This is a genomic window from Bacillota bacterium, from assembly GCA_013178415.1.
GTDB lineage: Bacteria > Bacillota > SHA-98 > Ch115 > Ch115 > Ch115.
In genome coordinates, this window is sequence record JABLXA010000008.1 from 115,344 (window position 1) to 173,014 (window position 57,671).

General features: G+C 49.2%; 52 protein-coding genes, 3 pseudogenes and 1 riboswitch (1 of these 56 only partly in view). Of the genes and pseudogenes, 30 read left to right on the forward strand and 25 right to left on the reverse strand.

Going from position 1 to position 57,671, the window contains the following annotated elements; all coding sequences use genetic code 11:
- Positions 1-186, forward strand: partial view of a sn-glycerol-1-phosphate dehydrogenase gene (locus HPY52_08640; GenBank protein NPV80330.1) — the 3' end only. Its footprint begins 1,452 nt before the window's first position; 186 of the gene's 1,638 nt are visible here — the last part of the coding sequence; its start codon lies off the left edge, out of view; its stop codon occupies positions 184-186.
- A gap of 160 nt (positions 187-346) precedes the next feature.
- Positions 347-1,012: an L-ribulose-5-phosphate 4-epimerase gene (locus HPY52_08645; GenBank protein NPV80331.1), complete on the forward strand. Its 666-nt coding sequence runs from the start codon at positions 347-349 to the stop codon at positions 1,010-1,012.
- 182 nt (positions 1,013-1,194) lie between these two features.
- On the opposite strand, the gene HPY52_08650 is transcribed toward HPY52_08645, so the two are convergent.
- The 3 genes from HPY52_08650 to HPY52_08660 all read right to left on the reverse strand — a co-directional run bounded on the left by HPY52_08650 (position 1,195) and on the right by HPY52_08660 (position 4,111).
- Positions 1,195-1,467 (reverse strand): hypothetical protein, encoded by a 273-nt coding sequence (locus tag HPY52_08650; protein ID NPV80332.1) that lies wholly within the window; start codon positions 1,465-1,467, stop codon positions 1,195-1,197.
- 154 nt (positions 1,468-1,621) lie between these two features.
- Entirely contained in the window at positions 1,622-2,908 is a 1,287-nt protein-coding gene (locus HPY52_08655) for an alpha-glucosidase/alpha-galactosidase (GenBank protein NPV80333.1), read from the reverse strand.
- A 39-nt stretch (positions 2,909-2,947) separates the two neighbouring features.
- Positions 2,948-4,111 (reverse strand): ROK family transcriptional regulator, encoded by a 1,164-nt coding sequence (locus HPY52_08660; protein ID NPV80334.1) that lies wholly within the window; start codon positions 4,109-4,111, stop codon positions 2,948-2,950.
- Between the two features lie 710 nt (positions 4,112-4,821).
- Between HPY52_08660 and HPY52_08665 the strand changes: the two genes are divergently transcribed.
- From HPY52_08665 to HPY52_08715, 11 genes are all read left to right on the forward strand, one after another.
- Positions 4,822-6,120 (forward strand): extracellular solute-binding protein, encoded by a 1,299-nt coding sequence (locus tag HPY52_08665; GenBank protein ID NPV80335.1) that lies wholly within the window; start codon positions 4,822-4,824, stop codon positions 6,118-6,120.
- Between the two features lie 111 nt (positions 6,121-6,231).
- Positions 6,232-7,107, forward strand: a complete 876-nt coding sequence (locus HPY52_08670; protein ID NPV80336.1) for a sugar ABC transporter permease — start codon at positions 6,232-6,234, stop codon at positions 7,105-7,107.
- A 1-nt stretch (position 7,108) separates the two neighbouring features.
- Positions 7,109-7,966, forward strand: coding sequence for a carbohydrate ABC transporter permease (locus HPY52_08675; GenBank protein ID NPV80337.1), 858 nt, complete (start codon positions 7,109-7,111; stop codon positions 7,964-7,966).
- A 296-nt stretch (positions 7,967-8,262) separates the two neighbouring features.
- The gene (locus HPY52_08680) at positions 8,263-9,303 is read left to right on the forward strand and encodes an alcohol dehydrogenase catalytic domain-containing protein (GenBank protein NPV80338.1); all 1,041 of its coding nucleotides are present in this window, start codon (positions 8,263-8,265) and stop codon (positions 9,301-9,303) included.
- Between the two features lie 223 nt (positions 9,304-9,526).
- On the forward strand, positions 9,527-10,447 hold the full coding sequence (locus HPY52_08685; protein ID NPV80339.1) for a sugar phosphate isomerase/epimerase: 921 nt from the start codon (positions 9,527-9,529) through the stop codon (positions 10,445-10,447).
- 34 nt (positions 10,448-10,481) lie between these two features.
- Positions 10,482-11,159: a class II aldolase/adducin family protein gene (locus HPY52_08690; GenBank protein ID NPV80340.1), complete on the forward strand. Its 678-nt coding sequence runs from the start codon at positions 10,482-10,484 to the stop codon at positions 11,157-11,159.
- Between the two features lie 81 nt (positions 11,160-11,240).
- The gene (gene srlD / locus HPY52_08695) at positions 11,241-12,026 is read left to right on the forward strand and encodes a sorbitol-6-phosphate dehydrogenase (protein ID NPV80341.1); all 786 of its coding nucleotides are present in this window, start codon (positions 11,241-11,243) and stop codon (positions 12,024-12,026) included.
- A 192-nt stretch (positions 12,027-12,218) separates the two neighbouring features.
- Positions 12,219-13,184: a sugar-binding transcriptional regulator gene (locus HPY52_08700; GenBank protein ID NPV80342.1), complete on the forward strand. Its 966-nt coding sequence runs from the start codon at positions 12,219-12,221 to the stop codon at positions 13,182-13,184.
- A gap of 57 nt (positions 13,185-13,241) precedes the next feature.
- Entirely contained in the window at positions 13,242-14,201 is a 960-nt protein-coding gene (gene pdhA / locus HPY52_08705) for a pyruvate dehydrogenase (acetyl-transferring) E1 component subunit alpha (GenBank protein NPV80343.1), read from the forward strand.
- Between the two features lie 187 nt (positions 14,202-14,388).
- The gene (locus HPY52_08710) at positions 14,389-15,363 is read left to right on the forward strand and encodes an alpha-ketoacid dehydrogenase subunit beta (protein NPV80344.1); all 975 of its coding nucleotides are present in this window, start codon (positions 14,389-14,391) and stop codon (positions 15,361-15,363) included.
- Positions 15,364-15,513: 150 nt separating this feature from the next.
- On the forward strand, positions 15,514-16,797 hold the full coding sequence (locus HPY52_08715; GenBank protein NPV80345.1) for a 2-oxo acid dehydrogenase subunit E2: 1,284 nt from the start codon (positions 15,514-15,516) through the stop codon (positions 16,795-16,797).
- A gap of 15 nt (positions 16,798-16,812) precedes the next feature.
- Here the strand turns inward: HPY52_08715 and HPY52_08720 are convergent, their stop codons facing one another.
- Complete coding sequence (locus HPY52_08720; GenBank protein NPV80346.1) at positions 16,813-16,956, reverse strand: hypothetical protein; 144 nt, start codon at positions 16,954-16,956, stop codon at positions 16,813-16,815.
- Positions 16,957-16,997: 41 nt separating this feature from the next.
- Here HPY52_08720 and HPY52_08725 point away from each other — a divergent pair, with 41 nt between their 5' ends.
- Complete coding sequence (locus tag HPY52_08725) at positions 16,998-17,237, forward strand: hypothetical protein (GenBank protein ID NPV80347.1); 240 nt, start codon at positions 16,998-17,000, stop codon at positions 17,235-17,237.
- 37 nt (positions 17,238-17,274) lie between these two features.
- On the opposite strand, the pseudogene HPY52_08730 reads toward HPY52_08725, so the two are convergent.
- Positions 17,275-17,394 (reverse strand): annotated as a pseudogene (locus tag HPY52_08730) (ATP-binding cassette domain-containing protein).
- Positions 17,395-17,464: 70 nt separating this feature from the next.
- Positions 17,465-17,752 carry a tetratricopeptide repeat protein gene (locus HPY52_08735; GenBank protein ID NPV80348.1) on the reverse strand — a complete coding sequence of 96 codons (288 nt, stop codon included), beginning with the start codon at positions 17,750-17,752 and terminating at the stop codon, positions 17,465-17,467.
- Positions 17,753-18,226: 474 nt separating this feature from the next.
- Here HPY52_08735 and HPY52_08740 point away from each other — a divergent pair, with 474 nt between their 5' ends.
- Positions 18,227-18,589, forward strand: coding sequence for a DUF4351 domain-containing protein (locus HPY52_08740; protein NPV80349.1), 363 nt, complete (start codon positions 18,227-18,229; stop codon positions 18,587-18,589).
- 112 nt (positions 18,590-18,701) lie between these two features.
- On the opposite strand, the gene HPY52_08745 is transcribed toward HPY52_08740, so the two are convergent.
- From HPY52_08745 to HPY52_08765, 5 genes and pseudogenes are all read right to left on the reverse strand, one after another.
- Complete coding sequence (locus HPY52_08745) at positions 18,702-20,723, reverse strand: family 10 glycosylhydrolase (protein NPV80350.1); 2,022 nt, start codon at positions 20,721-20,723, stop codon at positions 18,702-18,704.
- Positions 20,724-20,836: 113 nt separating this feature from the next.
- A complete protein-coding gene (locus tag HPY52_08750) occupies positions 20,837-21,853 on the reverse strand; it encodes a hypothetical protein (protein NPV80351.1) in 1,017 nt (338 codons plus the stop codon).
- A gap of 102 nt (positions 21,854-21,955) precedes the next feature.
- A pseudogene (locus tag HPY52_08755) lies at positions 21,956-22,063 on the reverse strand (carbohydrate ABC transporter permease).
- A gap of 412 nt (positions 22,064-22,475) precedes the next feature.
- Positions 22,476-23,369 (reverse strand): NAD(P)-dependent oxidoreductase, encoded by an 894-nt coding sequence (locus HPY52_08760; protein NPV80352.1) that lies wholly within the window; start codon positions 23,367-23,369, stop codon positions 22,476-22,478.
- A 75-nt stretch (positions 23,370-23,444) separates the two neighbouring features.
- Complete coding sequence (locus tag HPY52_08765) at positions 23,445-24,173, reverse strand: FadR family transcriptional regulator (GenBank protein ID NPV80353.1); 729 nt, start codon at positions 24,171-24,173, stop codon at positions 23,445-23,447.
- Positions 24,174-24,509: 336 nt separating this feature from the next.
- Between HPY52_08765 and HPY52_08770 the strand changes: the two genes are divergently transcribed.
- Positions 24,510-24,707 (forward strand): ferritin-like domain-containing protein, encoded by a 198-nt coding sequence (locus HPY52_08770; GenBank protein NPV80354.1) that lies wholly within the window; start codon positions 24,510-24,512, stop codon positions 24,705-24,707.
- 83 nt (positions 24,708-24,790) lie between these two features.
- Complete coding sequence (locus HPY52_08775) at positions 24,791-25,045, forward strand: spore coat protein (protein NPV80355.1); 255 nt, start codon at positions 24,791-24,793, stop codon at positions 25,043-25,045.
- Between the two features lie 276 nt (positions 25,046-25,321).
- Here HPY52_08775 and HPY52_08780 read toward each other — a convergent pair whose 3' ends face one another.
- The 5 genes and pseudogenes from HPY52_08780 to HPY52_08800 form a co-directional block, all read right to left on the reverse strand.
- Positions 25,322-25,513 (reverse strand): type II toxin-antitoxin system HicB family antitoxin, encoded by a 192-nt coding sequence (locus tag HPY52_08780; protein ID NPV80356.1) that lies wholly within the window; start codon positions 25,511-25,513, stop codon positions 25,322-25,324.
- Positions 25,514-25,645: 132 nt separating this feature from the next.
- Positions 25,646-26,353, reverse strand: coding sequence for a TSCPD domain-containing protein (locus HPY52_08785; protein NPV80357.1), 708 nt, complete (start codon positions 26,351-26,353; stop codon positions 25,646-25,648).
- Between the two features lie 99 nt (positions 26,354-26,452).
- Positions 26,453-29,293, reverse strand: a pseudogene (locus HPY52_08790) (ribonucleoside reductase class II).
- 323 nt (positions 29,294-29,616) lie between these two features.
- Positions 29,617-30,219: an ECF transporter S component gene (locus HPY52_08795; protein ID NPV80358.1), complete on the reverse strand. Its 603-nt coding sequence runs from the start codon at positions 30,217-30,219 to the stop codon at positions 29,617-29,619.
- Positions 30,220-30,386: 167 nt separating this feature from the next.
- A riboswitch (FMN riboswitch) is annotated at positions 30,387-30,540 on the reverse strand.
- Positions 30,541-30,707: 167 nt separating this feature from the next.
- Positions 30,708-31,118, reverse strand: coding sequence for a hypothetical protein (locus tag HPY52_08800; GenBank protein NPV80359.1), 411 nt, complete (start codon positions 31,116-31,118; stop codon positions 30,708-30,710).
- A 340-nt stretch (positions 31,119-31,458) separates the two neighbouring features.
- On the opposite strand from HPY52_08800, the gene HPY52_08805 reads away from it, so the two are divergent.
- Positions 31,459-32,037 (forward strand): hypothetical protein, encoded by a 579-nt coding sequence (locus tag HPY52_08805; GenBank protein NPV80360.1) that lies wholly within the window; start codon positions 31,459-31,461, stop codon positions 32,035-32,037.
- Between the two features lie 90 nt (positions 32,038-32,127).
- Here the strand turns inward: HPY52_08805 and HPY52_08810 are convergent, their stop codons facing one another.
- A complete protein-coding gene (locus HPY52_08810; protein ID NPV80361.1) occupies positions 32,128-32,805 on the reverse strand; it encodes a HEPN domain-containing protein in 678 nt (225 codons plus the stop codon).
- A gap of 685 nt (positions 32,806-33,490) precedes the next feature.
- Between HPY52_08810 and HPY52_08815 the strand changes: the two genes are divergently transcribed.
- The 3 genes from HPY52_08815 to HPY52_08825 all read left to right on the forward strand — a co-directional run bounded on the left by HPY52_08815 (position 33,491) and on the right by HPY52_08825 (position 38,093).
- Complete coding sequence (locus HPY52_08815) at positions 33,491-34,555, forward strand: Gfo/Idh/MocA family oxidoreductase (protein NPV80362.1); 1,065 nt, start codon at positions 33,491-33,493, stop codon at positions 34,553-34,555.
- A gap of 248 nt (positions 34,556-34,803) precedes the next feature.
- Positions 34,804-35,919 (forward strand): LacI family DNA-binding transcriptional regulator, encoded by a 1,116-nt coding sequence (locus HPY52_08820; protein NPV80363.1) that lies wholly within the window; start codon positions 34,804-34,806, stop codon positions 35,917-35,919.
- 155 nt (positions 35,920-36,074) lie between these two features.
- A complete protein-coding gene (locus tag HPY52_08825) occupies positions 36,075-38,093 on the forward strand; it encodes a hypothetical protein (GenBank protein ID NPV80364.1) in 2,019 nt (672 codons plus the stop codon).
- A gap of 203 nt (positions 38,094-38,296) precedes the next feature.
- Here the strand turns inward: HPY52_08825 and HPY52_08830 are convergent, their stop codons facing one another.
- The 8 genes from HPY52_08830 to HPY52_08865 form a co-directional block, all read right to left on the reverse strand.
- Positions 38,297-39,028 (reverse strand): amidohydrolase, encoded by a 732-nt coding sequence (locus HPY52_08830; GenBank protein NPV80365.1) that lies wholly within the window; start codon positions 39,026-39,028, stop codon positions 38,297-38,299.
- A 16-nt stretch (positions 39,029-39,044) separates the two neighbouring features.
- Entirely contained in the window at positions 39,045-39,869 is an 825-nt protein-coding gene (locus HPY52_08835) for a carbohydrate ABC transporter permease (GenBank protein ID NPV80366.1), read from the reverse strand.
- A gap of 16 nt (positions 39,870-39,885) precedes the next feature.
- Positions 39,886-40,818 (reverse strand): sugar ABC transporter permease, encoded by a 933-nt coding sequence (locus HPY52_08840; GenBank protein NPV80367.1) that lies wholly within the window; start codon positions 40,816-40,818, stop codon positions 39,886-39,888.
- Positions 40,819-40,837: 19 nt separating this feature from the next.
- On the reverse strand, positions 40,838-42,097 hold the full coding sequence (locus tag HPY52_08845) for an ABC transporter substrate-binding protein (protein NPV80368.1): 1,260 nt from the start codon (positions 42,095-42,097) through the stop codon (positions 40,838-40,840).
- Between the two features lie 165 nt (positions 42,098-42,262).
- A complete protein-coding gene (locus HPY52_08850) occupies positions 42,263-43,159 on the reverse strand; it encodes a sugar phosphate isomerase/epimerase (protein NPV80369.1) in 897 nt (298 codons plus the stop codon).
- A gap of 125 nt (positions 43,160-43,284) precedes the next feature.
- Positions 43,285-45,450: a hypothetical protein gene (locus tag HPY52_08855; GenBank protein ID NPV80370.1), complete on the reverse strand. Its 2,166-nt coding sequence runs from the start codon at positions 45,448-45,450 to the stop codon at positions 43,285-43,287.
- Positions 45,451-45,611: 161 nt separating this feature from the next.
- Positions 45,612-46,649 carry a LacI family DNA-binding transcriptional regulator gene (locus HPY52_08860; GenBank protein ID NPV80371.1) on the reverse strand — a complete coding sequence of 346 codons (1,038 nt, stop codon included), beginning with the start codon at positions 46,647-46,649 and terminating at the stop codon, positions 45,612-45,614.
- Positions 46,650-47,446: 797 nt separating this feature from the next.
- Positions 47,447-47,629 (reverse strand): hypothetical protein, encoded by a 183-nt coding sequence (locus HPY52_08865; protein NPV80372.1) that lies wholly within the window; start codon positions 47,627-47,629, stop codon positions 47,447-47,449.
- Positions 47,630-47,999: 370 nt separating this feature from the next.
- On the opposite strand from HPY52_08865, the gene HPY52_08870 reads away from it, so the two are divergent.
- The 9 genes from HPY52_08870 (at position 48,000) to HPY52_08910 (ending at position 57,573) form a co-directional block, all read left to right on the forward strand.
- Entirely contained in the window at positions 48,000-48,245 is a 246-nt protein-coding gene (locus tag HPY52_08870) for a hypothetical protein (protein ID NPV80373.1), read from the forward strand.
- 433 nt (positions 48,246-48,678) lie between these two features.
- Positions 48,679-48,999, forward strand: a complete 321-nt coding sequence (locus tag HPY52_08875) for a nucleotidyltransferase domain-containing protein (GenBank protein NPV80374.1) — start codon at positions 48,679-48,681, stop codon at positions 48,997-48,999.
- Positions 48,980-49,378: a HEPN domain-containing protein gene (locus tag HPY52_08880; GenBank protein ID NPV80375.1), complete on the forward strand. Its 399-nt coding sequence runs from the start codon at positions 48,980-48,982 to the stop codon at positions 49,376-49,378. Before HPY52_08875 ends, HPY52_08880 begins: the two co-directional genes overlap by 20 nt.
- A 447-nt stretch (positions 49,379-49,825) precedes the next feature.
- Positions 49,826-51,163, forward strand: a complete 1,338-nt coding sequence (locus tag HPY52_08885) for a DegT/DnrJ/EryC1/StrS family aminotransferase (protein ID NPV80376.1) — start codon at positions 49,826-49,828, stop codon at positions 51,161-51,163.
- 245 nt (positions 51,164-51,408) lie between these two features.
- Entirely contained in the window at positions 51,409-53,298 is a 1,890-nt protein-coding gene (locus tag HPY52_08890) for an ABC transporter substrate-binding protein (protein ID NPV80377.1), read from the forward strand.
- A gap of 68 nt (positions 53,299-53,366) precedes the next feature.
- Positions 53,367-54,152: a M55 family metallopeptidase gene (locus HPY52_08895; GenBank protein NPV80378.1), complete on the forward strand. Its 786-nt coding sequence runs from the start codon at positions 53,367-53,369 to the stop codon at positions 54,150-54,152.
- 246 nt (positions 54,153-54,398) lie between these two features.
- On the forward strand, positions 54,399-55,271 hold the full coding sequence (locus tag HPY52_08900; protein ID NPV80379.1) for an amidohydrolase family protein: 873 nt from the start codon (positions 54,399-54,401) through the stop codon (positions 55,269-55,271).
- A 127-nt stretch (positions 55,272-55,398) separates the two neighbouring features.
- A complete protein-coding gene (locus HPY52_08905) occupies positions 55,399-56,292 on the forward strand; it encodes a Gfo/Idh/MocA family oxidoreductase (GenBank protein ID NPV80380.1) in 894 nt (297 codons plus the stop codon).
- Positions 56,293-56,334: 42 nt separating this feature from the next.
- A complete protein-coding gene (locus HPY52_08910; protein NPV80381.1) occupies positions 56,335-57,573 on the forward strand; it encodes a DegT/DnrJ/EryC1/StrS family aminotransferase in 1,239 nt (412 codons plus the stop codon).
- Positions 57,574-57,671 lie beyond the last annotated feature (98 nt).

Sequence of the window (57,671 nt, forward strand, 5' to 3'; positions counted from 1 at the left end):
AAGAGGGTGAGGCATGCCCTGGCGGAGGCTGGTGCGCCTTGCACGCCGGATGCCATAGGTTTCAGCCGCGGCTGGGTTTGGGAGGCTTTGACGAATGCCAAGGATCTCAGGATGAGATTTACAGTCCTTGATTTTGCGGATTTGCTCGGGTGTCTTGATCAGATTGTCGAGCATCTGACTATGTAGATGGCCGGGCTTGATGGGATGGCTGTGCGTGACGCGCTTGATCGGCAACCGCACTGACATGGCGGCGCTATCTTTCAACTCTGGGTCTGGCTATTTCTATCCAATCTATAGGGAATAGCTCGACTTGGAGGCGGATAGCAGGTTGGAGGCGGATAGCAGGATGCTGGAAAGATTGAGGGAAGAGGTCTGGAAGATGAATCTGGAGTTGCCCAAGAACGGCCTTGTCACCATGACGAGCGGGAATGTAAGTGGTCGTGATTTCGGGACGGGTTATGTTGTGATCAAACCCAGTGGAATAAGGTATGAGGACTTGAGGCCTGAGGATATGGTTGTGGTGAACCTCGATGGGGAGATAGTAGAGGGCCATCTCAAACCTTCCGTTGATACCTCGACACATCTTTATGTATATAAGCACATGCCTGAGGTCGGGGGAATCGTCCATACTCATTCCCCCTACGCCACTGCCTTTGCTGCTCTTGGGCGGCCGATCCCGGTCTATCTTACCGCTATGGCCGACGAATTTGGTGGCCCAATTCCAATTGGTCGTTACGCGAAAATCGGCGGAGAGGAAATAGGGCAGGTCATCGTTGAATCAATTGGCAAGAGCCCGGCCATTCTCATGAAGAATCATGGCGTTTTCACCATCGGCCCTACACCATCGGCCGCATTGAAAGCAGCGGTAATGGCAGAGGATGTAGCCCGCACCGTTCATCTAGCCCTTCAGCTTGGGCAGCCCGATGAGATACCGGCCGAAGAGGTGGAGCGGGCGCACAGGCAATATGTTGAAAAGTATGGGCAGGCGACCGCTCGTTCCGTCAACCATTAAGCAATCATCACGCGTCTATGCTGATCCCTGATAGACATCACTTGCCAGCTAAGGTGATGAAATACTTACCCCCGGCGGCAGGGGGCCGTCTATCTGGCCTTACTCGTGCTCTGCCGTGATGAAAAGCGGGAGGTAGAATTCACGATAAAGACTGGGCGCGAGTTCTGGGGGATACTAGCTATCTACGCAGATTGAGCCTTCACTATATGGAAAGACATATCGAAATGGGGACCTTCGGAAAACCGATAATCTATAAACAGCTTGAGGATTAATGTTCTTATGGTAATTCTACTTAGAGTAGGGTGGATCCGGCCATCCAGTTCCATTAGCAGATGCCAGTTGTGCAAAATACGTTCTGCTGGCAGGGCTGCGATCTCCAAACCTCGGGCCTGAGCGTCTTCCAAAAGGTGCCTGATAGCCCGCTCAACGAAAACAGCAGAAGAGGCTACCCTCACCCAAACAAGTAGAAAGGGAGATGGCTGATGCCAGTAAGATAAAATAGGGCACCGAGAGCGACTTACAGAGGAGACTAACATAACTCTCGGTGCCTTCCTTTATCATCTTATGATGCTCCTGAAGTTCATCCTGTAGACATTCGTGCTAGTGGCTCTAGGAAGAAAACTGTGGTAAATAATCAGCTTCCAGCTCAAGAAGCTCGTCTAGTATCTTCTTCGCCGCATCTGCACTGGTGATAAGGGGGTCTAAAAGCAGGGCCTGAAGAGCTATATTGCGATCACCGGTTATAGCCGCCTCGACAACAAGCTCCTGTACCATCAGTTGCTTATTGCAGAGAGCTGCTATCCCGTAGGGTAGCTCTCCAATATGAATACCATGTACGCCAGATGCATTGACTACTGCAGGCACTTCCACAATAGATCCATTGGGGAGATTGGCTATATGACCATCATTGGGGATGTTCACCGCCAGCTCATACTGGCACGTATTCTTGAGTATCCCGCAGATTATGGGAATTGCTCGCTCTCCGGAGACTTGTTTTAGGAGCGGATCAACACTCTCTTTGCCACTATTAATACGATCAAGACGCTGCCACATTTCATCCTTGCCTTTTTCGTAGGCATCATAGTCATATCCCTTGGTTCCAATGATCTCTCCTGCGAAGGCTACATACTCTCCTGCATGTCCATCGCCTGTAGCAGGGAAGAGGCCAAATGTGTCATAAAGGAAACGGGAAAGAGGTTCAAATGTTGGGTCGTAAATGGAGAGCTTCTCTCGAAATTTTGGATAGAGATCTTCATTAGAATCTTTCTTGCGCATGTCAGTAATCCAGGTGAAATGGTTGATTCCTGCGGCAGTAAGCTGCAATTCTTCCTTGGGAATTCCCATAATCTGAGAGACGATCCTATAGCCCGCTCCTATCTGATGGCAAAGGCCTACGGCCTTGACTTTTGTATGTTTCGAAACAGCCAGACAGATGCGACTCATTGGATTAGTAAAGTTAAGGAGTAGTGCATCAGGACAGATCTCCTGGATATCATGGCAGATATTAAGGATTATGGGGATGTTTCTCATAGAATGGAATAGCGCCCCTGGTCCTCCGTTCTCCCCCAGGACATGTTTCACTCCATACTTGAGAGGTATCTGGAACTCATTCTTCCAGAGTTCAATACGGTTTACGGCCACAGAAACTATCACAAACTCTGCGCCCTTCAGAGCTTCTCGCCTATCTGTTGTGGACTCGATCACCAGTTCAGCTCCAGACTCCTTGACCATCCTGCGAGCAGTGTTGGTTATGGTCTCCAGATACTCCGCATTGACGTCTACCAGGGTCACTGTGCTGCCCTTAAGATCTTCACCAGCATGGATAATGTCGCATAGAGTCCCAAGCCCGAAAACAGCACTTCCCGCTCCAATAAGAACAATCTTCGTACGAGGCATTTGTTACTCTCCTCTCCCTATGATGGTTTTTGGGAACATTCATATCTCCATATCATCTCTACCAGCTCTAAGCGCCACTGCCAGGGCCCCAAATACACCTGCAATGGTACCAAGCTTTGAAGGTACTACCTTCGGGACATAAGGCACATGTGCCTCAATAATGGCCACAATTTTCTCCAAAAAGGAGGAAATAGCGAATCCAAGAGCCCCTCCTATCACCACTATTTCAGGGTTAAGGACACTTATAATGTTTATCAATGACATAGCAAAGTATGTTATTGTCTCATTTATTATCTCCTGCGCTATGTCATTATTGTTTAATGCGAGTGTAAACACAGTCTCTGCGTCCCTCTCAGGCGGCAAAACCATGTCAGGTGCTATGTTATTCTGCTCGAGTCTATGTACCATGGCAGTGACTATCCCTTCCCCGGCAATTCTACTTTCAAGGCTCCCCTTTTCCTTAAAGGTGTCCCTGAGGAAGTCTTCTCTGATTACCATAAAGCCTGTCTCGCCCGCTGCGCCATTGGCTCCACGATAGAGTTCTCCATTGATGATGATCCCGCATGAAAACCCAACACCTAGATTTGCGAATACTATATTTCGATACCCTCTTGCAGCACCTTTCCACTTCTCTCCGATTACCGCCATATTTACGTCATTCTCCAGTATTACAGGTACCTCAAATTTCTCTTCTAAGACGCTCTTGAGGGAATGATCTTCATTATCAGCAATAAAAGGGCTCCGAAACGTATAGCCACGATTTGCATTCACAATGCCAGGCACTCCTACTCCAATAGCTAAAAGCCTTGAGGGATCTATTCCGCTTTCTCCGATAACATGTTCAATGGACGTTTCGACCCTTGTGAATACCTTCTCCACACCTTGATAGGCAAAGGTAGGAATCTCCACCTTACTGAGCATCTCACCGCCAATATTGCTGAGAGCGACCCGTGTATACTTGCCTCCTACATCAACCCCAATGACATAACCGATATCCCTGTTGTATTCCAATAAAGTAGGCTTGCGACCCTTTCCAGATATGTTAGGAGTGACCTCCTTTATAACTCCGGAAGGAAGCATCTCCGCTATACTGGCAGACACTGTCGGGAAACTAAGATGTAGGCGTTCAGCTATCTGTTTACGAGACAGAGGGCCTTCAGTCCTAAGCAATTTTACAATAGCGCGCTTACTTGGGCTACTCATTTGACTCCCATTCCCTACACTTGAGATCTATAAACAAGTTTGAGAACCAATACCATAATAAGCCTCGATAATAAAGATTGCCAATCCTGCTGTTGCATTGCATCGAACGGTTCCTTTGCAAAACATTTTGATTCCACCTACAAGCAACTGTCAGATCTCCGAATCCCAGTCACGGCCTGAACCTGGCCTGTTTTGGTCGCACACATACACGCTGTTATGTAATTTATTTGAAATCGTCTATTATGCACGGGCATAGTCTTATGGCTTATCTAATTTCCTTTATTATTATTCTAAAGTCATCTTCAAAATCCTTCAAACAAAATAAAATCTAGTGATCAGAGAATACCATGTGTGGCGCTATTCACACAAACTCTATCCATATAAATTAAGGCATAAATTAGGGCAAATTGAAGCAGGAAATTATAAGGCTACATAGAATTTTATTGTCTGATAGATAGTTTACTGGGTGACAAAGGTAAAGCTTATTGAATGTACCCGCCTTTTCAAAATAGTAGCGGGCTCAACTTTTGAACGTTTGAGATTTTATGTTGCATGGCCGGCAAAACGTATAGCTTAAGGGGCGGGTAGTTATTATAGTCGTCCATAATAAGGCTTTAACTCATAATAAGGGAAGGGGGTGAACAGTAGTAAAATTCCTTTTGCGACTTTATACTCTGACTTTATCCTTTATCATTGGGGAGGGCTAGAAAATGAAGATGAAATCAAAGATTCTGAGAAGCCTGGTCACTTTGGTCCTACTGGTTCTTGCTTTTACTACCATAGGTTTCGCTAAGGAAAAGGAACAGGTGGAGCTTAATACCATTAGCGGTCCTGGAGGCCTGGATATGATGCTACAAAAATGCCGGGAATTCCAGGATAAAACAGGAGTCAGAGTTAATGTTACCGTCGTACCTTACGGCCGAGATCAAAATGTAAAGCTTATCGCATCGTTCATGGCAGGCGGATCTCAATATGACGTCTTCGTCATAGACTGTGTGGAAGTACCACAATACGCTGAGGCGGGATGGGCCCTACCTATAGATGAATACCTAACCCCTGAGATGAAAAAAGATCTCTTGCCCTTTGCTGCTGACGGAATGATGTATAAGGGGCGCTGGTATGGCCTACCATGGGCTTCAGAATGGAAGTCTTTCCTCTATAACGCCGCTAAGCTAGAAAAAGCGGGGTACAAAAATCCACCAAAAACCTGGGCGGATCTCATCACCATCTCTAAGAAACTTCAGGGAGCTCGTCTCGTGAAGTATGGAACCGCATGGTCTTGGGCAGCTAAGGAATGTCTAGTCTGTGACTTTACAGCAATTGCCGCTACATTTGACGCCAAGCTATTTGATGATGCGGGGAGCCCGTTATTCGACAAAAATAAAGCAGCCAAGGCCCTTAAGTGGATGGTCGACTCCATTTATGAGCATAAGATCACTAACCCGGCATCAACCATGTGGACCGAAACCGATGTCAATAAGGCTATGGAAGCAGGTGATGTAGCCTTTGCACTTCGCTGGGGACTTCCTCTTGTTCCATTAAACGACCCGTCAATATCTAAGACAGTAGGACAATGGCGTATTGCCTTAATGCCATCCGAAGATGGCAACCATCCTTACACAGTGTCCGGTCCTATGGGCTGGGCAATAAGCTTCGGAACAAAGCATCCTAAGGAAGCCCTGGAATTCATATTCTTCAGAGCTGGTCAGGCAGGAGCAAAGGATGCTGCCATTAATGAAGGCGTGGTTCCAGGCTGGGCTTCTTTGTATAAGGATCCGGAGATTGTGAGCAAGATCCCTCAGCTAGATACAATGCTAGAGCAAGCAAAACACGTAGTGAACAGGCCCAGAGTCCCATGGTACCTGGACTTCACAAATTCATTTGCTGTGGAGTTAAGTGCAGCCCTTACGAGACAGAAGACTCCCGAAAAAGCGCTAGCGGACGCCGCGAAGAAGGCTATTGAAATTCGCGGAAGCTATGAAGCAAGAGTGGAAAAGGTTAAGAAATAGTCTATTCTGAGCATCTATATGCATTATATTATGGAATCTGCTCCATGATAGCTGCCATCCAGGTGGGGTGGTTCTACACCCCACCTGGGGCTACTAGGAGGATATAAAGCTATGTCCAGGCGGACTCTGGGGTATCTGCTGGTATTACCTGCTGGTCTAGTAATTGGAGCTGTACTTATTTATCCAATAGTGTATTCAGCATATATCAGTTTTTTTGAGATGTTCATTGGACCAGGTACTTTGCATCTTATACCAGTGGGCTTCAAAAACTACATTGATACAATCAGGAGTCCACAGTGGTGGGGTGCATTTGCAAGAACGGCATATTTTGTGCTTTACGATATCTTGGTGGGAATGAGTTTAGGCCTTGGAATCGCAATTCTGCTAAATAGAGAATTTAGACTAAGAGGGGTAGCCAGGGCTCTAATTCTCTTCCCTTACGTACTTCCTAGCATAGTGCGTGCTCTCATGTGGAAATGGATATCTAATTCAGACTATGGCTTTCTCAACGGGCTACTTTTTCAATTGGGGCTGATAGACAATTATATCCCATGGCTTTCAGACCCCAGGTTGGCCATTCATATGTTGATACTTATCAATATTTGGGAAGGAACCCCATTTGCCATCCTCATGTATCTGGCCGCACTTCAAACCATACCAAAGGAATTGTATGAGGCATCAGAGGTCGATGGGGCCACTTCATTTCAGATGTTTACAAAGATAACCTTCCCCCTCATACTACCCACTACGTTCCTATTAGTCGTAATGAAGACTATTGCTACATTTAAAGTTTTTGATCTAGTGTATGCCTTAACTGGTGGAGGGCCGGGGGAGAGCACTCAGGTTATATCCCATCTTATATACACTACAACCTTCGGGTCCTTGCAGTTCGGCAAAGGTGCAGCAATGTCCTATATTCTTTTATTTATTATTCTGCTATTGGTCATTCTATACTCCAAGTTGTTTGGAGGGGAGGCAGGATGGTAGAATGTCAAGCAGGTCATCTAGAAACACCATCAGTGGAATTATAGCTATAGTTCTTACGATTCTCGCCATGGTATGGACATTACTTCCCATATGGTGGACTTTTCAAACAAGTATTTCGCCGGAGGCTGATATGACCTCAGTTCCTCCCCGATGGTTCCCTTCAAAGGTTAATCTGTCTTATTATTGGAGCCTCCTTTTTGAGAAGGCAGGGACAGTTACAGCCTTTAGGGCAGGTACCTTGAACAGCCTGGTTATCGGTATTGCTGTATCGACAATTTCAATATTATTAGGTTCCCTTGCAGCTTATGCTATAGCGAGACTAGGTGTGCTTTCAGGGAAGTGGGTTATCTTGCTGCTACTGTTTGCGCAGATGATTCCTCCTGCGATATTAGTTACAGCCCTCTATGTCATTGCATTAAAATTAGGGCTTCTTAATACAAGACTACTTCTCATAATCATATACACGGCACTATCTCTGCCCATGACTATATGGATCCTGAGGGGGTACTTTCTAACAGTTCCCTTGGAAATTGAGGAATCGGCCCTGATAGATGGATGCAGTCCTCCGCAGATACTTTTTCGAATAGTGCTCCCTCTTTCCAGATCGGCCCTATTTGCTACGGGAGTGTTTACCTTTATTTCTTGCTGGGGCGAATTTCTAATGGCTCTTATATTTACCAGTGATCTATCAGCAAAGACAATACCGGTTGTTATAGCTGAACTTATGGGAAGATTTACTGTCGATTATGGCCTTATGTGTACAGCTGGAATTATAACCTCCATACCCCCTGTGCTTTTGGCATTACTATTCCAAAGGCTCCTAATACAGGGTCTAACCAGCGGAGCTGTAAAGGGCTAGAAATATCTATACATGCTGATCACAGCGATCTAATAGCCCCTGGTGCCCCGGGGTAACCCGGGGCTTTTGATTTCTATGCCAGAAATTTCGGGTTTAAGAAGGAAATCTCAAAGCTTTGTTGAAAGAACAATATTGATGCACGAATGTTACATATTGCACGAATGTGCGTTGATTTGCCTTTGGCAAAATTCCATGATAGCTGTTTATGCTGGCCTGGCCGGCGTCATTTAATCGGGGAGGTTGCTGAGCATAGATCGATATCGATTTTAGATAGAAAATAGCGGGGGTGCATGGAGATGAAGGCGGCAGTATTTCTTGGGCCCCATGAGATGGAAATGCGAGAGATTGAGATTCCGAGACCAGGTCCGGGAGAAGTCCGTATCAAGGTTATGGCCTGTGCGGTATGCGGGACTGATGTAAGAATCTATAACCATGGCCATCACAATGTAAAACCCCCGCAGATAATAGGCCATGAGATCGCGGGCGTAATCGACGAGGTGGGACAGAATGTCAAAGGCCTTGCAGTCGGGGATCATGTCGTAGTAGTTACCTCTGTCCCATGCAATACATGTACCCACTGCCAGCGAGGAGCCCCAAATCTCTGTCTGAACTTCACGGCCATTGGATATCATTACCCCGGCGGATTTGCTCAATATCTGATCATGCCTGAAGAAGGCGTGAGATCAGGAAATGTGATAAAGATCCCAGATTCCCTTCCATTCAATGAAGCCACCCTTGTTGAACCCCTATCCTGCTGCATCAATGGGCAAGCCTATCTAAACATAGGATTGGGCGATAAGGTTCTGATAATAGGAGCAGGGCCGGTAGGGTACATGCATGTAGCTTTGGCAAAGGCTCAGGGAGCTACAAAGGTCATGTTGGCAAATAGATCAGAAGAGAGACTAAAGATCGCCGGGGAATTCGGTGTCGACAGAGCTATTCCTTTGGGAAAGGAAGACCTTGAGAAGGTTGTGATGGAAGAGACTGACGGCAATGGCGCCGATGTGGTCATAGTAGCCTGTTCATCAGGGAAAGCGCAAGAGGATGCCGTCAAAGTAGCGGCAAGGCAGGGGAGGATCAGTCTTTTTGGGGGGTTGCCGAGAGATAACCCTTATATCAATTTCAACAGTAATACCGTCCATTACAAGGAAATAGCTATCTTTGGAGCATTTGGCTCGTTCAATAGACAATATAGGCAGGCCCTGGAACTCATCACATCAAAGAGGATAGATGCTTCAAGATTCATCACGGCCACTTACCCCCTTGAGAAGATCACCGAGGCCTTGGAGATGGCGGAGAAGGGTAAGAGGCTAAAAGTTGTCGTAAATCCGTGGTGATCAGATTCCAATCCATGAAGATGGAGTTTTTTGCGACCTACTACTACTTTGAAAATAGCTGAGCGCCATTTTCATTTTTCGTTGGTGCCGCCCCGGCAGCATGGAGGGCTACCCTGAAAATAGATGACCACCATTTTCATCCTTCTGATGGTGCCGCCGCAGCGGCATGGGGGGTCTACTTGGGATTAGGATGCGGATTCCAGGATGAGAGGGGAAATTACAAATGGCGAAGCTACATTTGGGGGTCAACCTATGCTGGGCAAGGAAGCGCTGGCCTGAGCCTGATGAGTGGATGAGGCTCACCAGAGAAAAGCTGGGCCTAAAATATGTGGAATATTGTTCTGATATGCTGGATCCATTTTTTACTTCTGAACCAGGGCGGAGTCTCGCAGCGTTGGAAATAAAGCAAAAAGCGAAGGAATATGGCATTGTCGTATTCGATTATTATACCGGCCTTGCCCCTCACTGCATGAACCTCCTCTCTCACCCGGATTTGGGGGCGCGGAGTGATGCTTTACGATGGTGCGAGGAAATAATCATGCTGGCCAGCAAGATGGGGGCTTCTGGGATTGGCGGGCATTTCGACACGATACCCGACCGCATCTGGAGAGATCCAGATCTGAGGGAGCTGTACAAATCTAATCTTATAGCCGCCTTCCAGTATTTATCCCGTGTCGCAAAACTCCAGGGGCTGAATTTCATCCTCTGGGAGCAGATGTATACCCCAAACGAGATTCCATATACCCTAGACGAGGCACAGGAAGTATATGAGAGGGCCAACGAGGGCGCAGATGTCCCCATATACCTTACTGTTGATGTAGGGCATGCCTGTTGTCTGAATTACCCCCATAAACCAGAGGACAATGACCCATATCTTTGGCTCAAGAGATTCGCCCATATCTCGCCAGTGATTCACTTGCAGCAGACTGACGGGAAGAGCAGCCATCATTGGCCGTTCACCGAACAATACAACCGAGTTGGCATCATTCATCCTGAGAAGGTTGTGGAGGCCATCGAGGCATCTGGTTCAAAGGAGAACTATCTGATGTTCGAGATCTTTCACTCCTTGGGAACCAATGAAGAACAGCTCCTTGGGGATCTGCAAAGGAGCATAGAATACTGGCGCGAATGGGTGACGGATTAAGGCCGGGAGGTCAATGAGATTAGGGGGTGGCTAGATGCCAGTGAATCATACGCTTCAAGACGCCAAGTCTGTCAAAAGAGAGCTTGCGGACTACGGTCGTCGGATCATGGAGCGCAATCTGGTGGTAGGGCCAGGGGGCAACATCAGCGCCCGCTGTGGAGATACGATCTACGTGAAGCCAAGCGGATTCGCCTTTGATGAGCTTGAGCCTGACGATTATATCGGGGTAGACCTGCGTACGGGCGAAATCACTGAGGGGTGCCACCGGCCTACCTCGGAGATCCTGATGCACCTCAAATGCTACCTCGTTCGGGACGATGTCCGGGCGGTCGTGCATGCCCACCCTCCCCTCGCTACCGGAATCGTGAATGGGGGAGGGCGGATCGAGGCTATATGGCCGGAATTTGTGGCCTTTATAGATAAGCTGCCTGTAATAGGATATGTTGTCCCGGGAGGGAAGGAGCTGGCCGAGGAAGTAGGCAGGGAAATCCGGGAAAGTAATGCCGTGATGATGGTGAATCATGGTTGCCTCACCGTGGGGAGAAACCTCAAGGAGGCATTCCTCCGGGCAGCGCTCATAGAAGAGACCGCGCGGTGCATACTTGCATCATATGTGGTTGGAAGGCCTAGATTCCTTTCTCAGGAGGAGATTGAAGGAATCAAACGTCTTGAAGTCGAGGACTACCGTAAGGCGCTTCTGGCTGGCTCATGATGTTAGTGGTTTCCATATATCAACATCAAGGTCGAAATCTCCCGGCGTTCAACATCAAGATCTTGGAGGCCGTGAAAAACCATGTCATACCAGCGGTTTACGGGCAAGGTTGCCATCATCACAGGGGCGGGGCAGGGTATAGGCAAGGGGATTGCCATGAGATTTGCCAGAGAAGGAGCAAAGGTGGTAGTCAATGATATCGAACTCGCCCGCGCTACTTCAGTTGCCCAGGAGATCGAGAGCCTCGGACAGCAAGCTATGGCAATCAAGGCCAATGTGTCGGAGAGTGCTGAGGTCAGGCAGATGGTGGAGGCTGTGGAGGAAAGATTTGGGCAGATTGATATCCTTGTGAATAATGCCGGTATCTGCAAACCCGCCTTTATAACTGACCTTTCTGAAGAAATCTGGGATCAGACGATAGCCATAAATCTCAAGGGCACATTCCTATGTTCCAAGACAGTGGCAGAGGTGATGATCCGTCAAAGGCATGGAAGGATCATAAATATGAGCTCCAAGTCCGGAAAGCAAGGAGGGCTCTGGCTGGCGGCCTATTCAGCATCGAAATTTGGGATAATAGGCCTGACCCAGAGCCTGGCCATGGACCTCGCCCCATATGGAATTACCGTGAATGCCGTATGCCCTGGGGTTGTCTTTACGCCTCTCTGGGACGACCTGGCCAAAGCTTATGCAAAAAAGTTAAAACTTCCGGAGGAGAAGGTAAGGCCTTATTACGTTGAAAAAATACCTCTTGGACGGGAATGCACCCCGGATGATGTAGCGAATGTGGTGGCTTTTCTCGCGTCCGATGAAGCTAGCTATCTTACCGGCCAGGCCATAAATGTGGCAGGTGGGCAGGAGATGAGATAGGGAAGATTTGAAGTCGGTACGGGGGAATGAGGTAGAGATACGCCAGAAGCGCGCGGAAAGGGGCGCGCTAAGGCTCATCCATGCCGGCGCATGGTGAAGTTAGCTGCTCAACGTCTGAAGGTTGGGGTCCCCGACATCGCGGGATTCGATGAGGAGCCTGAAGTGCAATGAGCGCTAATTTAGGTGGATGCGATGGATATTTCTGAAAGAACTGCATTGATAGTAGAGATCGCCCGGCTTTACTATGAAGAGCACAAGACGCAGGAAGAGATAGCGAAAGAAATGGGGGTTTCACGTTCCACGATTTCGAGGAGCCTGAAGAGGGCCCAGGAAATAGGCGCAGTTCAGATACGGGTGGTGGATCCATATTTCGAGTGTTCCAGCACTGTAGAGGCCCTCAGGACCCGGTTCGGCCTCGAAAGGGCCATCGTTGTTCCAGTTTCGCGGCAATCAGATGAATCCATAAAACGAGACATTGGGAGTGCCGGTGCTGATTATCTAATTCGTGTCGTAAGGGATGGCATGGTCCTTGGGGTGGCGCAGGGTACCACCCTGGAGGAACTTGTTGATGCGATCAAACCTCGTGGAAGCGTCAGGCTCAAGGTAGTCCAGTTGGTCGGTTCCCTTGGACGGTCTGCCGCTTCTATTGATGCAAACGAGCTATCTCGTCGCATAGCTGAGGCATTCAGGGGTGAATGGTATCTTCTCCCTGCCCCTGTAGTGGTGGAGAGTTCCAGCGTGAGGGGCGCTTTGCTGAGGGAGCCAGCCATCAGGGATATTTTAGAGATGGGCAGAAAGGCCGATGTGGCGTTGCTTGGAATAGGGGCCTGCGATGCCAGTTCTGTTATGGTTCAGAGAGGGTATCTTACCGTGAGAGAGGTTGAAGCGGCAAAAAGGGCTGGAGCTGTTGGTGATATCTGCGGTCGGTTCTATGATATTCAGGGAAGGCCATGCAAATCAGACTTTGATGATAGAACCATTGGTATCACCCTGGAAGATCTGCGGGCGATAGCCAAAAGAATCGGGGTAGCCGGCGGACGTGGGAAGGCGGCTGCCATTTTGGGAGCTCTCCGAGGACGCCATATCAATGTTCTTGTGACAGATGAGATCGCTGCGAGAGAGGTTCTTGCTCTTGATGGATATAGACCAGGCGAATGAAAGGAAGTGGGAGGTATGGCAGTAGGAGCTTCGGATATAAAATCTAGAGATCCGGAGATGGATAGTATCCGAAAGGAGTATCTTGGTTATTATCGCCAGATGCTTCAGATAAGGAATTTTGAGGAGAAAGTGTTGGAGCTCCTCATGCAGAATATCATTGATGGCGGGTCTCACCTCTATTCAGGGGAAGAGGCTGTAGCAGTTGGAGCTTGCGCAACGCTCAGAAAAGATGACTATATAGTGAGCACCCACAGGGGGCATGGTCATTGCATTGCCAGAGGCACGAGCATAAAGGAGATGATGGCTGAGCTCCTGGGGAAACGGACAGGATGCTGTAAAGGTAAAGGTGGCTCACTGCACATCGCTGATTTCAGTCTGGGCAATCTTGGCGCAAATGGAATAGTAGGTGGCGGAATTCCCATTGCGACAGGCGCCGGAATATCCATAGTCATGCGAAAGACTGATCAGGTAGTCTTATGCTTTTTTGGGGATGGCGCTGTGAATCAGGGAAGCTTTCATGAATCTTTGAATATGGCGGCCATATGGAAGCTTCCGGTCATATATATCTGTGAAAATAACCTCTACGGCATGTCTGCTGCTGTTAATAGGGTATTTCCCATCGAAGACCTCGTCATCCGAGCTCAGGCGTATAACATGCCCGGTGAGATCGCGGACGGAATGGATGTTCTTGCAGTCAGACAAGCTGTCCAGCGGGCGGTTGATAGGGCAAGGCGCGGTGAAGGGCCAAGTTTCGTAGAGTGCAAGACATATAGGTACCATGGGCATTCAAGAAGCGACCCGCGCGTCTACCGGACGAAAGAAGAGGAAGAACTGTGGCATAAGCGGGACCCCATAATCACCTTCAAAGAGCGGCTGTTAGGTGAAGGGATAGCAACTGCTGATGATCTTTCAGAGGTTGAGAAGGATGTGGTCAGGGAAATCGAAGAGGCTGTGCAATTCGCCCTCGACAGCCCCTGGCCTGATCCAAGTGAGCTCTATGAGGATCTGTTTAGTTGACTGGGAGTTCCGGTGAAGGCGCCACAGAAAGGCGCCGGGGGTCCATGGACCTTATCGATTGATGTCCCGATGAAAGCGCTGGAGAGCCACAGAGTCGTCATCTTGCATGCTGGCGAAAATGCCGGGGCATCTGCAGGTTTCATATGTCGGCTCAACTAATCTATGGTGGGAGGGAGATGGGTCTGTAATGCGGGAAATTCCTTACTGGCAGGCGCTCAATGAGGCACTGCAAGAGGAAATGGATAGAGATGAAAATGTCATCCTGATTGGTGAGGATATTGGCGTTTATGGTGGGGCCTACGGTGTCACGCGGGACCTATATGCTAAGTATGGACCTGAGAGGGTGAGGGATGCCCCAATATCTGAAGCGGCCATAGTGGGTGGTGGGCTCGGAGCTGCGCTCACCGGGCTTCGGCCTGTGGTAGAGATTATGTATGTAGATTTCATAGGCCTTGCCATGGATCAGATCGCCAACCAGGCTGCCAAGATAAAATACATGACGGGTGGCAAGGCGAGGGTGCCACTGGTTATAAGAACGGAGGGCGGAACGGGGAGAACCCTCGGAGCCCATCATTCCCAGAGTCTTGAAGCTTGGATTCTCCATGTCCCGGGGCTAAAGCTGGTAATGCCAAGCACACCCTATGATGCAAAAGGACTTTTGAAGTCTGCCATCAGAGATGACAATCCTGTTGTCTTTATAGAGCACAAAATGCTCTATAGGGTAAAGGGGCCCGTTCCGGAAGGAGAATATTTGATTCCCATTGGGGTTGCGGATGTTAAGAGGCAGGGCGGAGATGTCACCATGGTGACATATTCCAAGATGGTTCATGTAGCCCTCGAGGCAGCGCAGAAACTCGAGGAGGAGGGCATAGACGTTGAGGTCATTGATTTGAGGAGTCTCTGCCCGATGGACATGGAGACAGTGATCAAGTCAGTGAAGAAAACTCATAGGGTGATCGTCTTGCATGAAGCGGTGAAAACCGGAGGGGTCGGAGCTGAGATCAGCGCCAGGATCATGGAAGCAGCTTTCGACTACCTGGATTACCCGGTAGTGCGCCTTGCCGGAGCTGACGTGCCTATACCCAAGAGTCCGGTGCTGGAGGAGATCGCAATTCCGCGGGTGAGGGATGTGGTATCCGCTGTTCATGAAATGGTGGCGTGATTATGGCGTCATTACCGTGATAGCGCGAGCGCGGCGTATGCAATTTCTGTCCTAGCTATTATGGGTGACTAATCTATGGATTTTTGCGCTCTCGACTTCAAGCTTGACTTATGAGATCAACGACCATTGAATTTGGAGGGGGACTATCCCATGGTTCATAATGTAATAATGCCGAAGCTTGCAGAGACAATGGAAGAAGGGACCATTGCCCGGTGGCATAAGGCAGAAGGTGAGTGGATTGAAAAAGGAGAGCTTCTGCTGGAGGTGGAAATGGAGAAGACGACCATGGAAGTGCCTTCTCCAGTTTCTGGTTATCTGAGGAAGGTTCTTTTTCAGGAAGGGGAGACCGTTCCTGTTACAAGGGTCATCGCATATGTGACGACTATCAAAGATGAGGGACTTCCCACGGCGCCCCCTGATGGCTCCGGCGCGGAAGAGAGGAAAGCCGCATTGCACGCAGGTCCGTCACCCGATGAGAGACGCGGTGAGAGTCACGTCGAGGGACGCATCGAAGGACGCGAGATTGCGGCCCTTGAAGGAGAGGATCGGGCCAAGGCCTCGCCGGCCGCCAGGAGACTCGCCAGGGAACACGGAATCGATTTGTCTTCCTTACATGGAACCGGACCGGGCGGGCGGATTACTGAGGCTGATGTAAAGAAGGCTATTGAAGTTAAGGTGGGCAAGGCCGGGGTGAATGAGGCCGGGGCGAGCGAGGCCACGGTGAGGGCACAAGCTGGCACTCAACTCCCGGGGCGCGTTGTGAAAATGAACCAGACCAGGCAGGTTACTGCCCGGAGGCTTTCGGAGAGCAAGAGAACGATACCGCATTTCTATGTGAGCATAGATGTGGACATGTCAGAGGCTGTGCGTATGCGTGAAAAATTGAACGCGCAGTCTCAGGTCAGGATATCTTATAATGACCTGATCATAAAGGCAGTCTCATTTGCTTTGAGGGATTATCCCATGATGAACTCCAGATTTTCCGAGGAAGGCATAATCGTTCAAGATGCCGTGAATGTCGGCGTTGCGGTGAGCCTCGAGGATGGCTTGATCGTGCCCGTAATTAGAAACGCGGATAAGAAATCAATCCGGGAAATCGCAGATGAATCGAGAAAACTTGTTGAAAAGGCGAGGGGGGGAACCCTTTCCCTTGATGAGTACACCGGTGGAACTTTCACTGTGACAAATATGGGCATGCTCGGGGTGGATAGCTTTACTGCCATTATAAACCCGCCGGAGGTGGGAATCCTTGCGGTGGGCAAAATCAGCCTAAAGCCTGTGGTTAAGGATGGTCAGCTTTCTATGGGCCATATTATGACCATCACATTGTCCGTCGACCACCGGGTAATAGATGGATCCGTTGCCGCGGGTTTCTTGAATGCAGTAAAGTCGTATTTGGAGGATCCGCAAAAGCTGCTGCCGGAATCTCCCTGAGCCGGGTATAGTTCTTTAGGTCTCTTGTCTTGCCAGCCCGGTATTTTTTGTGCATTCCACCTCGTGACCAAAATCTGATGGGCGCATGTAGATTTCGTAGGTAAATGAAGCGAGAAGCCTTGGTAATGCTTTACTATCAAGGGTCAGATAGATGATCATTTACCGCCAGAGGGCAAATATCTCATCACCCTGGCTGGCGGGTGATTGACATGATATATATCACGGGATCTTTGATACATGCTGATATACATCACGCTCTGGCTGAGGAAAGTGATATACGTCACGGGTTGGCCGATGAGAGTGATGTATATCACGCTCTAGCCAATGAAGATGATGTACGTCACGATCTGGCTAATGGAAGTGATGTACGTCACAGGGTGCCAGCCACTGCTGATGTCCATCACGGGTCAGCCGTCATGATTTCCCGGGAGAAATGGTGACGAGGAACGCGTGATGCACAGCATGAGATTTTTAACTCATCTGCAGTATTGGAGCATCCTTGAGTATCGCTCTTGCTATCGCTATCCTCTGTCTTTGTCCCCCCGAGAGTTTGGCTCCCCTTTCGCCCACTAATGTGTTATACCCTTCGGGTACCGAAAGGCTGAGTCCATCCAGAGCTTTCTGACTATTCTGGTAGGAGATAACCGGGGACGTGACGGTTGCTGGCTCATGCCTGCCGCAGACGCTGGCGCGCCTCAAAGCTGGCCCCGTCTTTTCTGAATAGCCACAACGCCGAAGAATACAGCCACGCTGCGCTTTCTTCGTCGGGGAATGCCTGCAGCAAAGCCTCCACAGGCTCTGATTCACCCATGAATACCAGCCATGTGAGCAGAGTGAAACGGATCCCCTGATTATCAGCAGGGTTTAATTTAAGTAGTTCCTGTAGATGCCATATGGCTTCTTCCCATTGACCTACCCGCCACAGTGCCGCCGCCAGGCCCGCCCTGGCGCGCATAAATCCATTCTATTCTTCCAAATTCAGCAACTGCAAACCATATATCTATTATCTGATACAGTAAGCTGTTCCCATCCATCTGTCAAGCCGTTGCCTTTCCTAGTGTTTAATGCTGATTGAGGCTTCTGCATAAATGTGGTAAACTAAGGTTAAAACCAGGTTGGGAGGGACTGATTTGCTCGATCATGCGGGACAGAAATACGATGTAACCATCAAGAATTTATTCTCAGGCAGCGAGGAAGGATTAATAGAGTATTTTGGTGGGATAACTCTGGAAGATGTCCAGCCTCTCAATGTGGAGTTTAACCGGATCGAGATGAAGTCCTCTGACCTGGTTGTGAGGGGCTTAAGTGGAAATGAACCTGCCATTTGTCATATGGAGTTTCAAACGACAGACGACCCAAAAATGCAGGTGAGGATGCTCCGGTATGCGACTGAAATCTATGACTCATACGGGGACTTTCCGTATCAGATTTGTTTGAGGAAAAACAGAAGACTCTGGTCATGGCGGAGATTTTCGCTGGGTTGGCATTTGGCAAGGCGATTATCGAGAGGATCTTCAAGGAGGTTATGAATATGTTTGACATCAGGCAATCTGCCGGATATCAATTGATCCTGGAAGAGGGTATAGAGAAGGGTATAGAAAAGGGTATAGAGAAAGGCAAGAAGGAATTTGCCATAGACATGGTAACTAGATTACTTCGTAAGAAGTTTAAGAAGCTTCCGTCCGAATACCTTGAGAAGATCAAATCTCAGGACGTGCTTACCCTTGAGACGGTTGCAGAGAACATATTCGAGATCGAGAAGCTAGAAGACCTCGACCAGTACTTGTCTTGATGCTGCGCCATAGACGTGGGGGATATGCCCCGGGGTAACCCGGGGCTTCTGTTTCAATGACGAATTCACAAGACGCTCACGCCAGCCCGGCTGTGATGGATGAATCGCTACATCATTCAAACACCACTGCCTCGAATAATTCCAATTTTGGCACATCAAAGGCGATGCGCCCATTATGCTCGCTGATGGATACCGGACTATCCAGGACCAAAAGGCGAGCACTGCTGACTTGAACCGGTAATGCTACCTCGACATGAATATCATGAATTGGAATTGGATCATTGTAAGCTGTCCCGCGATTCCCGGAAAAGTTCACAAGATGCAGAACATATCTGGCGTCATTCCCGTCCTGCTGCCTCTGGTGAATAGTAACTTCCACATGGGGAGGCGCATTGGTGACTATCTGCCTGCGACCGGATCTATTCACCCTGTCAATGGCAGTAACCAGTAACTTCGAGTGTTCCACCAGGCCGTGTCGGTAGTATAGCCGGTCAGGTTTCCAGGGTATATAAGCTACGCGGCCTTTCCCATATCTTCCCCAGATGATACCGGGCCTCTCGGTCTCAAGATCCGGATAGCATTTCTCTGGTGGCCCATAGCGCTGTGGTGGTATGAGCCGGAGCGAACTCTCTGCTCCATCTTTGGCCTTTACATACAGGTAGCCCTCATCAAGCAATATCAACCTCGTATCCTCGAAGCCCGGTAATTCACATTCTCCGACCCTGAAGTAAGCTGACCGCATGCTCTCCTTCTTGAATTCGACCCTTTCGACAGGGAGGGATTTCAGAGCGAAACCAGAACGCTCCGCACCTGTTTCATCAAATAATGCAGTCTCATAGGTCGCAACGAGCCCCCCGCCTTCCTCAACATATCTATCAAGAAGCGCGGCCTGCTCATTAGATAAACAGGCTACATTTGGAAGCACCATGACATCATAACGCCGGACCAATTCATCGATATCTCTCTCGTTGATGAGAGGCTCGCTGATGATATCAAAGGGTATGTGGTTTTCAGCGAGGATCTGGTATGCTCCCCTGAAGCAGTGTAAGTACCTCTTACCTTCGCGGCGGGCATAATATTCAGAAGTGGTACTGGAATTGAGGAGACCCACCCTGGCTATTGATCGAAGACCAGCATAGTCATCCTCATGATTTGCGTGGTAGTTGAAGAGTTTTCTCACAATGGGGTAACCCTTTTGATCTTCTTGATCCAATGTGCCGAGGACATAGAAGTCGAGACTGGCGCCATTTGCCAGTTGTTGAGCCAGGCGTAGCCCAAGGCAGCCCTCTGATTCTGCCGCGAATCTGTAAGGAATATCAATGAAATACACGACGGCACTGCTATAATTTTTGCCCTTTCCAATAGCATGGGCCCACTTTGCCTGTTCTCCTGACCAGTATGCCCATTCTGGAAGCTCCCTGTCGACTGCACGGTTCACTTCCATGCGGATCACATCAGTGTCATCCAGTCGCATCATGGTCACTATATCGGGCTTTGCCTCTTTGACCGTACGATAGATCTCACGGGCGACTTCATCTACAGTCTTATGCTTGAATGTTATGTATTCTCGATATACGGGATCATCCCAATTCTCTACCTGCGGCAATTCCTTCCCGAACATTTCCCTGAATCTCGCCTTGCAGTTAGGGCACTGACAAATTCCATGATAATTCCCACTATAGTCATATACTTGATATCCGAACATGTTGAAGAAGATTCCATCAAGATCATATTTGCCAAGGGCTTCCTTGAGAATCTCATGGGAATACTCCCTGTACCACCCACCATTTATACAGGTGTGATACAGGCCATTATATACCACAGGCCGGCCGTCTACCCCTACCCAGAACCAGTTAGGGTGCGCCTCATATACTTCCCTGTGGCATTTGCTCAAGTCAAAACGTCCCACTACCTTTATCCCATTTCGGTGGGCAGCCTCAAGCACCGCGCCTACCATGTCAGCTCCATCTTTGAGAAAATCATCCCTGTGATGAAGCGGGAGCTCAGTAGGGTAGAAAGCTACTATGCCACCAACATTGAGCAGCAGGACATTCGCGTTGAAGGATTTAAGCTGATCTACCAACCTCTCGGGATCAAGATTACAGTCAATCTCGCGCAGGTTCGTTTGAATCATCCTATAGGGTCTCTGCCACCAATTACCCACTAATAATCTCTCCCCCTTGTCATCAGAATGCTCCTATCGATTGAACTCATACTTGCCGATTGGTGTGGAAAGGAACATCATCCTTAATACCCGGCCTGTATATTCGCCAGGTGGATGAGAGGCTTCCCCCCCAGGAGATTATGCAGGTTCTTCCCTACTGTCTCGATGGCCCTAATCCTGGATTCCCTTGTGGCCCCACTGTAATGCGGTGTCATTATTACGTTATAGTCATGAATAGGCCATTTAGTGGGGTAACCAGAGGTTCTTCCCTCTTCCTCCGCGCACCAGACATCAAGGGCCGCCCCTGCAAGTTTCCCGCTCTTAAGCGCATCATACAGCGCCTCTTCTTCTACTATGGGGCCACGCGAGATATTCACCAGATAGGAACCCTGCATCATCTTGTCAAAGGCCTGCTTACCGATGAGCCCCCTGGTTTCGTGGGTTAGGGGAAGGCTGAGAACGATGTACCTGGAACTTGAAAGGACGTAATCCATATTATCCATCTCTCCGAGGAATTCGAGCCCGAACTCTTCCTTGTCTTCAGGTTTAGGCGTCCTCTGAAGGGCCATGATTTTCATACCGAATGTCCTGGCCCGCCTGGCTATTTCCTTACCAATTGCACCAAGGCTTATTATCCCGAGTGTGCTGTTGAAGAGTTCCCCGCCAAGAGCGCCCTGCATTCTCCCCGAACGGTAGGCATGCGACCAGTCTCCGTGATATGCGAGGGCCTCATGGAGTTTGAAAACCCTTCGTGAGAGTGCGATCATGGCCATTATCACGAATTCAGAAATGTTTATGGCCGCGGGATCCGCCTTTGCTACAGGTATGCCCCTCCTGGCGAGCTCTGCTTGAAGGTTATTCTGAAGCACAAAATCAATGCCATGTCCCAGAGCATGGACGAGTTTCAGGTTACTTGCCGCATCTAGCAAATCGCGTGAAAGGCCTCCCACAATCACGTCACAGTTACGGGCAGCGGTGAGCATGTCTTCTTTTGACTCACCAGGCAAGATGATTTCGCATTCCTCAGGGAAGCCTTCCTTTATCACACCAAGTTCCACATCTGTGGGTTTCCAGGTGAGCAGGACACGTAGTTTACCCAATGTTCATCACTCCCAATCTCTAACAACTTGATTGTCTATGTCTCAAGCGGCTATGCCATCGGGACAAGCAGAATCTGATCACCTTTTCGATCAGGAGGCCAATCAACTCTTGAGACCACTGGTAGCCAGTCCCTGTACGAAATATCGCTGGAATATCAAGAAGACGGCTAGCACTGGTAGGATGGCAACCGTTGAAGCTGCCATTAGCAGGAGCTGCTTCATCAGACCCTTATAGCCTGGGTGTTCGTATACAGGTAGGTCCCAGTTATCCTTCCACACTGAAATATGCCCCTCGTAGGGAGCGAATAGGGCTTCGGAGTCCTTAGTTGTAAAGAACTTGATATATTCCCATGCTTCGTCCGGCATGCGTGTCCGTGCGCTCACCATGAACTTATTGTCGGCGATGTATGTGCTGCGGTACACCTTCTTGGGCATAACTGCCACATTGAAATTAAGATTCGGAGCAGCCCGGCGGTACCGGCTGATGTGACCACCATATATTTAAATCTGTCGAGTCGTCGAAATCCCCTTAAGATTAAGACATCTATCAATCCCCCTCCTCTATGAAGCCATTAGAAGCGCCTCCTTGACTCCTAGCAATATAAATAGAGATGTGGCATGATTAAGGGTTACCCTGATTCTGTAGCAGGAATATTTCGTAGGCCCGCATTATGGCCTGAGTACCCTCCTTCCCCAGTCCCAGCTTCTCGACGAGCCTGAACATCTGCTGAACGATTGCCGTTCCCGGAAGGGGGAAATTGATGGCATCTGCTTGTTTCTGGGCATTTCGAAGGTCCTTTTGCTGCCAGGCGACGGAGAATCCCGGCTCAAAATCACCTTTTAGGATCCTGGGCCCCAGGTTACTCAGCATCCATGATCCGGCTGCTCCGCTGCTGACGACATCCAAAACGGTAGCGAGATCAAGCCCGCAGGCCTTTGCGAAGCCCAGCCCTTCTCCAAGAGCAAGTAAGTTCAAACCACATATGATCTGGTTGCAGAGCTTCAACATCTGGCCCATCCCCGACGACCCTGCCCAGACAATCTTACTGCCCAGGACACTTAATATGGGCCTGCACTTTTCAAGGACATCCTTCTTGCCCCCGACCATAATGGTAAGCCTTGCCTCGCGGGCGCCGACGTCACCTCCACTCACAGGGGCATCCAGCATGTCCACACCGACCTGGGCTGCCTTTTCTGCCAGTTCCTGCGCGACTTTAGGGAGAATCGAGGTCATATCAATTATTATCTGGCCCGGGCGGGAGCCAGCCAGGATCCCATCCTCTGATAGCATGAGAGATTTGACATCAGGGGAGTCACCCACGATGGTGATTATCACATCCGACCCCTGGGCAAGATCCCGAGGCGACTTTGCCTGTTTCGCGCCTAATTCCGCCAACGGGGCAGCCTGTTCCGGCCGTCGCGCAAATACAGTCATCGGATAACCTGCCTTTATCAGGTTGGCACACATGGGCCCGCCCATTGTACCCAGGCCTATGAATCCAATTCTTTCCGGCATACTAATCCTCCTCAATCCTTGGCTCTTCATCCTGTCTGAGGCCAGCCATGGTTTCCTGCTCGTGAGCCACCATCTTCAGGCTTGCGGTGGCTGATCAGATAGGAAGTTCTTATAGATGGCTTCGATATGCTGCTTCATTATAGTTTGGGCCTGATGCTCATCCTGAGCTTCGATGGCAGCCAGTACATCCTGGTGTTGCTTCTGATACAATAACCTCTTAGACTCATCTTCCAGATCCCTTTCCTTGAAGGTTCGCCAGGAAGGCATCTTCATCTGGTTGTGTAACTGGCGTACCATGTCTTCTATCACCCTGTTCTTGCTGCTAGCGGCGATCATCTCATGGAACTTGGAGTCCAGGTCTATAGCTGATTGACCTTTCGAGGTTGCGGCTTTATGCTCTTCCATAATGGAATATAGCTGCTCAAGATCCGTGTTTTCACGCCGGAGAGCCGCCAGACGGGCTGCCTCAGGTTCAACGACAGAACGCACCTCGAGGATATCAAGGGGATTTTGCTCTGACAGCAGGTCGATGAGCGCCATGACGCGCTTCATGAATGTGGTCTGGCCTGCATTCTCGCTGATGTAATTGCCATATCCTGTCCTGCTCGCCACCAACCCCACAAGTTTGAGAGAAGCCAGAGCCTCGCGGACGCTAGCCCTGCTGACGTTGAATACTTTTGCCATTTCCTCCTCTGTGGGCAGGCGCTCCCCCGGACGCAGTTCGCCCCGGTATACGGAGTCTATGATCTGATCGAGGATCAGCATATACGTGGGCGGAGATTGCACTGCTACAAATTGCGGCATGTCGGGTCATCATCCTTATCGATTAGATAGATTGTCATACAAACTGGTTGTTCTATATACTGTCTATTCTACATTCTGTTACGAATTCCTCCTGACATGGGGAATTCTTGTGACAGGAAAATAGCGCCGATAGATTCGTGGCATTGGGCTGTATTTTGCCATCCTCTCAGCATTTCGGACAGGATGACACTCTATGGTCTCTCAATTCAGACCTGGCTTTTGAACCCGCCAGTCGACCCGGTATATTTGTGTTATGAGTTTCAGGAATATCTCTCGGAATCGGAGCCAAACTAACTCTGTGTGCAGAATTCATTTGAAATAAGGGGGTGTCATGATTTGGCCAGGTTGAGCCAGAGGGAGCTGTTCATGCTGCAGGATAACATTGCCAATGAACAGATGCTGATCAACAAATTTGGATTCTATGCCCAGCAGGTGAAGGATCCTGAAATCAAGCAGACCCTGCAGAATATCCAGAGAACACACCAGCAGCACTTCGATATGCTATCCAGACAATTGCAGGCAGGGCTGCAGTAGCAAGAGTTGAGAAATTCCATGGCCCATGGTCTGGGACGCGGATTCCGCGTTCTTCCAGAATTGATATTTCAGGAGGTGGGAATATGCCTGGATTTGATGACAAGATGATGACAACCGATTGCCTTACAAGTCAGAAATTCATCTCAGGGTCATATAACATGGCGGCAGAGGAAGCCGCTTCACCCGACCTAAAGAGAGTCTTTCTGGATATCCATAGGCAAGAGCAGGATGCGCAGAGCATGCTGTTCAACCTTATGACAAAGCGTAACTGGTACAACGTCCCTGCGGCGGATCCTCAATCCATCAATAACGCTCTGAATATGTTAAGGCAGATGTAGGAGACAAGGAACAAGGCCAAACACGAGAAAAGAGCATATGCAAAAAGGCAGCGCCAGACCCGAATATGGGCTGGCGTGCCTTTTCTCCAATTACTCTTAACGCACTCCTGACCCGAGATATTCCGGAATATGCCTGGCGAGGTATCATCGATCTCTGTATGTCTTGGGACAGGCTGCTTCTGTCCGGTAGCAGGTTAATATAGATATCATGGCGTGCGCCGTGACGGTATAATATGCATCCTTGGCTGGTTATTCGACGAATTAGGGCATCGCGATTCATATCGAAATCTCTTTCGTTTGATAATCTTCCGGCACCTCATCCATAACCATCAGTTTATAAGCATCTTTAAGGTTTTCCTCTAATTCCTCTAACGTTTCTCCCTGGGTCATTATTTCCGGATACTCAAGTAACTTTCCCAGCCAGAATCGCTCACCTTTCCAATAGATCATAGTGAACCGCTTTTGCATCTTGTCTCCACCTCTTCATAACCCCATGGAGTTAAATTCGATAGTTTTCTCTAGCTTCCAATCTGGCCTAGTCTTATGTTACATCAATCGGCAAATAATGTCTACTATTGGAAATAACCAAATAGGCCGCGCTCAGCTGCACTTGGAATACCCGCACAACATGCATGTAGCGCAGCCATTTTCGTGTCTCATATGGCCCCCACATTCAGGACAGGCGCCGGTCAGGCCGTCCCAGGCTTCATCGGAGTCCGGATCCTGGGGATCGGGATCTAGCATATGCGGGTACTTCGAGTCCGGACCTTCTGGATCCGGATCTTTCGGATCAGCATCATTGTCCGCTGGATCTTCCGGCTGCTTTGAAGCCGCATGTTCATGATTTTGTGTCGGCCTGTTGGCCCCTGCCTTTTCATTCAAGTAATGCTCCAAAACGATCCCGATTGCATCTGGACACGATAGCACCGGGCCGCCTTTTTGCCATGATGGTGAGGGGCACCGGATACCCCGCAGGTGTTTCACGATTGCCTCGGGATTAACCCCGGCCCTGAGCGCGACTGAGATAAGCCGGCTTATAGCCTCAGACTGCGCTGATGCGCACCCTCCAGATTTTCCAATGGAAGTGAATAACTCACACAGACCTTCCTCGTCCTCATTGACTGTCACGTATACATTCCCGCATCCTGTCAGCACCTTTTCCGTGCGTCCATAAGTCACCTGGGGCCTCGGCCGCGGGACCATTTGGGCCCTTCCTCGTCTTACTGGCTGGCCTGGGCCTTCGGGCTGGGCTCCAGGTTTGGCAAGATGGGATGGCCCCGTAGAAACATCCTTCGATGTCTGGTCCATAGACTGCGTCGCAGGCTGGGTAAGCGGCTGAGCCGTACGAAGGTCCTCAGGCGCGACTTTACCTTGTCCTCCCCCAGCCCCGGCGGGTGAACTCACCTGCAAGACCTGGGATGACCTGCTTTTGTCCCGATATACGGTTACACCCTTGCACCCGAGGTCATAGGCTGTGAGGAAGATCTTCCGGACATCGTCTATAGTAGCGTCATATCGCAGGTTCACCGTCTTAGACACGGCATTATCTGTAAATTCCTGAAAAGCTGCCTGTATCTTCACATGCCATTCCGGATCAATGTCATGTGCGGTCACAAAGACCTTCTGGATATCCTCCGGCACCTCTGCCATTCCTTGAACAGATCCGATCTCCGCTATCTTTTCCATTAGTTCCTTGCTATAAAATCCGCGCTCTTTTGCCATGGCCTCAAAAAGGGGATTCACTTCAACCAGACGGTCGTTATCAAGCACATTCCTCACATAGCACACAGCAAATAGGGGTTCTATTCCACTGGAGGCATTTGCGATGATGCTTATTGTCCCAGTAGGCGCTATAGTGGTGGTGGTGGCATTCCTGAAGGGTCCTTCCCCGCGCTTATCATAAATACTACCTTCAAAGGCCGGAAATGCCCCCCTCTCCCTGGCCAGTTGCGCCGATTCATCCCGCGCGATGCGTTGTATAAAGGACATAACCTCTTTGGCCGTGGATACGGCTTGTTCACTGTTATATGGAATCCCGAGGCGTATAAGCATATCAGCGAATCCCATGACTCCAAGGCCGATCTTGCGGTTTTTCTGAACCATCTGGGCGATTTGGTCCAGGGGGTAGCGACTTGCATCGATGACATCATCAAGGAATCTCACTGAAGGTCTTACAGTATCCTCCAGGTGATCGTAATCTATTTCAGCCTTGCCCTTTTCACTCTGCTTAACCATATGTGCGAGGTTAATAGAACCAAGGTTGCAGGCTTCATAGGGAAGAAGTGGCTGTTCGCCACAATTGTGGGCATAGATGCCGTTGGCATCGAAGGCACAAATACCGGGCACCTGAACGTCATAGACGTCTTCAACGCCGTCATCTTCGATGTCCGATATCGTAGCAACGAAACGTTCACGGTTCATCCTGCGCCGGTAGGACATCAGGAGAGAATGGAGCTTTGCTCTCTTCTCGCTGTCGCCAAAATCGATCCGCTCTGCAAAGAGGGCCAAGTTGTCGCCGGTGATAATCAATTCGTGCTGGGGTCTGACGTTATATTCCCGTATACCCCCTTTACCGTCTGGCAGGACACGGCTTCCGGCCGGGCGGCGCTCTGGGTAGACTATACTGGCGATACCTAGACGCATGAGCATGCGTTGGACGGCGTATAAAAGATCGAGGTTGCTCTGGGCTAGGCGAATGCTAATTCCCTTTTCATGGTTCCCCTGGACCGAGGCATCGCAGTCAAACAGGCCCCTTAAGAAACCCTGGTACCCATCTGAGGAAGCGCGTTCAATGGCCGGGGTAATGGTCTTATTGCCGGGGGTCATCCCTACTCGTTGGGCCAGCGTTCTTAAACTAGCTAACTTAAGGCGGAATTCTTCACGACCTCCAACGGCCATCCAGCCGCGGAAATCGGAACGATGGGGTAAGGATCTGGCGTAATTTGATGCCAGTTCCATAACTGTTTCTGCACCGCTTGTTTCTAGAGAGGACGAGCTACCCACAGCCTGCTTCCTGGCCCAGACAGAAAGCACGGCGCTGTCCTGCTTTAAGACACCATCGCCAATGAGGAGCCCCAGGAGATAGCCTTCACCTTCCGTTAGTTCACCGGGCCAACCAGACAGGATACGGTGGTTATGAAGGAGAATCTGGTCGCCCGGCTGCAATTCTGTTACCGGGACCCACTCCGGAGTAATACGATAACGAGTCTGCTCAGCCACTCGCAGCACTCGGTGGTCGGCGGTGAGCCGGACGCTGTACCCCTCCCGGGTGCGAAGCCTTACGACCGGCCTGGTTGCTGTCTTGAAGAAACCCTCCTTGCCTGTAGCGTAAGGTCTACCGTTGATTATTGCCGTGAAGGGCCGGCCTACTAGCTCCCGGACCTGCCGCGGCCCCTCACCAGTCATCACCCAGGTATCAGCGGTTACGCAAGGATTCGTGCTCTCTATGGCTCCGAGCTGGGGGGTAGGATTATCGTTATTGATTCTGTCGATGAAGACGATACCTGGTTCTCCGTTTTTCCATGCGCCTTCCACTATCGCATCAAAAATCTCGCGCGCCGGAATGGTCTTCACTACCTTGCGGGTTCGCGGGTTTATAAGATCAAAGGGCTTGTCATCCCGAACCGCTTTCACAAAATCGTCAGTTACAGCCACTGAAATATTGAAATTCGTAAGCTCAGTATCATTCTCTTTGCAGTGGATGAATTCCATGATATCTGGATGATCCACTCGCAGTATTCCCATGTTAGCGCCTCGGCGTCGTCCACCTTGCTTTACGGCGTTTGTCGCGGCGTTGAAAACCTTCATGAATGACACGGGACCGCTGGCGATGCCACCTGTGGAGGAGACTTCATCGCCTTTCGGCCTCAAGCGCGAAAATGAGTATCCGGTGCCTCCTCCGGATTTTTGGATAAGGGCAGAATATTTCACAGCATCGAAGATCCCCTCCATCGAATCCTCTACAGGCAGGACAAAACACGCTGCCAGCTGCTGCAATTCACGCCCCGCGTTCATCAGGGTTGGGGAATTAGGCAGGAAATCAAGGCTAGCCATTAGGTCATAGAACCTCTCTTCCATGCCCTTTACGAAATCGGGATCCTTTCCGTGCACTTTCCCTTCCACTGACGCCACATTAGCCGCTACGCGGCGGAACATATCTTCCGGCGTTTCGACGACCTTCCCGTCTTGCTTTTTGAGATACCTTCGCTCGAGGACGGTTATAGCATTTGGAGACAACTTTAATGCCATGAGAAGTCACTTCCTTTTCGCAGGAGAGGAGAATCTGACGCAAGAACAGGTTTCCCTTCTTTGATCCCCGCGAATACATACAATATATTGTGGTAAGAAGAATCTACCATAACAATATATTGTGGTGCAAACTCAACGCCTATCCATATGAAACGACATAGGATTATGGACAGCCAGAAATCATATTGGACGAGAGCATCCGCCCTTGGGTGCGACTTTCCTGGTCCTCCTGTTGGCGGTTATGTGGCATTATAGGAAATAGTTGAAATTCAAGGAGTTTCGCCGGGCCCCGAGGACCCGGCGCGATACGGTGACCACCGCGATCATATCTTCAAGGGCGGAAGTTTCGAGGAGATTCCTGCACCGCTCTTGATATGCCTGGCTTCCCCCATTTTCCTAATGAACGAGGCCACTCTCTTATAGACCAGGAATGTAATCGCGGAATTGATCCCTGCTTTCACTATATTGAAGGCTATGATCCACCAGATGACGCTCATCACTTTCGCTGTAGTCCACCCGTACATTCCATAAAAAATAGGCGTGAAGATAATATTGGCCGGGGTCATCACAGCTGTCATCGCTACGGTGCCGGCGGCTAGAGAAATGGCGGCTCCTGATTTGGTGTGGATGCGACGATAGAGCAGGCTCGATACGCCAACGAGCGCCCCGGTTGCCAGAAAATGCATGAATGCTCCGAAGGGGCCTCCCAAGCTAGTGATAAGCGCCATGAGCAGGGCAACTACCGCGGTGACGAGGATTCCTGCCAGGGGGCCAAAGGCAAACCCTACTATGAGGATTGGCACATCCGCGGGTTCATAGATCAAGTCTGGCACGGCAGGAAAGATGGGAAACCTTATTAAGATGGAAAGGGCTACTGACACCGCGGAAAGGATGCCGAGGGTAACGATGGTTCTAGTTCTGGTCATATCTCTAGACCTCCTCATGTTTTTGCCGAACCCAACGGGGAAATCGGATATGCTCTAGAAGGTGGAGCAAGATCGGGAGAATCGAAAGGGCCCTGGAATTCCTCCAGGGCCCACAGGTTTGTCGTGTCTTGCCAATGAATTGTTCATCCAAAGGCAGATTCGCGCGATAAAACCTTCTTCCATCCGGACTTTACCGTCGGTCCCGGGTTCTCACCGGGTCAGCCGCATCGAACATGGGGTTCTGTGCGGGTCGCGGACTCAACCCTCAAACGAGAGGGTACCACCACCGGTCGGGAATTTCACCCTGCCCTGAAGGTTCGGCATTTCTATTTGATGTTCTCTTCGATTTGAATGATAGCACTATTTTGAAGGGTTGGCAATATGGTAAATTGCCGCATCGCCGTTTGCCATATATGTTGCCACATATGGACCTTTGTGGAGGCTCTGCTATTTCCATCCGGCAGATGGTCTCCCTTAGATTTGATTGTCTATGAGATTGAACCTCGCTCGCCATCTTTGTGTGAACTAGAGTTGGGAGGGAAACGAGGGGAATGGACAACTGTAATACTTTCCAGGGTTATATCTGTCTCTTCGGTCCCGCGCCCTTTACGAATGCGTACCTCCGCATGGGGGATGAACACAGACACCTCATGGGGAAGATCTGAGGTGAACCATCGTCTCATGAATATGGTCAATTCGTTTAGGGCCAGGCTGATTTCATCGAGGGTGGCCGGTGATTGCGACGCGCTTCCCTCAGGAGAAGCAGGGGGCCTCGGTAGCACAAGACCCTTTGATGAAGCGAGGCGCCTGTGCACATGAACAGGACCACTTTTTCTAAAGACCTGCAGGAATTGCCGCAGCCAGTCCAGAGGCCGGGCTGCCAGATCTTTCAGGTTCACCAGGCATCCCCTCATATTAGATGCAATACTTCTTTCCGGGGCAATGTCCTCTTATGTTCAAGGTATGCTTTCTCAAGGCAAATTGCACCCGTGGCGTGTCTATTCATGATGCATATGTGGGCTAGCGGGAGTTTCCTAGTTACGTCTAAAGAAGGCCGGAAACCCTTGATACATCTGGATTTTCTCATGTTACCTAACGAAGTGCGACCATCGACTGAGTGATGACATCAGTATGTCACGAGAAAATGCCCCGAAATATGTGTAACTTGACATGTAAAAGAAGGAATTCTGTCATGCTATGTCGGACTATCCTGTACCTAATAATCCAGGAGGCGTCGGCATGGCAACAATCGTCAAGAAGAACATAAAGGGACACATCTACTACTACGTGGTGCAAACAGGATGGGTGGATGGAAAGTCACGAGTGGTATGGCAGAAGTACCTGGGTAAGGCAGAGGACATCGTGGCTAAGCTGGAAGGCGCCGGGGCAGAGCCGCATATGGCACGAGTATTCTCGTCCGGGGCGGTGGCAGCATTGTATCAGGTGGCAACGGAGTTGGCAGGCGAGTGTCAGGATGTAACGCTCATCCTGGACAAAGGTAATAATTTCAAGAAGAACATACTCCGGCTTTCGGATGCTATGGGGTTCGTGGGATCTCTCGTGCCAAGCCACTATCCGGAGCTTTTAGCGGTGCCAAAGACTGAGTTTGTGCCCCTGGAAGGCTCCCAGTTTGGAGGCGTGCTGGCGTATCGGACCAAGAAAGAGGTATTCGGGGCGATGCGCACGGTGGTAGCAATGTATGCCTACTCAAACTCTCGGTCTGGAGGCGATGCACCGGCTAGCCAGTTAGTAACAGGAGTACAAGGTCGGAAACCCTTGTGGTACCTGGGTTCTCGTTTTTGTCTGTTCGCTAACTAGGAAAGTCCCGCTAGGTGGGGAATAGAGCGTCCCTACCTGTATTTTTATGTTGCGCTGGCATCGTTAGGGCAGTAAAGCGGACTGCCTGCCCTATGTGCTCCCATTATTGAGATTGGGTGGCCCGCCAGCTCGATACACCACATATCCCGTAGATAATATCTCCTTCAAAAATCCATCTCGTTCACTACTTTCATCTATCAGAACTGGCTCGATCCTGATATCTACGTTTCTTCTCAGTTGGAATAGCTTCATGTGAGCATCTAAGAGGTCTCCATCGAACTTATCAACTACTATGGCTACGTCGATATCGCTGTCAGGCCTTGCGGTACCCTTAGCATATGAACCGTATAGGATCACCATTTTGGCAGGAAAACGTCTGCTGAGTAGCCTTGAATACTTCTTCACGAGCTTTATAGCTTCTGCCTTATCCATTGCAAGAACCCCCCTTGTTTCACTAACTATGATCGCACAGCGTTCTAGGTTTAGATATTGAAGAAGCTTAGCCTTATAGGTAGGGTATCGGGCCTCAATATTCAGCGGTTCCAATGTATCCAAGAAGTCCTTTTGTTTTTCATTGAGCAGATCGTATAGTCCTGAACGCTTCGCGAGGTAAGATAGGTTATGTGTATATGGCGGATCATTGCGGTTGATGAATACATAATAACCTTTTAGAGCTTTTTCGACAGCTTGATGACACATGAAGCCTACGTATAGCAATCTACTCGTAGATAACATAGCTTCCGCGGTCTCCAAATCATAATCGGACATTTCGATCCAATAAGCTATTCGTTCTTGCGTAGCTATCAGGCCCCCGCCTCTATGCTTGTAGCTATCATGTCTTAATTCTAACCTGAAAGGTAGGGTTTCGCCAAGTACCTGTTGAGGTATTATGGATGGGTAAGCTCATATTTGATATGGGTCAAATATATAGGCTCCCGGCTAATTCTCTGGTATATTTGCAGCAGGAAACGGAGCATTTTCATCGAATTCTTCTTTATCTTATTTCAGTAATCTCGCATGAGGTTGTCAAAAGCCATATTTTCCATATGTATAGGTTGCTCAAAATGCGCCTAGAGTCTGAGCCATGGGATGATGGCGCATGGGCGCTTGGCAGCCACGGGGAGCAGGGCTTTTGGCGATGAGTTTAGTTGCTTATAGTTTTTTAGGCTTATAAAGACTGCATATATGATTATCGAACTTGTGAAAGAGGGAAGGAAGGCGGCACAGATGAGGCTGTTGATGTTTCCCACATTTTGTCAAATCAGCCCGGTTGAATCGCGTAAAACCGTCGTCGTGCTCGGCCAAACTGGCAGCTTCCAGGGAAGTTCAACAGTCTCTTAGATGACCAATTTAGATGACCAATTAGGTTTGCACCGCGCCTGGGATAGGCACAAAGATATAAAGCGCAAGGACCGATGAGGGGAGGGAACGGCGCATAAATTGCGCCAGTATCATGAAAGAGACTGTGGGTTTTGGGATCATAGGTTGCGGGGTGATATCAAAGTCACATGCTGCTGCCATTTCGAAAGCTTCCGGCGCTAGATTGGTGGCAGTGGCTGACATCGTGGAGGAAAGGGCCAAAGCCCTTGGGGAATTATATGGGGTGCCGTACTACACTGATTACAAGGATCTTCTATCTCGTGATGACGTAGACGTGGCTAATATATGTCTTCCGAGTGGACTCCATATGCAAGGATGTATCGATGCTGCAAGAGCGGGCAAGAACATCATCTGCGAGAAACCGCTGGAAATCACTCTCCCTAAGATTGACAGGATTATCGAAGAGGTGAAGAAGAACGGGGTAAAGCTGGGTGTCATATTCCAAAGGCGTTTCCAGAGGTCAAGTAAGCTCATTAAAGAAGCGATCGATTCGGGCAAGCTGGGCAAGCTCATTTCCGGGAGCGCGTATCTTAAGTATTACCGTACCCAGCAGTATTATGATTCTGGGGCATGGCGGGGCACCTGGGAGCTTGATGGCGGAGGCTGCTTGATGAACCAGGGAGTTCACGGGATAGACCTCCTTCAATGGTTTATGGGGCCTGTGAAGAGCGTATATGCAGTTACTGATATTGTAGCCCATGAGAGGATCGAGGTAGAAGACATCGCCGTAGCGATGGTCAAGTTCCAGAATGGTGCGGTAGGGGTGATAGAAGGGTCGACCTCATGTTATCCTGGCCTGCCGACAACACTGGAGGTATATGGAACAAAGGGCACGGTTACCCTGGCGGAAGAGGCCATTACGAGATGGGACTTTATCGATGCAACTCCTGAGGACAAGAGCTTGATGGAGAGGCTCAAGGCTGAGGGAGAGGCTGAAGTGAAGAATATAGATCGATCCGACCCTGCCGCAGTCGTGGGACATGGTCACCTCCCTCAGATCGAGGACATGGTCGCAGCGATCCGTGAAGGACGGGATCCGGCTATCGTCGGAGAGGAAGGGCGAAAGGCCGTCGAGGTCATCCTGGCTATCTATGAATCTGCCAGGACAGGGAAAGAAGTAGAATTGCCGCTTGCTTGAGATTCACTTGGCAAATGAATTCTTTCTCGTGCTAATGCCGCCGGGAAGGCGGGGAGGAGTATTCGACCCCCTGCGTCGTCCTTCACTGATTGATGGCGCCGGGGGTTCCCGTTCCCGGATTTTTGGGCGGTTCGTCCTCATAGACCCCGGGAATGGGCCAGTGCGGTTGAAGGAATTTCGGGGACGGCAGCGAATACCTTCAGTAGATGCAGGTTTAACGTTTGACCGATTTGCGAGGAGGAAAATTGTTGAGGCGTGCTGAGCATTCTCCTACCATATTGGATGTAGCCAGGGAAGCAGGTGTGTCTTATACCACGGTTTCCCTGGTACTCAATAAAACGCCTGGGAGGAAGATAAGCGAGGCGACTCGTAAGCAAGTCCTCAAGGCCGTGGAAAAGCTTAACTACCAGCCCAATATCGTGGCTCGAAGCATGAGGACTAAGAGGACTCATACAATCGGCGTACTTATTTCTGATATATTCACCCCGCTTTTTTCACAATCTATCGCTGGCATAGAAGAGGTCGCTAGTCAGCATGAGTATGATATCATAGTATGCAACGTAGGGGCCCAGGTAGATTTCGAGAGAGAACGTATTAGATTTTTGCTTCAAAAACAGGTTGACGGGGTTATCCTTGTCTCGCATTCAAGGCCGGTAGATAATTCTCATCTCGAGGCACTGCAATTGAAAGGCATGCCCCTGGTATTGGTGAATCGGGATCTGCAGGACCCAGATATCAGCAACATTCTCATTGATAATGTTCAAGGGGCGGCATCTGCAGTAGAACACCTTGTGAAACTAGGACACAGGAGGATCGCAGGTATAATGGCGCCGCTCACCGGGCCTTCTTTCTGCAGAGCTTCCATGAGGAGTTTTGAAGGCTATAAATATGGGCTCGAATCGGCCGGCATCCCTTATGATGGGAGACTTGTGGTCGAAGAGCCTGATCTCCCTGCCAGCGAGGTTGCAGGATACAAGATGGCGAAAAAGCTTTTTGGCAGTCTCCAGCCCTCAGATCGCCCCACGGCTATATATTGTGCCAATGATTTCCTAGCATTTGGGGCTATCCGGGCTCTCTACGAAGAGGGGATGCGAGTTCCGAATGATGTAGCGATAGTAGGTCACGACAATACTCGGGCAGGATTGTCGTTTATTCCAACCCTTACTTCTGTAGCGCAGCCGCTATTGGAAGCCGGGCGCATAGCTGCAACGATCCTGTTTGACAAGATCTCTGGCGAGAACTTAGAGCCCGTCCAGATGAAGCTTCCCTGTAAGCTGTTCATTCGGGAATCATGTGGAGCGCGCAAGGGGTCAGATGCCAAGCTGGAGATATGGGAACGGGATTCCGGGTTTTTGCTTACATGAGGATTCTCCTGAACTAGGGGTAATGTTCCACGACGATAGTTACAATGTCCGATCTGGTCAAAGGTTTTGCCGACATGATATTACACAATAGGCCTATTTGCTGATCAGATGCTACTTGAAGATCAATATGTTAGTCTATCATTGGAGGGATTCAGATGAGTTGTTGTAAACATTCACAGCAATGCCCCGCAGATTCGGTCGTCATCAACCTTCTATGCGGAAATGACGCCCGCGTCCAGGGCATGATGCCTGGCTGGGATGTTGAAATTGCGAGGCAGAAAAGCCTGTTCTTCGTCGCCCCTCAGGATTTTGCCGGGCATATCGAGAGGGTCGTCTCTGCCATGTATGGAAAGATATCGCCGGACCAGCATGAGGTTACAAGGCGGTATATCGCTTACCTCATCGGAATTGCGGATTCCCTGAACTCAATTCCAGATTTGAGCCACAACCTGAGGTCAAAGGTTCTCTTTGGGCCGAACATCCTTTGCGACAAGGACTTGTGCCATGCGCAGGAAATCATCCAGGGGGCACTTTCAAGGCTTGAGCACGATGCGCCTGAAGATATGAAGGCTGTCCTCCTGCAGATGAAACGAGATGACCTCGCCCCCAACAAGGGCGACAATCTCTTTGCAGGATGGGCACATGAATGGCAGGCCCGCACCGGGCGGGATCCATATGGGAACCCTCATGACTTCCTGGAATGCTTCAAAGAACTCTATTCGCCGCAAAGCTATTATGTATCACTTTATATGGCACGCGAGGAAGGTAAGACAGAGACCCAGTTCTTCAATGACTATGGCCTTCAGGCAGCAAGGTGCCGGAGGGTAGGCAGCCTGGGCGGCACCACCAACCCTGTCATCGCTGTCTCTGGTGAGGATGACATGGATGGGGTCAAGAACATCTGGGGAGCTGAGGCGGAGGAATTCATCAAGAGCTTCCCTAACCCGTGGAAGGATGTGCGGAGGGTAATCGCTGAGGAGCAGGTACGGCTCGGAATGCCTGATGACTGGGCGGCGACGAAATTCACGGAATGGGTTGTCGTAGATGCTATGCTGGGGTTAAGATCTGTATTCCTCCTTCGCGGGCTGGGACGGGTGGCGTTCCAGCTCAGGCCCGACTGGCATGACGATGAGAAGAAGCTCACCTACGCAGGTGGGGAGATCTACGCCATCTTGTGCAGCAGGGTCAAGGCGTTTGATGATATCCTGCTTGATGGGGCAGATAAGATATATCAGTCGCTATGCGCGCGGCGCATCGGGAAATCCAACAATCATTTCAAGATAGCCTGCACGGGGCGTGCCGCCATCAATGTGGTCAGGGCATTTAATGCAGGATTTCATCCTGATTTTCCGGATGCCCTCAAGGAGAGGATGTTCACAAATGTCACCTTGTCATATGAGGTGCCGCAGATGGTGGCGGCGAGCCTTGCAACAGAGGAAGGGATCTCGCTTTTCGAGTCCCGGACTGGCGAGAAGGCGGATGATGGCATTGGTGGGTCTGTAGTCACCAGCATGATAGGGAGATTCAACGATGCTATTAGGGCCTATCGCGTAAAGAGCCTCCTTGAGGCGCTTCCGCAGGATAATCCGCTGCGTCAGAAGATAAATCCTGGTGCTGTCAAGAGCCTCACTGATGCGGATATTTCAAGCCCTGAATTTGTGAATGCAGTAAAGCAGGCAGGGATATCCTTTGACCCAGAGGCTGAGGAGGATGCCATAGACCATGCAGGAACGCTCCTGACCAAGAGAACAGTTTTGCTGCTCAAATCAAAGTATGGCATGAAGAGGACCAGGATACTCACAGCCTCAAAGAGGAAATTCCACCAGAACACCGACCTCCTTGGGGTTCCATTCTCAACAGATTTCGGTAACATCCAGCGAAATTCCCTTGACTTGTGGAAAGAGGGGAGACTGGGCATAGAGAACTGGAACACCATCGAGGAAGGCATGAACCCGGATGGAACCCCAGCCAAGGGCAGCATATGGGAGAGGCGAGAGATGGTCTTGCGCAGGATATGGCCAGACTGGGCGAAGGCTTATGACCCTGACGGACTTAAGCCTGAAGAATATATCGACAGCATCTATGTGCCGCCAACCCTTAAACAATTCCTGGGATTCTGGGATGAGAATGTGGCGAGAGCCAAGAGGGCGAGGGAGGCGGTTGGCGGTAAGTAGTGGCTGCCGCCGAGTTAACCAAAATTGATATTTCCAGAGTCCTGAAATACCGTACCATATTAGACTTCACCCCCATATTCGTTCCATCGGGTATGGGGGTGAGACATATATGAGTCAGTTGGCCGGTCTCGTATCATATAGTTATCCCATGAACCTTGGGATCGAACCGGAATATGCGATGATAGGAAAGCCAGCCGCTATGCCTAAAGCCGAAGTAATTGCGACGCATTCCCACCCAGGATCATTTCCTTTTCCGAATCCGAAATCCTCAAGGTTTCTATCTTAAGTTTTTCAACAACTGGGTGTAATGCAGGGGCATCTGAACCAAAAAGGATTTTTGATGGGCCAAGCTCTTTAACTGCCTTTTCAATTTTACATTGGAAGAGCACGGTAGATGTCTCCAAGAATACATTATCCAGTTCCTTGGCCATCTCAATGCACCTGTCATTAAGTTCAAGATTCCACAGGCCGCCCATATGGCCCAGGATTATGGGCACATCTCGAAATTCTTTTGCAATCTCGTAGATGTGATTTAGATTTTCAAGGGCATGGAATAAAACCGGAACCCTATATTCTCTAATAACCTCCATATAGATCCTTGTGCATTCCGGTTCCGATGCGCCCCATGGGAGGGCGAGCTCGCCTATACCCTTTAGACCGAGATCCTTAAGAGCATAAGTAGCCTCGCGGGCCGCCTGCCCTGGAGATGCCACGTTTATCCTTCCGAAGCCTATCAGCCTCTCAGGGTATTTGTCTGCAGCCGCCCTGATCTCCTCATTTGCCTGATTATATGCATGATAATAAACTGGGAATACTACGGTCTTATCGATATGGGCCTCGTCCATTAGGGTTACAATCTGGTCGGCCGTGATTCCAAATTGCATGGGTATTCTCGTTACCCCCTTGCCCATATGAGCATGAACATCAATAATCATACTGACTATACCTCCTTTAGCCTTTCAATGCTCCCATAGTTATACCTTCTATGAACTGTCTTTGCGCAAAAAGATATATCAAAAAAATCGGGAGAGTGGTCAAAACCGAACCTGCAATCCTGATGCCCCAATCTACATAATACATGGAGCCGAGTAGCGCTAGAGCTAGTGGGAGGGTACGCATAGCGCTTTCAGATATGACGATGAGTGGCCATAGAAAATTGTTCCAGGATCCCATGAAGATAAACGAACCAAGCGTTGCGAGTCCCGGTCGTATTACGGGGAGCACAACCTGGGAATATATCATAAACTCGTTACACCCATCAATCTTCGCAGCATCTATCAACTCATTAGGGACAGTCTCCATGAACTGTTTTAGAAAGAAAATGCTATACCCCCCCGTCATGAACGGCAGGATCAGTGCCCAATATGTGTCCAATAGGTGCATAGACCGGATGATCAGGAATGCAGGGATGAGTGTCACCGTGCCGGGAATCATTTGGGTAGCCAAAACCCCCATAAAAAGGGGTTTTGATCCTGGGAAAGGTATTTTGGCAAAGGCATAGCTTGCTAATGAGGCGAAAAATAGGCATGAGATAACTATAGCGGCTGATACAATACAACTATTTAAGAAATAGCGAAGAAATGGAATCTGTCTGAAGACCTCGATATAATTTTTAATAGTAGCCGCCTTAGGAATAAGATGGGGCGGGTAGTCAAAAATGTTGCTCTCGTCCATCAATGATGCTGAAACCATCCAGATCATTGGAAGGATTGCGCCAACCACCCCGATGCTGAGCAATATATATGAAAAATATCGCAACATACTCCCGGTTTTCATCATGAAGCCCCCCTACCTAGTCAAGCCGCCTGAAAAGCTTAAACTGAGCCAAAGAGACTGCTAGAATAATTACAAATAGAAGATAGGAAATCGCTGAAGCATAACCCATCTTATAATACTTGAAAGCATTATTATAGAGATAGTTTACCAAGGTGAGAGTGCTGTCTGCTGGGCCTCCCTGGGTCATAACGTACACCTGTTCAAATACCTGAAACGAACCTATTAATGTCAACACCATGACCAGGAGGATTATGGGTCTTAGCATAGGGATCATAACCTTGGTCATGCACTGCCAGTCAGTAGCCCCATCTATTTGCGCGGCCTCAATGATATCCCGCGGCGTGTCTTGGAGGCCTGCAAGAAGGATGACCATATTATATCCGGCACCTTTCCAGATACTCATTATGATAATTGCAGGCATGGCCCAGAGAGTATGCTCTAACCATGGCACCGGGGGAATATGAAGAATGCCAAGCATATAATTTAATATGCCAAAATGCGTATTGTAGATCAATTGCCACAGAATAGCTGCAACTACTGTAGACAGAACCACCGGCAAGAAATAAATGCTGCGGAGCCAGATTTTCATCGACCTATTGGGGATTCCATGTACTAGCAGAGCTAATATCAATGAAACTGGAACTCCGACAAATACTACACCTACCGTGTACTCTAAGGTATTCCATGTACTTTTGGCCACTAGAGGATCCATAAAAGCATTCTTGTAATTTGCAAATCCGACCCACTTTGGGGTTTCCAGTATGCTCCAGTTGGTTAAGCTCAGATAAAGTGATGCAATAACTGGAGCAACTACAAAGATTAGTAGGAGAATAAGGGACGGTAGTACAAACAAATAACCAACATAGTACCGCCTCAGATCCCGGATCAAAGCCTGCAGCTGCGGGTGCCTTGTGGCACCCGCAGCTACCCCGCCGCTCATAAAGGTCATGAGAACTAATCCCCCTTTATTATCTGCCAAGAGTTCTCTTCATACTATTGGCAGCCTCATCTAAAGCAGCTTTTATAGGTCTTTTCTCATAGATAACCTGTTGCAGAGCACGGTTTACAATGGACTGCATTTCAGTTACCTGTGGAATATTTAGCAATACCCTGCCGGATTTGATCTGCTCAATAAACACGCCGAGAGCTGCTTGACCTCCAAAGTAAGGCCACTCTTTGAGGATCTCCGGATCTTTCCAGACGATACTGCTCGCCGGGAGCGCTCCGAGAAGGCGATTCATTTCGAGCACATTCTCCTTTTGGCTCGCGGCGAATTTCATATATTCATAGGCGACATCAGGATGCTTGCTCTGCCTAAATATGCCCATGCTTGTTCCACCAAGGAAGGTACCCTCATATTTATCTCGCGGGAGAACCGCAACCCTCCACTTCCCCGCCATCTCCGGGCATGTCTTGCTCAATGGGCCTAGATACCAAGGCCCACTAAAAAGAATGGCCGCCGTGTCCTTTTTAAGGAAGAGCTCTCTATTCATCCCCTGTGGTACCGTGATAGCAATCTTCTCTTTAGAGAGCAGTCCTTCGTAAAATTCAAGAGCCCTTTGCCCGTTTTCATTGTTGATTATGGGATTACCGTTGGAATCAAGATAGTTGCCTCCTGCCTGGACTAGGAAACCCTGGAACTCAAAGATACCTGGCTGCAATAAAACACCATAAGTTTTCCCCTTAGTCAGTTTCTTACCGTATGATACCAGGTCCTCCCATGTTACTGGTGGTTTACTAGGATCAAGACCTGCCTCCCTAAACATATCAGCTCGGTAGAACATAGCCCTAGTATCGATATCATAGGGGAGGCCATAATGCGCCCCTTTCCATTCTGTCATATTCCAGATTTCTGGCAAAAACAGGCCTTTCAACTCTTTAACATTATATTTGTTTAGATCTACCAGTGCTCCCTTATCCATAAAAACAGGAAGCCATGTTCCATCAAATATAGCAATGTCAGGAGGGTTGTTTGCCGCATAAGATGTGAGAAGCTTTTCTTGTGCCTGCTCCCATGGCAGTGGCTCTATCTCGATTTTGACATCCGGATGTGTTGCTTCAAATCGCTTTGCAATAGCTTTATGGCTATTAGCCATTCCAGTCTCTCCAATGATCCTTAATGTCACCTTTTCAGCAGCGATTGCCTGAGGACCAGATAGCGAAAAGATAAGCATAGCTGAAATAATAGCAACCGCGATACCCATATGCGTTGTGTTCTTCCTAAGCATAGAAATCATACCCCTTCCATTTAAAGTTTCTACCGATTCACGCCATCAAGGCACCTAGTATTAGTCTCCTAATAAGGCTCAAGCCTCATGGAAGCTGATTTTGATGCGCCGCTCATCACCCCCTATATGATTCCATTTAGTGAATACCGGCGGCGAGGTATCCGGTCACTTTGCCCCTAAGATCTTCTCAAGATACTCCCTCGATTTAATCATCTCGTACTCTATATCGGGTACATTGCCTATATCTATGCCAATATAGCCCTTATAGCCTACCTGCTGAAGGGTTAGGATTATATTATCCCAGTCTATTGCGCCTTTCCCGAGCCCAAGATGGAGGTTTTCCTTACCATCGTTGTCAGACGCGTGTACGTAAAAGATCTTATCTTTTAATTTTGCGATGGAGAGGGCTAAGATCTCCTTTTGCGCAAAGAGATGGGCAGTATCAAAGACAACGCCCAGATTGCTGGATCCAACATCCCGCAATAACATCAGCATTGCATCGGTATTACTTACACTTTCACCAACTCTAGGCTCCACACATAGTCTAAGCCCCTCTCTCTGGGCTATATCCGCGCACCATCCTACGGTATCTACGAGGACATGCCAGAAGTCTTCCCATTGAAACCCAATGGGAATAGCTGCATTGACTCTCATAGCAAATTCAATTTGGTTTTCATATGGGATGTCTCCATTAACTTGAACTGGCGGGAAGTATGAGTCAAGCTGGATAGTGTCACATCCAAGGTATGACGCCACATCTGCGGCTTTTTCGAAATTCAGCTTTGCTCTTTTACGTCGCTCTTTATCAAAGCTGACGATATCCGGAAATACCGGAACGAGGTTTACTATCCTAACCCCAAGATCACCCACAGTTTTCTTGATCTTATCTTTGTTTCCAATCACCTCGTCGAGATTCTTCTCCCCCACTGCCTCAACTTCTGCCGCAGTGAATCCCATTTTCGCTATTTCCTCAAATGCCCGAATTGTATCTTCTATCGAAGGTGGATAACCATATTTGGTAATTACATAAAGCCATGCACAACTGATTTTCACGAAACTCATCCTTTCACAAGGGCGCTTTTGTTAATAGGTGCGAAATACAGGGCATGCTACATCTGCGACTGTAGATATCTCATGTCAGTATAGCCCCATATTCCGGGCAAATCTAAGACCCGCATATTGTAATGTCACTTATCCTTTAGTTTCGGTCTAAGTATCACTACGTCCTTTGCTGGGATAATGACATTAACTACTGTCCCGTCCCCATCGGACAAAGCATGCACTTTCCGGCCCGTTATAAGATCCTCATATCCTGAGGCCTTACAATAATCCGTAACTTTGACACGAATAGAAGCTTCCTCTCCGGAAAAATTGAAACCAAATATAACTTTCTCCCCATCTGAATCAAGACAGCGGAAGTAGGTGTTCCCCGAAATCCCTCCAGATATCGTCATGATCGGGGGCGATACATTGAGGTCCCGGAGAATCTGCTTGAGAAGCTCAGGGAGGATTCCTTCTTTTGATGCGAAATAGCGGCTAAAGACTGAGGCACCTATAAGTACCGCCTTACCCTTGCCAAATGAGTTGGCTACTATTGCTGGATCGCCCTCAGCGAATCTGGCAATGACCTGAGCTGTAGGACTGGTTATCTCAAGTTCCTGCCTGTAAATCCCGCATGGTAAAGCGGAAGTTCCGTAGTCACTCTCATTGCTAGACTGATTTAACGCAGAGATCTGTATTTCCGCCTTTTCTCCGGGCCAAACGGCGATTTCTTTGCAACCAAAGACCTGTGAAAGGCCTGCGCCAGGAATTTCGTGATAACCATAATCAAGGTCATCTACTACGCCAATCCTGGCATCAGCAATTACAACCCCGCCATTCTCCACATAGTTCCGGATGGCATACCCTGTCTCTTGAGAGATTACAAACCCGAAGGGGATGATCAAGGCCTTGTACCTTTGAGCATATCCTTTGACAAGGTCTTCCTCATGGATAAAATCTACGGGTATCTCACTATGCCAGAGAGCCTGATATGCGCCGCGTACTGCTGTCTTAACCCCATTTTCATCCCCAATCAGACGTCGAATTAAGCGGCCTCGCAATTCAAAGGCTATCTCGCTAGATACGCTATACAATATGGCTACCTGGGCCGGAAGGGGCCTAAGGTCCGCAAAAAGAGCCGGATATCGTAAGAGCAGTGATGAGACCTCTCGGGCCGCCTCGGCCCTCTTTGATGGAGAACCATCAAAATTACATAACCCGCGGCCCGATAATTGCCATCCTCTTAGGAATGGATGCCACATCCAAAACATTATCCCTTTGGCGCCACAGGCGACACTGAGCCAACTCCACAATTTTGCCTCTTGAGGACTAACGGTGCCATGAATGAATAGGCCCGAATAAAAATGGCTCTGAAGCTCGCATATCATGAAAGGCTTACTGCCAGCTGCGGAACGGATTCCATCAAGGGTTTCCGTTATTGTCGAAACGGATTCTTCCTTCAGCAATCTTCCACCACTCTTGGGGTACAAAGAGACTCCGAGTATATCGACGCTTTGGGAAATTTTCCAATCATCAACCCCATCGCTCACCGATTTCATATTTATCATTGAACCAACCGGGTGAGCCATGACAGGATGCTTCTGGTCTATCCGTTTAACCGTATTAGTCCAGGCTCTTAGAATGGTTACGAGGTGATCTAGACAAAAGAGTCTCCAGTCTATTTCACTCATCATGGAAGCCCAACAATATTGCTGAGGTTGAACCTGTTCCCAGGAATCAAAGGTCCTTTCCCACACCATGTTGAGACGGTCGAGCGTCCCATATTTCGTTTTCAGCCATTCTCTAAATTCGGCCAATGTATACTCATCTTCCGAGGTGAAGTGCGGCTCGTCCCAGACATTCCAAGCGTAAAGTGCAGGGTGATCTTTATACCTGGCTGTAAACTGCTCCAGGAACCGTGTAACCCGGGCCTGAACCTGAGGATGAGAGAAATTTAGGTTGTGTTCCCATCTATTTGCCTGTCCTCCTTCCACAATCCATGGATCACGAAGAGATGAGATGAACCAGTCGGGTGCATATTCATACCAGGCCATTTCGCCGATTATTAAAGGTATGACTTTCATGCCATGGCGATAAGCCTCATCCATCACAAGATCGGTTAGGTCAAATGAAGGTTCATGCAAGATCGAACCTCTCTCGTCCCACCACATGACAGGAGGCCAGAGTTCGATTGTATTGAGGCCGTATTCGGCCATAAGCCTAACATCCTTCTGGATGTCAGCTTTCTTGGCGCGTCTATCAATGCAATAGACTGCCCCATATGGGAAAAATGTGTTTTGCGTCTTGCTCATCTTCTTCTACGATTCTCCTCCCGGTATCGTTTACGTGAACGTTAATGTATCGTTATTTAAAAGAAGAGCCCAGAGGAATTATGATCTTTTAGGTTCTATTCACGCAGGGTCAGGATGGATTTGGGCTGAAATATGAGATTCTCTCCGCCTCATGCCCCTGCTTAAGACAAATTTCGACACGACTTCCTTACTACGAGCCTAGGTTTGAGCACAACCCTTCGCGTCTCAAAGGAATTCCCTTTGAGTCTCTCTATCAAAATCTCAGTCCCGATTTGGCCTATCTCATATGTCGGCTGCGCTACTGTCGTCAAAGGTACCTCCAGGAATTCGGCAAATTCAATATCATCGTAGCCGATTATGGAGATATCCCCAGGGACATTCAAGCCCGCTTCAATGATGGCTTTATAGGCCCCTATGGCCAAGAGATCGCAGAAAGCAAACACTGCTGTTATCCTACTGTCTGATGCAAGTAGACTTTTCATCACATTGTAGCCTGCGGCTATTTTCAGGCTGTCACTACGGAATATCAGAGATCCACTGGCCTCAAGCCCATGGTCCTCTAGGGCTTTCCGATACCCTTTCTCCCGTTCCCTGACGCTTGATAAATGTGCCGGGCCAGTAATATGGGCTATTCTTTTATGCCCAAGCTGGATTAGAAATGAGACAGCTTCATAAGCTCCTGCCACATTATCATTGATCACATAATCTACATCAAGGTCATCCATGTGACGATTCAAAAATACGAATGGAATCTCGTCCCTGAGCATTTTCTTGAAGTATGCTGCATCTTTTTGCACCGTTGTGATAAGAATGCCGTCCACTCGTTTTTCCCTGAGTAGTTTGAGGACATCAATCTCCTTGTTAGGATTCTCATCCGTATTACAAAGAATAGCGTTATACTGTCTCTTAATGGCCGTGGCCTCTACCCCTTTCGCCAGCTGGGCATAAAAGGGGTCGCTATTATCAGGAACAACCAGGCCAAGCGTATAAGTCTGTTTCAATACTAGACTTCGCGCCAGAATATTGGGGGTATAATTCAGGGATCGGGCGATCTCAATTATCTTCTCCCGCGTCTCTGGACTAATTTCAGGCTTATTATTTAGGGCGCGTGATACCGTGTTAACAGAAACCCCGGCCCTTTCTGCTATATCCTTTATTGTAACAGCCAGATGTGGCCCCCTCTTTCCTATGCGCAGCATTCAATAAACGAATGGTATCGGTTACGTGAACGTTAATTATTCTATTCTACGGCAATCTCAGATTTCCTTCTTCCCTCCCCGTGTACCATCGAGCATCTTCGAAAACTCCAGTCATCGGCGGATACTGGATTGGCCGGCGTAGTTGAAGGCATTTCCCACCCACCTTGAGTTTCCTCTATTTCCAACCTCCCATCAAAACCTTGTCAGAAAAATGGTTCGGCCTTCCATAAAGCCTGCTTTGGTGACAACTCCCTTGTTACTTCGTACTCCATCTGTCCATCATAAACACCAAGAAAGAAGGTCAGATGGAAGGTGCTCAGAAAACCTAGAAGTGTTAGGGAATTCCAAGCCTGGCTCTATGAAAGGCTATCTGTATTATTCCCCACTTTCCATAAACAAATCACCACCCTCACAGAACTTATCGATAAAGTCTATTCCCTTGACCTCGACCGGGCCATCGATATCGTCACTCCGCTATACTCCCACACCGGAAGACCTTCAAAAGACCCTTTAGCCATGTTACGAGCCCTCCTCTGTGGGGTCTCACTCGGGATACAGAGCATAACCAAGCTCGTCTCTCTCCTTAAGTCTTTCCTGTCCTTGCCACGATCTCAGGCTTTGACCCTGAGGATACCCCAGGGGTCGGCACATTCTATGACTTCATGTACCGCCTGTGGGGTGAGGATAAAAAACGCTTCGCCATGAGAAAGAATCAACGTAAATCCCTCAAAAACAGGGAAACTAAATCATTCGTCGATGGCCCCATCTCCAAAGCAGATGAGCCTATCAGCGACACCCTAGCCTGTGCAGTCATGGATAACTCCTTCCCTCTTGATCCGAACTCTTCTATCCTCAACCAGATCTTTTATAGGTGTATTGTGGCAAAGTCCGAAATGATGGGCTTGCTCAAATCTCCTCAGGACAACAAAACTCTCCTCTCTGGCGACGGGACACTCATAGACTCCGGTGCTTCCCAACATGACATCAAAGACTGTGACTGTAGGGAATTAGTCACTGTGACTGTCCAAGGCGATTCTCTGCCCCTGACGCAAGGTTTGGCTGGGATTTCCACAACGACACCTATGTCTTCGGTTACAACCTGTATACCATTATCGCTGTCACAGACTCAGGCCCTCTCCCTGTATCCTTCGCCCTTCAGGGGGCACACACCAACGACTGTCTTATGTGCCTACTCGCCATGAACTCATATCTCCTTCCCCACAACCTCTGCCCCAAACCCCGCCTCCCGGCACACTTGAACATACAGGGTTTCAAATGATCACTTGCTCTCATGGACCCTGCTCGAAAAGCCCATTTGGGAGGGTTATACACACTAAACCCATTTGGGATTTGAGGATACACTCCTATCCCCCAAGATCTTCTCCCATCTGGAAGAAGACTTACAGCCTCCGCCACCAATCCGAACAGGTAAATAACCTCATAGAGAACTTCTACCTGGGTGAAAGTCCAAAGTTGAGAAGGCGGTATCACCTCTTTATGAAGATCATCCTGGCTGGCATTGACATTCACCTAAAAGTACAGCTAACCCGGGCATCACCAGGTATCGTGCGGGCCATAATTGCTAGGGTGTCTTAAGCTACCCCAACCTCTCCATACCCCTGGCCTGCTATTGCTCAAAACAGCCTCATCCCGCTGCCATCAAACTCCGTCCCTGTCTAATATGTACTCCATAACCTGATCTCGCCTTAGGATGTATCCTTTTACAAGGGCGTTTCTACCACTCCGTGCTAAAACCGGGAATCAAACCTCAAACACCATACCCCATCCAACCTATCCCAGGAGTTTCCGAAAGTCCTTTAATATCCATATATAGGTATTAGGTATCCTATGAACCCTATGACTATATTGGGGGCTGTATGCTCCCCAATGTGACGCCATCCTTGTCTCCCGGTAAAATGCATGGTATAATGCAAATGTGAATATAATGGGAGGGAACTCCATGGAAGAAGATGGAGCAGCTCGCCTGGGTAAAGAGAGACAACGTGGTGAACTTAAAGAACATATGAGGATTCCTAAACCAATGCTCGAAGATATTATTCAACGCATTGTGCGGATTGCCAACCCGGAGCGAATTCTCCTTTTTGGTTCTGCCGCGCGTGGTGAAATGGGTCCAGACAGCGATCTAGATTTGCTCGTGATAAAACGCGGTCTATTTAAGCGTCGTGCCCTAGCGCAAGAAATCTACATGAATCTGTTTGGCGCAGGCATCCCAGTTGATATCATCATTGCAACTCCAGATGAAGTAGAAAACTATCGTGATAAGGTAGGCAGTATTATCCCTATAGCGCTCAGCGAGGGGAGAGAGATCTATTGTGCGCAATCCCACTGATCCCAGAGAATGGTTGCGCCGAGCAAGAAGCAATCTGACGCGAGCAAAGACCCCTAGTAATGACCCACAGATTTTGCTTGAGGATCTTTGCTTTGATGCGCAGCAAGCGGCAGAAAAGGCTCTTAAAGCAATTGCAGTCGCTCTGCAAATTCCCTTTCGTAAAACCCATTCCCTTGTTGAACTTTTCGATATCCTTGGCAGGGCGGGTGTTACAATCCCTGACGATGTCAAAGAGGCGGCGAAACTCACTGTATATGCGGTGGAGACTCGCTATCCAGGTTTTTACGATGAAGTAGATGTTGAGGAATACGAAGAGGCCGTTTACCTGGCTGAGCGTGTTTTGGTATGGGCCGAGGAACTGATTTTGGCAAGAACCTAGACCTCGGCCACGCCCCTCCATATATGACTCGTTCGCGGCCAGCTCTACGGTCTCGCAAGAGTAGATTTTGTGCTTCGCGTTGTAGAATATCCGAGGGTAAGGCCGGGCGTTCGGAGTTGCTGGTTTATATACAAAAAATCTTCGCCGCTTAGCAGGATAATCGGTTTTCGCGCTTAATATACTTATTTAGACATAAAAAATTATCCCTAACCTTTCATCTATTCATCAGGTACGGGCCCCTCCTGGGTGCATGCCGTAAACCCACTATTAGAGACCATGTTTAAAGGCGAATTCCCGCGAGAAAATCAGGCCCCCAGGGAGGAGCAAAGAGACTTGGTGCTGATAACACCAAGTTGAACGTTAAACTGATAGAGATTCTTTGGGCAGTCGGGTCTATTCCCCAGGTAAGAGCCAGTCGCAAATCATAAGAACAAGGGGTGATGATCTGTGTCTTTGAAATCTAGTCTGGCAATCTTCGGAGGGCCAAAAGCGATCACAAAGGACCCGGGCGATATGTTCAAGTGGCCCATAATCACGAAGGAAGACGAAGAGGCTGTCCTTGATGTCCTGCGCCGTGGGGCCATGTCCGGTATCGACGTTACGATGAAATTTGAAGAGGAATTCGCCAAATGGCAGGGCACCAAGTATGCATTAGGGTTTAGCACGGGAACCTCCTCTTTGCAGGCAGCGATGTTTGGCTGCAAAGTGGGAGTTGGCGATGAAATTATTTGTCCAAGTGTAACCTACTGGGCCTCAGCGGCGCCGGCCTTTTCTCTTGGGGCGACGGTGGTTTTTGCAGAGGTTGATCCAAACACCCTTTGCATTGATCCCAATGATATCGAGCATCGTATCACGGAGCGCACAAAGGCGATAGTGGTTGTGCATTATCTAGGTCATCCTGCAGATATGGATCCCATCATGGATATTGCAAGGCGTCATGGGATCAAGGTTATAGAGGATGTTTCTCATGCGCAGGGTGGGCTCTATAAAGGTCGCAAGCTTGGCACCATTGGAGATGTTGGGGCCATGTCATTGATGAGTGGGAAATCCTTTGCCATCGGCGAAGCAGGCATGCTTGTGACTGATGACCGCGAAATCTATGAGCGCGCCATTGCCTGGGGCCATTACGAAAGGTTCAACGCTAAAGATATACAAACTGAATATCTGAAACCTTTCGCGGAACTTCCGATGGGCGGATACAAGTATCGTATGCACCAGCTGAGTTCCGCGGTCGGGCGGGTCCAGCTGAAATATTATGATGCCCGCTGTGCCGAGATTCGTAAGGCGATGAACTATTTCTGGGATTTGCTTGAGGGAGTTCCCGGGCTCAGGGCTCACCGCGTAGATGAGAAAACCGGCAGTAATATGGCCGGGTGGTATGCGCCGCATGGTCTTTACAGGCCAGAGGAACTTGGGGGCCTTTCTGTGACGCGTTTTGCCGAAGCTGTCAGGGCTGAGGGTTGTCCCTACTGCGTCCCAGGTTGCAATTCCGCGCTTCATTTACATCCCCTGTTCAACACATGCGATGTATATGGAGATGGAAAGCCCACGCGTATTGCCCATTCGAACCGTGATGTCCGGCAGCCCGCGGGGAGCCTCCCCATAAGCGAACAGATCGGAACCAGGGTTTATGGGATCCCATGGTTTAAGCATTACCGCCCGGAGATCATTGAAGAGTATGCAAATGCCTATCGTAAGGTAGCTGAAAACTATGAGGAATTACTCGAAGGTGACCCCGGCAACCCTCCAAACCTGGGAGCATGGCATTTTGTAAGTCACAGGTAGACGATGTGGCAAGATGCCCAAGGAATTGGTGTATGCGCCAATACTACAGCGATCAGCACAGCTAGGTTATCTAGCCTGATTTTGATGAGACCAGGTTATTTATCCTGAATTTCGATAAGAGAGGTGATGCTTACAACAAGATAATATAGAGTCGCTTCGCTTCCCAAATGAGGTTTCCAGTTCGTCAACTTCCGCAAGGGGATGTAGAAAGGAATCCAGCAAATATGTGAGGAGGTTCGCGGTGTATGAAAAGACGTCTATTGGGTCTGATTTCTCTTGTAATCGTATGTGGCCTGGCTGCAGGTATTTTATCCGTTTCTCCGGCACAGGCGAAATATAAAGAGGCACCGATGCTTGCCCAGCTGGTAAAGCAGGGAAAGCTTCCTCCTGTTGAGAAGAGACTGCCAGAGAAGCCTATAGTTGTAGAGCCCGTGGAGAAGATAGGAGAATATGGCGGTACATGGACAAGATCAGTGCCGCGCCTTGCCTCCACAATGATACATGCCCGGCTTGGATATGAACCATTGGTGCGTTGGGGTAGGGACGCCGAGAGTATAGTCCCGAATGTGGCTGAAAGCTGGAGTATATCAAATGGAGGAAGAGTCTATACATTTCGTCTACGTAAAGGCATAAAGTGGTCGGATGGCCAGCCATATACCGCTGATGATATCATGTTCTGGTACAAAGATGTACTATTCAATAAGGAACTTACTCCAGCCTTTCCGACCTGGCTTATGACTAATGGAAAACCAGTAGTAGTTAAGAAGATTGATGATTATACGGTGAGATTTGAGTTTAGCGAACCCTATGGTCTCTTTCTTGAATACATGGCCTTCGCCGGGAATTCAATAACCTATTATTGTGCGCATTATCTTAAACAATTCCACCCAAACTATGTCCCCATGGAACAGTTGAACAAGCTAGCCAAAGATGAAAAATATGATTCCTGGTATGCGCTCTTTGCAGTAAAAGCGGACCTTACGCAGAACCCGGACCTTCCTACCATAAGATCCTGGCAGCTTAAGACAACTCCGCCAGCTACCTATGTTGTGGCTGAAAGGAATCCTTATTATTGGAAGGTAGATCCCGAAGGAAATCAGCTGCCTTATATAGATAAGCTTGCCTTTAACATCGTGGAATCGCCGGAAATCATAAACTTTAAGGCCCTCGCCGGTGAAGAGGATATGCAGTTCCAGTATCTCTGGTTCGCGAATTATCCCGCTTTTATGGAGAATAGAAACAAAGGTGGATATCGGGTATTGAGGTGGCAATCAGCGGAGATAGCCTGCCTCTTCCCAGACCAGAATACCAAGAATGCGAGGCTGCGAAAGCTCATAGAAGATAAGCGTTTCCGCATAGCACTATCCCTGGCCATAGATAGGGAGGAGCTAAATGAACTCTGCTTCCTGGGAATAGGCACACCTCACGCCGCAACCTCAGTAAAAGGTGACCCGTATTATAAGCAGGAGTTTACCTCTTCATATATCAAATATGACCCCAAGAAAGCAAATCAGCTTCTAGACGAGATAGGCCTAACTAAGAGAGATCAGGAAGGCTACCGGCTCGGGCCTGATGGAAAACCGCTCGTAATTACCATCAATGTATTCCCATCAGAAGTGGCTATGACCACCGATGGCTGGCAGATGGTCGCAAAGCAGCTCGCAAGAGTAGGGCTTAAGGTCGTCATAAAAGAGGAGAGCCTCCAGCTATGGTGGGAACGCATATATGCCGGGGAAAACGAAATAGCTGGCTATGTGACAGTAGGTATGCACTGGGATGTAGATCCAATATGGTATGTTCCAACCTTCCAGAGTACCTATTGGGCCCCTTTATATGGCACATGGTACGCCACCGGTGGCAAGGGCGGGGAGGAGCCATCTGGCGATATTCGCAAGCTCCAGACTCTATATGACAAGTTAAAGGTAACAGCTGATCAAGCCGAGAAGCGCAAGCTCGGACAGGAGATACTGAAGCTCCATGCAGAGAATCTGTGGGTAATAGGATTAATGCGGTATCCATATCCAGTGGTCGTCAAGAATAATTTCAGGAACGTTCCAGAAGATGTAATTCATGATTGGCGCCTCATGGCACCGGGATATTATAATCCGGAGCAGTTCTTTATCGAGCAGAAGTAATGATGGATGACTATTGGGGGCGGGGGGTATTCCCCCCTGCCCCCATGGGACAAGAGAAGGCGATACCTATGAGAATGTACATTTGCACTGACCTTGAGGGGGTCGCCTGTGTTGCAGGCGAGGCCGATAAGCCACTCTTCCCAGGCAGCAAGCAGTATGAATTCGCCCGAAAAGAACTCACAAGGGAAGTAAACGCTGCCATTCGCGCCCTGAAGGAGTCTGGGGTCCATGAGATAATTGTGGAAGATGGGCATGGAGATGGAACCGAAGTCCTTATTTACGACGAGCTTCTCGAAGGCGTGAAAATTCTTTTAGGCGTCCCAAGGCCGAGGCAATTTCCACCCCTTGACAGCTCATTCGCCGGTGTGCTGCTTATCGGTTATCACCCGATGGCGGGCAGTGAGCGGGGGGTGCTGGCGCACAGCTATTCCTCCAGGTCCATACAGGACATGTGGCTCAATGGGCGTCGTATCGGCGAGATCGGGTTGACTGCTTTCCAGGCAGGTTCCCTTGGTATACCTGTTATATTTATCTCGAGCTGTTCAAAGGGGGTGGAGGAGGCCAGAGAATTTTTGCCAGATGTAGAAACGGTAATAACTAAAGAGGGTTTTGGCAGGAATTGTGTTCTATCTTTTCACCCTTCGGATGTCGAACGATCCATCTATACCGGGGTGAAGAGGGCTGTTTCTCGACTCGATGACTTCAAACCCTTGAAGCTTGATCCTCCTTTTGAGCTGAAGATCGAATACAAGCTCGAGTCGTCGGCCGAGGCTGAAGCTCGGAAACCGAATGCCATTCGTCTGGATGCCAGGACCATTGTCCGGCGGGCAAATGATCTATTTGATCTGATATAGTTGTCATTTAGATTCTTGATTATTGCGCAAAAGACTTGCCATTCCAGGAGGATTTTTTGAAGGAATCGCGAAGAAGTCATTCAGTTGAACGTTTGAATAGTAGCTAGAGAGGGCCTACGTAATGAAGGAGGCGCAATGAGCTGGAGCGGGATTCGTGGTAGGCTGGAGGGGACACTGCGACAATTCTGTAAAACAGCGACACCTTGATAAGAAGATATATCAGCGAGAATATGAGGTGAATGCATCATGATCATCGACGCGCACAATCATCCAGACTGGCATGGGCATGACCTGGCGAGATTTCTCGCCAATATGGAAAAGTACAATATCGATAAGACGTGGCTTCTGAGCTGGGAAGCTCCAAGCGATGAATATGATCCCAGTTACAACTATGCGATCCCGTATGTCGGCCCTGGTGGCCCTATACCTTTCGCCCGGTGCCTTTCTTATGCAGAACGTGCTCCCGGGAAATTTGTGCTGGGATATGCACCTGACCCGCGGCGTCCTGAGGCTATCGACCAGCTGCAGGCAGCTGTTGAGATCTATGGGGTGCGCCTGTATGGAGAGCTGAAATTACGCATGACCTATGATAACCCTGATGCCCTGAGAATGTTCCGCTTCTGTGGGCAAAGGGGGATTCCGGTCATAGTCCACATCGACTATGAGTTTGACTCCGGCCGGAAGTATCCCCGTCCCAACTGGTGGTATGGGGGAGGCATCGAGGCGTTTGAAAGAGCAATCCAAGCATGCCCGGACACTATCTTCCTGGGGCATGGTCCTGGATTTTGGGCACATATCTCAGGCGATGACCAATACAATAAATCCGCTTATCCGTCAGGCAAGGTTGTGCCAGGAGGGAAAGTCATCTCTATGCTGAGGAAATATCCCAATCTTTACTGTGACCTGTCTGCCGGATCGGGCTGCAATGCGCTAAAGCGCGATCTTGAATTCGCCAAGGACTTCTTACTGGAATTTCAGGATCGTCTTCTTTATGCCAGGGATTATTTTGACAATGCCCATCAGGAAGTGCTGAACTCGCTAGGTCTGCCTGATGATGTGCTGTCCAAGATTTATTCGGGGAATGCTCTGAGATTGGTCCCCCTGAGTCCAGAGTCATAGATTTCTGCCGCCTTGATTATGGCGCGATATCGGCCCGGCGCTGTCGCCCAGCGCAGATCGGGCAGATGACTGGGATCGTTTGATTTCTAATATAGGGGATGACGAAAGATGATCATTTCGGAGGTGAATGATTTCGATGATCAAGATAGGAATAGTTGGTTCTGATAATTCGCATGCAATAGCCTTTTCCAAGCTCACGAATGTTCCTGGGCCAGACGGTAAACCTAAGATATCTGGAGCCAGGGTAGTACGTTTGTTCGGTCTAGATGCCGCAAGAAATGAGGAAGTGGCGCGAGAGGGCCAGATAGACAAGATAGTCGAGAAGCCTGAGGATATGCTAGGTGAAGTAGATGCAGTTATGGTGGTGTTCAGACATGGCAACCTGCACCTCAAGTATGCGCTTCCTTTCATATCCGCTGGCATACCGACCTTCGTGGATAAACCTTTTGCCATAGATATCCAGGACTGCCTGAAGATGCTGGATACTGCAGAGAAGGCCGGCACTCTCTTAACCTCATATTCTACCGTACGGTATGCGCAGGATGTTGCAGATTTCGCAAAAGAAGCGGAGAAAATAGGGGAAGTAAAATGCGGTAGCGTCCTGGGGCCGTGCGATCTCAACAGTCAATATGGCGGGGCGTATTTCTATGGGACACACGCTATAGAAACCATGCTCCGTGTCTTTGGGTATGATATTGAGTCAATTGTCGCAAGGGAAGCCGGAGGGAATGTAGCAGCCACCGTGCGCTTTAAGAATGAACGGATGGTTTCATTATGGCTTCTCGGGCCTAAGGTAGCCGCAACATACCAGGTAGGGGCGGTAGGCTCCAGCGGGACTCTTTACAAGATACTCGATATCTCCTCCTGCTATGAGGAAGGATTGAAAGTATTCCTTGAGATGATACAAACTGGCAAGAGGCCCTTGGATAGACGCCAGCTCCTGACTCCCATAAAGGTCGTGGAGACGATCTTGAAGGCCCTTGATAGTAAAAGAGAGGAATTATTCAGTTTGCCTGTATAAGCAGGCGGCTAAGACCTGCGCAATTCCGAGGAGGGGATTATGATGGAAAAACTCGCGATCGACGGCGGAAAACCTGTAAGGACTGAACCTTTTCCACCGAGGATAATGTTTGACGAACGGGAAAAGAAAGCTGCGCTTGAGGTAATAGAGAAGACTATGACAGGAAACCAGGCGCTGGATAGGTACGGCGGCGTGCATGTTGATGCCTATGAGAAGGAAGTAGCTGCCTATTTCGGGACGAAGTTTGCGACAGCGACGAGCGCAGGGACGGCCGCTATCCATGCGGCATTGGGAGCACTGAGATTGGAGCCTGGGACGGAGGTCATTACGAGCCCGATAACAGATCCTGGGACGGTCGCACCTGTTCTTATGCAAAACTGCATTCCCATCTTCGCGGATGTGGATTATGATACGCTCAATATAACCGCCGAGACAATTGCAGAGCGGCTAAGTGAGAAGACGAGGGTTGTCATCCCTGTACATCTTGCAGGGCAACCGTGCGATATGGATCCTATCATGAAGCTTGCTCGGGAACACAACCTTATAGTCATCGAGGATGTTGCGCAGGCGCACGGTGCTAAATACAAGGGCAGATTTGCTGGTTCCATTGGTGATATGGGGACGTTGAGCCTTATGTCAGGGAAACATATGACGTCCGGTGGCCAAGGCGGAATGGTCTTGACAGATAACGAGGAATTCTATTGGAACGCAAAGAGGTTCGCCGATAGAGGGAAACCCTTTGGCTCCAGCGAGCCTACCAATTTGTTCTTAGGGCTGAATTACAGGATGACTGAGCTTGAGGCAGCTATTGGCAGGGTTCAACTCACCAAACTGGCGGACATTGTTGCCAAGAGGCGGAAGACAGCCGAAAGCCTGAGGAATGCCATGCAGGGTCTCCAGGCGTTCAGATTGTGGAAAATACGGGATGATGTCGATGCTACATACTGGTTCCTGTTCCTCCATTTTGACTCATCGAAGATGAAGGTCAGTAAGGTGCAGTGCGCGGCTGCGCTTCAGGCCGAAGGGATGCCTGTAGGCGCCCATTATGTCACTGTCATGTATAAGCAGAAATGGATACGTGACCAGGTTACCTATGGAGGGTCTAGATGCCCCTGGTCCTGCCCACATGCGAGGAAGATAGACCATTATGATCCATGCCCGCAGGCTGAAAAGGCCCTTGCTGATTACATGACTCTCTATATGCATGAAGGCTGGGGGGAACGCGAGGTCGAGGATGTGGTTCAGGCGTTACAGAAGGTGGAACATTACTATCTGAAGTAAAGTATACCTCCATGTTATGGTTATGACAGCACCGTCAGAAGGATAAAAGTGTCAGCGATCTACTCTTGGGATAGTCCCCATGCCGTCGGGGCAGCGCC

Bases quoted from the DNA above. Each gene is read 5' to 3' on its own strand.
- HPY52_08645 (NPV80331.1), top strand. From the start codon at position 347: ATGCTGGAAAGATTGAGGGAAGAGGTCTGGAAGATGAATCTGGAGTTG.
- HPY52_08655 (NPV80333.1), bottom strand. From the start codon at position 2,908: ATGCCTCGTACGAAGATTGTTCTTATTGGAGCGGGAAGTGCTGTTTTC.
- HPY52_08660 (NPV80334.1), bottom strand. From the start codon at position 4,111: ATGAGTAGCCCAAGTAAGCGCGCTATTGTAAAATTGCTTAGGACTGAA.
- HPY52_08665 (NPV80335.1), top strand. From the start codon at position 4,822: ATGAAGATGAAATCAAAGATTCTGAGAAGCCTGGTCACTTTGGTCCTA.
- HPY52_08670 (NPV80336.1), top strand. From the start codon at position 6,232: ATGTCCAGGCGGACTCTGGGGTATCTGCTGGTATTACCTGCTGGTCTA.
- HPY52_08675 (NPV80337.1), top strand. From the start codon at position 7,109: ATGTCAAGCAGGTCATCTAGAAACACCATCAGTGGAATTATAGCTATA.
- HPY52_08680 (NPV80338.1), top strand. From the start codon at position 8,263: ATGAAGGCGGCAGTATTTCTTGGGCCCCATGAGATGGAAATGCGAGAG.
- HPY52_08685 (NPV80339.1), top strand. From the start codon at position 9,527: ATGGCGAAGCTACATTTGGGGGTCAACCTATGCTGGGCAAGGAAGCGC.
- HPY52_08690 (NPV80340.1), top strand. From the start codon at position 10,482: ATGCCAGTGAATCATACGCTTCAAGACGCCAAGTCTGTCAAAAGAGAG.
- srlD (NPV80341.1), top strand. From the start codon at position 11,241: ATGTCATACCAGCGGTTTACGGGCAAGGTTGCCATCATCACAGGGGCG.
- HPY52_08700 (NPV80342.1), top strand. From the start codon at position 12,219: ATGGATATTTCTGAAAGAACTGCATTGATAGTAGAGATCGCCCGGCTT.
- pdhA (NPV80343.1), top strand. From the start codon at position 13,242: ATGGATAGTATCCGAAAGGAGTATCTTGGTTATTATCGCCAGATGCTT.
- HPY52_08710 (NPV80344.1), top strand. From the start codon at position 14,389: ATGCGGGAAATTCCTTACTGGCAGGCGCTCAATGAGGCACTGCAAGAG.
- HPY52_08715 (NPV80345.1), top strand. From the start codon at position 15,514: ATGGTTCATAATGTAATAATGCCGAAGCTTGCAGAGACAATGGAAGAA.
- HPY52_08720 (NPV80346.1), bottom strand. From the start codon at position 16,956: ATGATCATCTATCTGACCCTTGATAGTAAAGCATTACCAAGGCTTCTC.
- HPY52_08735 (NPV80348.1), bottom strand. From the start codon at position 17,752: ATGCGCGCCAGGGCGGGCCTGGCGGCGGCACTGTGGCGGGTAGGTCAA.
- HPY52_08745 (NPV80350.1), bottom strand. From the start codon at position 20,723: ATGATTCAAACGAACCTGCGCGAGATTGACTGTAATCTTGATCCCGAG.
- HPY52_08760 (NPV80352.1), bottom strand. From the start codon at position 23,369: ATGCCGGAAAGAATTGGATTCATAGGCCTGGGTACAATGGGCGGGCCC.
- HPY52_08765 (NPV80353.1), bottom strand. From the start codon at position 24,173: ATGCCGCAATTTGTAGCAGTGCAATCTCCGCCCACGTATATGCTGATC.
- HPY52_08775 (NPV80355.1), top strand. From the start codon at position 24,791: ATGCCTGGATTTGATGACAAGATGATGACAACCGATTGCCTTACAAGT.
- HPY52_08780 (NPV80356.1), bottom strand. From the start codon at position 25,513: ATGCAAAAGCGGTTCACTATGATCTATTGGAAAGGTGAGCGATTCTGG.
- HPY52_08785 (NPV80357.1), bottom strand. From the start codon at position 26,353: ATGGACCAGACATCGAAGGATGTTTCTACGGGGCCATCCCATCTTGCC.
- HPY52_08795 (NPV80358.1), bottom strand. From the start codon at position 30,219: ATGACCAGAACTAGAACCATCGTTACCCTCGGCATCCTTTCCGCGGTG.
- HPY52_08805 (NPV80360.1), top strand. From the start codon at position 31,459: ATGGCAACAATCGTCAAGAAGAACATAAAGGGACACATCTACTACTAC.
- HPY52_08810 (NPV80361.1), bottom strand. From the start codon at position 32,805: ATGTCCGATTATGATTTGGAGACCGCGGAAGCTATGTTATCTACGAGT.
- HPY52_08815 (NPV80362.1), top strand. From the start codon at position 33,491: ATGAAAGAGACTGTGGGTTTTGGGATCATAGGTTGCGGGGTGATATCA.
- HPY52_08825 (NPV80364.1), top strand. From the start codon at position 36,075: ATGAGTTGTTGTAAACATTCACAGCAATGCCCCGCAGATTCGGTCGTC.
- HPY52_08830 (NPV80365.1), bottom strand. From the start codon at position 39,028: ATGATTATTGATGTTCATGCTCATATGGGCAAGGGGGTAACGAGAATA.
- HPY52_08835 (NPV80366.1), bottom strand. From the start codon at position 39,869: ATGAAAACCGGGAGTATGTTGCGATATTTTTCATATATATTGCTCAGC.
- HPY52_08840 (NPV80367.1), bottom strand. From the start codon at position 40,818: ATGACCTTTATGAGCGGCGGGGTAGCTGCGGGTGCCACAAGGCACCCG.
- HPY52_08845 (NPV80368.1), bottom strand. From the start codon at position 42,097: ATGCTTAGGAAGAACACAACGCATATGGGTATCGCGGTTGCTATTATT.
- HPY52_08850 (NPV80369.1), bottom strand. From the start codon at position 43,159: ATGAGTTTCGTGAAAATCAGTTGTGCATGGCTTTATGTAATTACCAAA.
- HPY52_08855 (NPV80370.1), bottom strand. From the start codon at position 45,450: ATGAGCAAGACGCAAAACACATTTTTCCCATATGGGGCAGTCTATTGC.
- HPY52_08860 (NPV80371.1), bottom strand. From the start codon at position 46,649: ATGCTGCGCATAGGAAAGAGGGGGCCACATCTGGCTGTTACAATAAAG.
- HPY52_08865 (NPV80372.1), bottom strand. From the start codon at position 47,629: ATGTTGGGAAGCACCGGAGTCTATGAGTGTCCCGTCGCCAGAGAGGAG.
- HPY52_08890 (NPV80377.1), top strand. From the start codon at position 51,409: ATGAAAAGACGTCTATTGGGTCTGATTTCTCTTGTAATCGTATGTGGC.
- HPY52_08895 (NPV80378.1), top strand. From the start codon at position 53,367: ATGAGAATGTACATTTGCACTGACCTTGAGGGGGTCGCCTGTGTTGCA.
- HPY52_08900 (NPV80379.1), top strand. From the start codon at position 54,399: ATGATCATCGACGCGCACAATCATCCAGACTGGCATGGGCATGACCTG.
- HPY52_08905 (NPV80380.1), top strand. From the start codon at position 55,399: ATGATTTCGATGATCAAGATAGGAATAGTTGGTTCTGATAATTCGCAT.
- HPY52_08910 (NPV80381.1), top strand. From the start codon at position 56,335: ATGGAAAAACTCGCGATCGACGGCGGAAAACCTGTAAGGACTGAACCT.